Origin of the sequence: Nocardia sp. NPDC057455 (genome assembly GCF_042802775.1) — a bacterium.
GTDB lineage: Bacteria > Actinomycetota > Actinomycetes > Mycobacteriales > Mycobacteriaceae > Nocardia.
The window spans coordinates 1-44219 of record NZ_JBHVDM010000055.1; the positions used below are offsets into that span (position 1 = coordinate 1).

Annotated in this window: 34 protein-coding genes; 15 read left to right on the forward strand and 19 right to left on the reverse strand. The window is 70.0% G+C overall.

The window, feature by feature from the left end; translation table 11 throughout:
- The 9 genes from ACFU5M_RS21850 to ACFU5M_RS21890 form a co-directional block, all read right to left on the reverse strand.
- Positions 1–853 (reverse strand): ABC transporter permease (locus ACFU5M_RS21850; RefSeq protein WP_379052122.1); only part of this gene is annotated, 853 nt, incomplete at its 3' end.
- Between the two features lie 8 nt (positions 854–861).
- Positions 862–1854 (reverse strand): ATP-binding cassette domain-containing protein, encoded by a 993-nt coding sequence (locus tag ACFU5M_RS21855; protein ID WP_379052048.1) that lies wholly within the window; start codon positions 1852–1854, stop codon positions 862–864.
- Complete coding sequence (locus ACFU5M_RS21860; protein ID WP_379052050.1) at positions 1851–15494, reverse strand: amino acid adenylation domain-containing protein; 13644 nt, start codon at positions 15492–15494, stop codon at positions 1851–1853. Before ACFU5M_RS21860 ends, ACFU5M_RS21855 begins: the two co-directional genes overlap by 4 nt.
- Positions 15495–15889: 395 nt before the next feature.
- The gene (gene lnt, locus ACFU5M_RS21865; protein ID WP_379052124.1) at positions 15890–17551 is read right to left on the reverse strand and encodes an apolipoprotein N-acyltransferase; all 1662 of its coding nucleotides are present in this window, start codon (positions 17549–17551) and stop codon (positions 15890–15892) included.
- Positions 17552–18808: 1257 nt separating this feature from the next.
- Positions 18809–20407, reverse strand: coding sequence for an amidohydrolase (locus ACFU5M_RS21870; RefSeq protein ID WP_379052052.1), 1599 nt, complete (start codon positions 20405–20407; stop codon positions 18809–18811).
- A 40-nt stretch (positions 20408–20447) separates the two neighbouring features.
- Positions 20448–20702: a hypothetical protein gene (locus tag ACFU5M_RS21875; RefSeq protein ID WP_379052054.1), complete on the reverse strand. Its 255-nt coding sequence runs from the start codon at positions 20700–20702 to the stop codon at positions 20448–20450.
- 54 nt (positions 20703–20756) lie between these two features.
- Positions 20757–21239, reverse strand: coding sequence for an FxsA family protein (locus tag ACFU5M_RS21880; protein WP_379052057.1), 483 nt, complete (start codon positions 21237–21239; stop codon positions 20757–20759).
- Between the two features lie 93 nt (positions 21240–21332).
- Positions 21333–21992 carry a response regulator gene (locus tag ACFU5M_RS21885; RefSeq protein ID WP_379052059.1) on the reverse strand — a complete coding sequence of 220 codons (660 nt, stop codon included), beginning with the start codon at positions 21990–21992 and terminating at the stop codon, positions 21333–21335.
- Positions 21993–22126: 134 nt separating this feature from the next.
- Positions 22127–23299 (reverse strand): sensor histidine kinase, encoded by a 1173-nt coding sequence (locus ACFU5M_RS21890; protein WP_379052062.1) that lies wholly within the window; start codon positions 23297–23299, stop codon positions 22127–22129.
- 239 nt (positions 23300–23538) lie between these two features.
- Here ACFU5M_RS21890 and ACFU5M_RS21895 point away from each other — a divergent pair, with 239 nt between their 5' ends.
- Positions 23539–24306, forward strand: a complete 768-nt coding sequence (locus ACFU5M_RS21895) for a TSUP family transporter (RefSeq protein ID WP_379052127.1) — start codon at positions 23539–23541, stop codon at positions 24304–24306.
- Here ACFU5M_RS21895 and ACFU5M_RS21900 read toward each other — a convergent pair whose 3' ends face one another.
- Entirely contained in the window at positions 24307–24954 is a 648-nt protein-coding gene (locus tag ACFU5M_RS21900) for a TetR/AcrR family transcriptional regulator (protein WP_379052065.1), read from the reverse strand. It abuts the gene before it with no gap.
- A gap of 174 nt (positions 24955–25128) precedes the next feature.
- Between ACFU5M_RS21900 and ACFU5M_RS21905 the strand changes: the two genes are divergently transcribed.
- Positions 25129–26658 (forward strand): TldD/PmbA family protein, encoded by a 1530-nt coding sequence (locus ACFU5M_RS21905; RefSeq protein WP_379052068.1) that lies wholly within the window; start codon positions 25129–25131, stop codon positions 26656–26658.
- A 68-nt stretch (positions 26659–26726) separates the two neighbouring features.
- A complete protein-coding gene (locus ACFU5M_RS21910) occupies positions 26727–28043 on the forward strand; it encodes a metallopeptidase TldD-related protein (RefSeq protein ID WP_379052130.1) in 1317 nt (438 codons plus the stop codon).
- A gap of 10 nt (positions 28044–28053) precedes the next feature.
- On the opposite strand, the gene ACFU5M_RS21915 is transcribed toward ACFU5M_RS21910, so the two are convergent.
- Both ACFU5M_RS21915 and ACFU5M_RS21920 read right to left on the reverse strand, forming a co-directional pair.
- Positions 28054–28437, reverse strand: coding sequence for a PPOX class F420-dependent oxidoreductase (locus tag ACFU5M_RS21915; RefSeq protein WP_379052071.1), 384 nt, complete (start codon positions 28435–28437; stop codon positions 28054–28056).
- A gap of 19 nt (positions 28438–28456) precedes the next feature.
- Complete coding sequence (locus tag ACFU5M_RS21920) at positions 28457–29053, reverse strand: PadR family transcriptional regulator (protein WP_379052073.1); 597 nt, start codon at positions 29051–29053, stop codon at positions 28457–28459.
- Between the two features lie 112 nt (positions 29054–29165).
- Here ACFU5M_RS21920 and ACFU5M_RS21925 point away from each other — a divergent pair, with 112 nt between their 5' ends.
- Positions 29166–29882 (forward strand): glyoxalase, encoded by a 717-nt coding sequence (locus ACFU5M_RS21925; RefSeq protein ID WP_379052075.1) that lies wholly within the window; start codon positions 29166–29168, stop codon positions 29880–29882.
- A 16-nt stretch (positions 29883–29898) separates the two neighbouring features.
- On the opposite strand, the gene map is transcribed toward ACFU5M_RS21925, so the two are convergent.
- Positions 29899–30663, reverse strand: a complete 765-nt coding sequence (gene map / locus ACFU5M_RS21930; protein ID WP_379052077.1) for a type I methionyl aminopeptidase — start codon at positions 30661–30663, stop codon at positions 29899–29901.
- A gap of 105 nt (positions 30664–30768) precedes the next feature.
- Between map and ACFU5M_RS21935 the strand changes: the two genes are divergently transcribed.
- Positions 30769–31032, forward strand: coding sequence for a helix-turn-helix domain-containing protein (locus ACFU5M_RS21935; protein WP_379052079.1), 264 nt, complete (start codon positions 30769–30771; stop codon positions 31030–31032).
- On the opposite strand, the gene ACFU5M_RS21940 is transcribed toward ACFU5M_RS21935, so the two are convergent.
- Positions 31029–31424, reverse strand: coding sequence for a PPOX class F420-dependent oxidoreductase (locus tag ACFU5M_RS21940; protein ID WP_379052081.1), 396 nt, complete (start codon positions 31422–31424; stop codon positions 31029–31031). The genes ACFU5M_RS21935 and ACFU5M_RS21940 overlap by 4 nt on opposite strands.
- Positions 31425–31553: 129 nt before the next feature.
- On the reverse strand, positions 31554–32720 hold the full coding sequence (locus ACFU5M_RS21945; protein ID WP_379052084.1) for an epoxide hydrolase family protein: 1167 nt from the start codon (positions 32718–32720) through the stop codon (positions 31554–31556).
- Between the two features lie 124 nt (positions 32721–32844).
- Between ACFU5M_RS21945 and ACFU5M_RS21950 the strand changes: the two genes are divergently transcribed.
- Positions 32845–33624: a histone deacetylase gene (locus tag ACFU5M_RS21950; protein WP_379052086.1), complete on the forward strand. Its 780-nt coding sequence runs from the start codon at positions 32845–32847 to the stop codon at positions 33622–33624.
- Here ACFU5M_RS21950 and ACFU5M_RS21955 read toward each other — a convergent pair.
- Positions 33558–34829 carry a PucR family transcriptional regulator gene (locus ACFU5M_RS21955; RefSeq protein WP_379052087.1) on the reverse strand — a complete coding sequence of 424 codons (1272 nt, stop codon included), beginning with the start codon at positions 34827–34829 and terminating at the stop codon, positions 33558–33560. The two genes, ACFU5M_RS21950 and ACFU5M_RS21955, sit on opposite strands and share 67 nt — an antisense overlap.
- A gap of 208 nt (positions 34830–35037) precedes the next feature.
- On the opposite strand from ACFU5M_RS21955, the gene ACFU5M_RS21960 reads away from it, so the two are divergent.
- Positions 35038–35415 carry a hypothetical protein gene (locus ACFU5M_RS21960; RefSeq protein ID WP_379052090.1) on the forward strand — a complete coding sequence of 126 codons (378 nt, stop codon included), beginning with the start codon at positions 35038–35040 and terminating at the stop codon, positions 35413–35415.
- A 21-nt stretch (positions 35416–35436) separates the two neighbouring features.
- Here the strand turns inward: ACFU5M_RS21960 and ACFU5M_RS21965 are convergent, their stop codons facing one another.
- Together ACFU5M_RS21965 and ACFU5M_RS21970 are read right to left on the reverse strand one after the other, a co-directional pair.
- The gene (locus ACFU5M_RS21965; protein ID WP_379052092.1) at positions 35437–36387 is read right to left on the reverse strand and encodes an FAD-dependent oxidoreductase; all 951 of its coding nucleotides are present in this window, start codon (positions 36385–36387) and stop codon (positions 35437–35439) included.
- A gap of 87 nt (positions 36388–36474) precedes the next feature.
- Positions 36475–36810: a hypothetical protein gene (locus ACFU5M_RS21970; RefSeq protein ID WP_379052095.1), complete on the reverse strand. Its 336-nt coding sequence runs from the start codon at positions 36808–36810 to the stop codon at positions 36475–36477.
- Positions 36811–36952: 142 nt separating this feature from the next.
- Here ACFU5M_RS21970 and ACFU5M_RS21975 point away from each other — a divergent pair, with 142 nt between their 5' ends.
- Positions 36953–38056: a glutamate--cysteine ligase gene (locus tag ACFU5M_RS21975; RefSeq protein ID WP_379052097.1), complete on the forward strand. Its 1104-nt coding sequence runs from the start codon at positions 36953–36955 to the stop codon at positions 38054–38056.
- Between the two features lie 40 nt (positions 38057–38096).
- On the opposite strand, the gene ACFU5M_RS21980 is transcribed toward ACFU5M_RS21975, so the two are convergent.
- Positions 38097–38831 carry an anti-sigma factor domain-containing protein gene (locus tag ACFU5M_RS21980; RefSeq protein WP_379052100.1) on the reverse strand — a complete coding sequence of 245 codons (735 nt, stop codon included), beginning with the start codon at positions 38829–38831 and terminating at the stop codon, positions 38097–38099.
- Positions 38832–39194: 363 nt separating this feature from the next.
- On the opposite strand from ACFU5M_RS21980, the gene ACFU5M_RS21985 reads away from it, so the two are divergent.
- From ACFU5M_RS21985 to ACFU5M_RS22015, 7 genes are all read left to right on the forward strand, one after another.
- Positions 39195–39743: a TerD family protein gene (locus ACFU5M_RS21985; RefSeq protein WP_379052102.1), complete on the forward strand. Its 549-nt coding sequence runs from the start codon at positions 39195–39197 to the stop codon at positions 39741–39743.
- 180 nt (positions 39744–39923) lie between these two features.
- Complete coding sequence (locus ACFU5M_RS21990; protein WP_379052104.1) at positions 39924–40340, forward strand: phage holin family protein; 417 nt, start codon at positions 39924–39926, stop codon at positions 40338–40340.
- Entirely contained in the window at positions 40337–40732 is a 396-nt protein-coding gene (locus ACFU5M_RS21995) for a DUF3618 domain-containing protein (RefSeq protein ID WP_379052107.1), read from the forward strand. Before ACFU5M_RS21990 ends, ACFU5M_RS21995 begins: the two co-directional genes overlap by 4 nt.
- Entirely contained in the window at positions 40729–40986 is a 258-nt protein-coding gene (locus ACFU5M_RS22000) for a DUF4235 domain-containing protein (protein ID WP_379052110.1), read from the forward strand. Before ACFU5M_RS21995 ends, ACFU5M_RS22000 begins: the two co-directional genes overlap by 4 nt.
- A gap of 329 nt (positions 40987–41315) precedes the next feature.
- Positions 41316–41684, forward strand: a complete 369-nt coding sequence (locus ACFU5M_RS22005; RefSeq protein WP_379052114.1) for an STAS domain-containing protein — start codon at positions 41316–41318, stop codon at positions 41682–41684.
- Positions 41685–41802: 118 nt separating this feature from the next.
- Positions 41803–43155, forward strand: a complete 1353-nt coding sequence (locus ACFU5M_RS22010; protein ID WP_379052116.1) for a cytochrome P450 — start codon at positions 41803–41805, stop codon at positions 43153–43155.
- Positions 43156–43204: 49 nt separating this feature from the next.
- Entirely contained in the window at positions 43205–44164 is a 960-nt protein-coding gene (locus tag ACFU5M_RS22015) for a helix-turn-helix transcriptional regulator (protein WP_379052119.1), read from the forward strand.
- Positions 44165–44219 lie beyond the last annotated feature (55 nt).

The following is a 44219-nucleotide window of genomic DNA, read 5'->3' on the forward strand; positions in this document are numbered from 1 at the left end:
CAGCCTTGCGATAGCGCAGCAGCGCCAGAGGCACGGCCACCGCGAGGATCGCCACCGAGCAGGCCACCGCGTATTCGACGCAGTGGTCGGCGGCCCAGCCGGTGGGCGGGACGAACGTGGGCGGCGAGTCGTTGTCGAACAGCTTGCGTCCCGCCGCCGAGACCGCGGTGATCGGATTCCACTCGGCGATCGTGCGCAGCGGGCCGGGCAGGGTCTCGGCCGAGATGAACGCCGAGGAGATGAACGTCAGCGGGAACAGCCAGATCAGCCCGGCGCTCTGCGCCACCTCGACGGTCGGCGACAGCAGGCCGGTCAGCGCGCCGATCCAGGACATCGCGAACGCGAACAGCAGGATCACCGCGAAGGCCAGCACGGCGTCGGTGACGCTGCCGTGGATGCGCCAGCCGACCACGTACCCGCACCCGACCATCACCGCCAGGCTCAGGATGTTGACCACGAGGTCCGACAGCGTGCGGCCCATCAGCACGGCCAGCCGCGACATCGGCAGCGCCCGCATCCGGTCGATGATGCCCTTCTGCAGGTCCCCGGCCAGACCGACCGTGGTGAACGCGGCATTGAACGCGACCGTCTGGGTGAAGATGCCGGCGAGCAGGAATTCCCGGTATTGGCCGCCGCCCAGCGAGGCGCCGAAGATGTAGGCGAACAGGAATACGAACATCAGCGGCTGGATCGTGGCGGTCACCAGCAGTGTGGGCACGCGCAGGATGGTCAGCAGATTGCGGTGGGCGACGATCGCGCTGTCCCGGAATAGCCGCAGCCGCGGGGTGGAATGCGGTTGCGCCGCGCCCTTTCTCGGCTCCGGTTGCGCCTTCGGGGTCGCCTCCCCGACCATGGCCGTGCTCACGACATGATCTCCTCTTGTACGTCGTCGGTCTCCGGTTCCGTGACGGGCGCGCCGCCCGGTTTCCCGGTGAGAGAAAGGAATACGTCGTCGAGGCTCGGCCGGTGCACGTTCGCGTCTACCACGCAGACGCCCGCGTCGTCGAGCCTGCGCAGCGCCTCCACCATGGTGCGCGAGCCGTCGCCGACCACCACCGACACTTCGTCGGTGCCCGACTCGTGGCCGGGCTCGCCGACCCCGATCTGCGCCAGCACGGCCAACGCGGGCTCGGCGGCCTGCCCGGCGGCCAGGGTGACGGTGAGGCGGTCGCCGCCGATCGAGGTCTTCAGCTCGTCGGCCGAGCCGCGGGCGATGACCCGCCCGTGATCGATGACGGTGATGCGGTCGGCCAGCAGGTCGGCCTCTTCGAGGTACTGCGTGGTGAGCAGCACGGTGGTCCCGTCGTCGACGAGGTCGCCGATCACCCGCCACATGTCCAGCCTGCCCCGTGGGTCCAAACCGGTGGTCGGCTCGTCCAGCACCACCACGGCGGGCCGGGCGACCAGTGCGCCGGCGAGGTCGAGCCGCCGGGCCATGCCACCGGAGTAGGTCCCCGCCCTGCGATGCGCGGCGTAGTCCAGCCCGAGGACGTCGAGCAGTTCGATGGCCCGGGCGGTCGCCTCGCGTGGGGACATCCCGTACAGCCGGGCCACCATGCGCAGGTTCTCGTAGCCGGAGAGGTTGGCGTCGACAGCGGCGTACTGGCCGGACAGGCCGATCCGTTTGCGCGCCGCCGCGGGATCACGCAGCACGTCCACCCCCGCCACCCGCACCGATCCGGCAGACGGTTTCAGCAGCGTGGTGACGATCCGCACGGTCGTCGTCTTACCCGCGCCGTTCGGGCCGAGCAGGCCCATCACGGTGCCGGTGGGGATTCGCAGGTCGACGTTGTCCAGCACGCGGACCCGGCCGTAGTTCTTCACCAGGCCGGTTACCTCCACCGCGAAGCTCACCTGTGCGTCTCCTTCGTCTCCAGCCACCTCCGCAGTACCGGCCCGATCACCGCCAGTGCGTCCGGCGTGGTCATCGCGGAGTGCGCGCAGCGCAGCTCGTGGTCGTGGACGGCACCGGTGACATACGGCTGCCAGGCGGCGGCACGCCGGTCGGGGTCGATCCGGTTGACCGGGTCGTCGCCGGCGGTGAAGAACAACAGGTCGCCGTCGAACGGCCGCGGCCGGAAACTGTGCGCGAGCACCGTGCCGTTGTCGTAGCCCGCGTAGAGCCGCTCCAGATGCTCCACGGTCAGCGCCGCGAACGGGCCGGACCTGACGCGCAGCAATTCGGCCGCCTCCCGCAGACTCATGTCCGGATCGATCTCCACATCGAGGTCGTCGCTGCCGAACTCGCCGACGATCTCGGCGATGCTCGGGGTCGCGTGCGCGAGCAATTCGTCGGACAGCCGGTAGCTGTCCATCATCGACAGCAAGGCGACCTCGTCGCCCGCCTCCTGCAACTGCACCGCCATCTCGTGCGCGATGAGTCCGCCCAGCGACCAGCCGAGCAAGTGGTAGGGGCCCTCCGGTTGGATCTGCTTGATCGCGGCCACGTAGTGACCCGCCGCCTCGGCGATCGACTCGTAGCTGTCCTCCCCCGCGACGTGCGGCGCCTGTAGGCCATAGACCGGCCGGTCCGCCGGGAGGTGCGCGAGCAACCCCGAGTAGCACCACGCCAATCCGATCGCCGGATGCACGCAGAAAAGCGGCGCTTGACTCGCCGCGGCGCTCGGCCGGATCGGCAGCACCGGCGCGAGCATCGCCGCCACCGCGGCGCCCGAGGAAGCGTGCGCCCCGTCCAGCCGCGCCGCGATCGCCGCGGGCGTCGCGTCGCCGAACATCAATTGCACCGGCAGGTCGATGCCGGTCTCGCGGACGTGCGCAACCACTTTCGTGGCCAGCAGCGAGTTGCCGCCGAGTTCGAAGAAGCCGTCGTCGACGCCCACCGACTCCACCCCGAGTACCTCGGCGAAGGCAGCGCACAGCGCCTCCTCCGCCGGGGTGGACGGGGCGCGGTAGCCCTCGCCCGCGGTGAACACCGGTTCCGGCAGCTTCGCGCGATCCAGCTTGCCCACCGGGCTGAGCGGCACCTCGTCGAGCAGCATGATCGACTGCGGAACCATGTAGTTCGGCACCAGCCCGGCGAGGTGCCCGGTCAACTCGGCCGCGGTGAGCGTCACCCCGTCGCGCGACTTCACATACGACACCAACGCCGTCGCGCCGGCCGGGGTGCGATGCCCGATGGTGGTCGAGAACGCCACCGCACCGTGGCGGGCGAGCGCCGCGTCGATCTCGCCGAGTTCGATGCGGAAGCCGCGGATCTTGACCTGATGGTCGGTGCGGCCGACGTACTCGATCTCCGGCGTGGCGTCCGCGGCCCCGTGGTCGCGCGACCCGGCCCACCAGCGCACCAGATCGCCGGTGCGATACATCCGCTCCCCCGGCTTGCCGAACGGATTGGCGACGAACCGCTGGGCGGTCAACCCTGGACGGTTCAGGTAGCCGCGGGCCAGCGCGTCACCGGCCAGGTGCAGCTCACCGGTCACCCCGAGCGGAGCCGGATGCAGCCGCGCGTCCAGGATCGCCGCGTTCACGCCGCGGATCGGTCCGCCGATGGTGATCGGCCCACCGGGTGTCATCGGCTGCGAGATGACCGTGACGATGGTGGTCTCGGTCGGGCCGTAGACGTTGTACAGGTTGCGGCCGGGCGCCCACCTGGTCACCAGGTCCGGCGGCAGCGCTTCGCCGCCGACCAGCACGTGCTGCAACTCCCGGAGCCCCGTGGGATCCACGGTGCCGAGGGCGGAGGTGGTGATGAACGCGTGGGTGATCCGCTCCGTGGCGAAGACCTGCCGCAGGTCGTCGCCGCCGACCACGCCGCCGGGCGTGATCACCAGGGTCGCCGCACCGCCCAGGGAGAGCAGCAGATCGAGCATCGCGGCGTCGAAGCTCGGTGTGGCGAAGTGCAGCACGCGGCAACCGGGCTGGACATCGAACCGGTGGGCGGTCTCGGCGGCGAAGTTCGACAATCCGCCGTGCGTGACCATCACGCCCTTCGGTGTGCCGGTGGAGCCGGAGGTGTAGATCACGTACGCCGGGTTGTCGATCCGCAGGGGAGCGAGGCGCTCGGTGTCGGCGATCGGCGCGTCCGGCGCGTCGAGCACCCGGGCGCGGAAGGCCGGATCGTCGAGCACGATCCATTCCGTGCCCTCGGGCAGCTCGCCGCGGTAACCCGCCAGCGTGATGCCCAGCGTCGCACCGGAATCCGCCAGCATGTGCGCGATGCGCTGGTGCGGATACAACGGGTCGACCGGCACGAATGCCGCCCCGGCCTTGGCCACCGCGAGCACCGTCGCCACCGACTCGATCGATCGCGGAATACCGAGTGCCACCAGAGTTTCCGGGCCGACGCCACGGGCGATGAGCACGCGGGCCAGCCGGTTCGTCCAGCGATCCAGCGCGTCGTAGGTCACCTCGGTGCCGTCGGAGACCAGGGCGATCGCGGCGCGATCGACGCTCGCCGCCTGCTCGAACACCTCGGGGAAGGTGATCGGCCGGTCCGGTTTCCCTCCGCGTACCGGAGCCAGCCCCGACCACTCGGCCGGGTCGAGCAGTTCCAGATCGCCCACCGCGGTGGTCGGGCTCGCGGCGATCGCGGCGAGCAGCCGGGCGAGACGCTTGCCGAGCCGCTGGGCGGTCGGCTCGTCGAACAGATCCCGCGCGTAGTTCACCGACACGGTGATGCCGGCCGGATCGCGGTGCGCGGTCTGCGTTTCGGTCAGGGTGAACTGGAGATCGAATTTGGCGACGCCGGTGTCGATGTCGGCGGCCTCGATGCGCATCCCCGGCAGGTCCAGCCCGCCGACCGGCTCGTTGCGGACCGAGAGCATCACCTGGAACATCGGATGGTGCGCCTGGGACCTGGCCGGATTGAGCACCTCCACGAGCCGCTCGAACGGCACGTCCGCGTGGGCGAAGGCGTCCAGGTCGGTTTCGCGCACCGCGTGCAGTAGATCGGTGAACCGGGCGCCCGGGTCGATCCGCGTGCGCAGCACGAGCGTGTTGACGAACATGCCGACCAGCCGGTCCAGCGCGGGATGGCCGCGGCCCGCGATCGGGGTGCCCACGGTGATGTCGTCGGTAGTGGTCATCCGGTGCAGCAGCACCGCGAGCGCGGCGTGCAGGACCATGAACAGGCTGACATTGTTGCTGCTCGCGATCGTCTGCAGCTCGCGGTGGGTGACCGGATCGACCGCGCACTCCACGGTGCCGCCCCGGTAGGACGGAGCGGGCGGGCGGGGCCGGTCGGCGGGCACGCTCAGCAACTCGGGGATGCCGTCCAGGGTCTGCCGCCAGTAGTCCAGCTGCCTGCTCACCGCCGAATCCGGGTCGTGCTCGCTGCCGAGCACGTCCTGCTGCCACAGTGTGTAGTCGGCGTATTGCACCTCCGGCTCCGCCCAGTCCGGCGCGCCGCCGCCGCAGGCCGCGCGGTAGGCCACGGCGACGTCGGCGGCCATCGGCTCGAGCGACCAGCCGTCCATCGCGATGTGGTGCACGACCACGACGAGAACGTGCTGCGCCGGTTCGTCGGCGCCGGTGGGCACCGAGATCAGCGCCGCCCGGATCGGAACGGTGGTGTCCAGATCGAATCCCGGTGCGACGAAACGTCGTACGGCGGCCTCGATTTCCGCCGGGCGTGCCGTCACCCGCGTCAGCGGGATCGCCGCCTCGGCAGGGGTGAGCACGACCTGCGCGGGTGCGCCTACGGTCTCCGGGAACACCGTGCGCAAGGTTTCGTGCCTGGCCTGCACCGCGTGCAGTGCGGAGACCAGCGCGCCGACGTTCAGGTCGCCGGTCATGCGCAGCACGAGCGGGATGTTGTAGGCGCCTGCCGACTGGCCCGCGCTCGGCCCACCCGCGTTGAACCGGTTGAGGAACCACAGCCTCCGTTGCGCGGCCGACAGCGGGATGCGCTCGGGGCGTTCCCTGCGCACCAGCGCGGGGCGGTCCGCGTCGGCCCCGGCGCCCGTGTCCAGCAGCTCGGCGAGCCCGGCGACCGTCGGCGTGGCGAACACGGAGCGCACGGCGAGCCGCACGTTCGTCGCGGCGGCCAGCCGCGCGACGAGCTGGGTCGCCAGCAGCGAGTTGCCGCCGATGTCGAAGAAGTTGTCGTCGGCGTGCACACCGTCGGCCCCGATCAACTCGCCCATCACCGAGGCGACCAAGCGCTCCGCTTCGGTCCGGGGGGCACGACCGGTGGAATCGAGGAGGAATTGTGGTTCGGGCAGTGCGCTGACGTCCAGCTTCCCGACGGGGGTGAGCGGGATGGTGTCCAGCACGGTGACACCCGAGGGGACCATGTGGGTGGGCAGCCTGCGCGCGACGAAGGCGCGCAGCGCTTCGGTGTCCACCCCGGCCGCGCGGTCGGCGGGCTGGACGAAGGCGATGAGACGGTCGGCGCCCGCGATACGGCGCACCTCGGTGTGCGCGAATCGCACCGACGGATGTTCGCCCAGCACGGCGGTGATCTCGCCGAGTTCGACGCGGAACCCGCGCAGCTTCACCTGATGATCGCTGCGCCCGAGATAGATCAACTCGCCCGAGGCGTTCCAGCGCACCACGTCACCGGTCCGGTACATCCTGGCGCCCGCGGGGCCGTACGGATCGGCCACGAAACGTGTCGCGGTGAGGCCGAACCGGTCGAAGTACCCGCGCGCGACGCCATGTCCCGAGAGGTACAACTCGCCGGGGACGCCGACCGGCACCGGGCGCAGCCGCTCATCGAGCACCGACCCCCTGGCGCCGCGCACCAGGCTGCCGATGGCGATCGGATCACCGACGCGCATCGGACCGGAGATCGTGACGACCACGGTGGTCTCGGTGGGCCCGTACACATCGCACATCACCCGTCCCGGCGCCCAGCGCGCCACCAGGTCCGGCGCCACCGCCTCGCCACCGACCATGAGCGCTCGCATATGCGGCAGCGGCCAGCGTTCGTGGTCGATCGTGGCCAGCGCGGCCGGGGTCATGAAGCCGTGCGAGACGCGCTCGCGTTCCATCAGCGCGGCCAGCTCGTCGCCACCGTAGATGTCGGTCGGGCAGATCACCATCGCCGCGCCCGCCCCCAGCGCGATCAGCAGGTCCAGGATCGCCGCGTCGAAGCTCGGCGTCGCGAAGTGCAATGTGCGGGAATACTCGTCGACGCCGATGCGGTCGCAGATCTCGTCGGCCAGGTTGGACAGACCGCTGTGGGTCACCGCGACGCCCTTGGGCGTTCCGGTCGATCCCGAGGTGTAGACCAGGTAGGCCAGATCCGCCACCTGCACGGTGCGCGAGCGCTCGTGATCGTGGATCGGCGCGTCGTCGTGGCCTGCGAGTTCGGCGGCGAACTCGGGGCGGTCCAGCAGCAACCAGTCGGTGGCCCGGTCTGCCGGAGCGCCTGCGCGCAGCTGCTGCACCTGCGCGGTGACGGTGACGCCGATCGTGCAACCGGAGTCGGCGAGCATGTGCCGGATGCGGTCGGCGGGGTATTTCGGGTCGACCGGGACGAACGCCGCGCCGGACTTCGACGCCGCCAGCATCGCCACCACCGAGTCGATCGAGCGGATGAGCCCGAGCGCCACCCGCGTCCCCGGACCGAGTCCGCGCGCGATCAGCGCGCGTGCCAGACGATTCGAGCGCCGGTCGAGCTCGGCATAGGTGAGTGACGTCGTGCCCGCGCACAGCGCCGTATGGTGCGGATACCGCTGCGCGGTCGCGGTGAAGTACTCGGCCAGCGTGCACGGCGGGGCCGCCTGCCCGCCCCGCGCCGGGGCCAAAGTGCGGCGCTCGTGGTCGGTGCGCGCGTCGACGTCGCGGATCAGCACGCGCGGGTCGCCGGTGACGGCGGTGAGCACCCGCAGGAATCGATCCGCCAGCGTCTCCATCGTCATCTCGTCGAACAGCTCTGCGGCGTAGACGAATTCGAAGACACTGTCGGCCTCGCCCGCGACGGATCCGGGTTCGCCCGCGTCGTGCGCGACGCGCAGCTCCAGGTCGAATTTCGCCAGCGCGATGTCCAGCGGCTCCGCGCGCAGCGCGAGGCCGGGCAGTTCCAGCGTCGGCGCCGGACCGTCCTGCACGCTCAGCGCCACCTGGAACAGCGGGTGCCTGCCCGAGGAGCGGGCCTCGACGCCGAGTTCGTCCACGATGCGCTCGAACGGGATGTCGGCGTGCGCCAGCGCGGCCAGCTCGGTGTCCCGATCGGCGCGCAGCAGGTCGGTGAAGCTGCGGTCGGGATCCACATCGGAGCGCAGCACCAACGTGTTCACGAACATGCCGACCAATTCGTCGAGCTTGGTGTCGGTGCGCCCCGCCACCGGGGTGCCGATCACGATGTCGCGACCACCGGTGACGCAGCGCAACAGCACCGCGAATGCCGAACGCAGCACCATGAACTTGCTGACGCCGCGCTCACGGGCCAGCGCGGCGAGCCCGCGCTGCACCCGCTCCGGCACCGTGAAACGCACCGTCCCGGCCTGCTGTGTGGGCTCCGCGGGCCGCGGCCGGTCATAGGGCAGCGGCAGCTGGTCGGGAATGTCGGCCAGCGCGGTGCGCCAGTACTCCAGTTGGGTCGCCGCGGCGCTGTCCGGATCGCTCTCCGAGCCGAGGCAGGCACGCTGCCAGAGCCCGAAGTCGGCGTACTGCACCGGAAGCGGCGTCCACGACGGCGCGGCGCCCTCGTGCCGTGCCGCATACGCGGCGGCCAGGTCCCTGGTGAGTGGGCCGAGTGACCAGCCGTCGGCGGCGATGTGGTGCAGTACGACCCCGAGCAGGTAGCGCTCGGGTGAAGTGCGCAGCAGCGACAGACGCAGGGGCGGTTCACCGGTGAGGTCGAAGCCGGTGTGCGCCATCGCTTCCAGTGCGGCCTTCGCGCCGGAGTCGTCGATGTCGGTGACGGTGACCTCGGGCACCGCCCGCTCGACCGGCAGCACCACTTGCTGTGCGCCTTCGGCGTCCTCCGGGAAGACGGTGCGCAGCACCTCGTGCCGCCGCAGCACGTCGGTGAGCGCTTCGCGCAACGCGGGCACGTCCAGATCACCGGCGACGCGGATCACGAAAGCGATGTTGTAGGCACTCGATTCGGGCGCGAATCGGTTGAGGAACCACAAACGCTGCTGCGGCAGCGACAATGGGATACGTCCCGGACGCGGCGTCCGCACCGCCAGCGCCGGCCGCCGTGTCCGGGGCGCTCGATCCAGGTGCCCGGCCAGCCCGGCGACCGTCGGCGCCTCGAAGATCGACCGCACCGGCAGATCCACGCCGAATTCCGCGTGCAGCGCGGCGGCGAGCCGGGTGGCCAGCAGCGAGTTGCCGCCGAGATCGAAGAAGCTGTCCTCGGCTCCGGTGACCGGGCGCCCGAGCACCCCGCCGAACACGCCCGCCACGCCCAGCTCCAGCGCGGTACTCGGCGGGCGAGAAGGTCCCGCGGACGCGAACACCGGCTCCGGCAGTGCCTTTCGATCCAGCTTGCCCGCAGGCGTCACCGGGATCTCGTCGAGCACCGCCACCGCGGCGGGCACCATATAGCCGGGCAGCCGCCGGCGCACGGTCTCCAGCACGGCCCGCGCCTCGACCGGCCGGTCGGCCGTGACATACGACGCCAGCCGTACCTGGCCGTGCTCGTCGGTGTGCACCACGGTGAGCGCGAACCGGATGCCCGGATGCAGGCGCAGCACGTTGTCGATCTCGCGCAGTTCGATACGGAAGCCGCGGATCTTGATCTGGTCGTCCGCGCGTCCGAGGAATCGCAGCTGTCCCGTCCGCTCCACCACGACCAGATCGCCGGTGCGGTACATCCGCTCCCCGCGCCTGCCGTGCGGATTGGCCACGAACCGTTGCGCGGTCAGGCCGAAACGTCCGTGATAGCCGCGGGCGACGCCCGGACCCGACACGTACAGCTCGCCCGGCGTGCCCGGCGGCACCGGATGCAGACGGTTGTCCAGCACGAACAGTCGCATGCCGCGCACGGGCGAACCGAGCGGCACCGGACGGCCCGGCTCCATCGGACCGCTCGCGGTCGCCGCGACGGTGGCCTCCGAGGGGCCGTACATGTTGTGCATGCGATGTCCGGAGGTCCAGGTCTCGACTAGTTCCTCCGAGCAGGCGTCACCGCCGACGATGACCGTCTCCAGCTCGTCGAGCCCTTCGTTCGGCACGGTGGCCAGCGCGGCGGGTGTGACGAAGGCGTGGGTGACCCGTTCCTCGCGCAGCAGTGTGGCCAGCTCGCCGCCGCCGTACATGCCCGCGGGGGCGATCACCATCGTGGCGCCCGCGGCGAAGCCGAGCAGCATCTCCAGCACCGAGGCGTCGAAGCTGGGCGAGGAGAAGTGCAGCGTCCGTGCCGCGTCCGAGATGCCGAACAGGTAGTTCTGCTCGCCGGCCAGGGACGCGATGCCCGCGTGGGTGACCACGACCGCCTTCGGCGTGCCGGTGGACCCGGAGGTGTAGATGAGGTAGGCCGGGTGGCTCACCCGCATCGGGTGGTGCCGCTCGTCGTCGGTGATCGGGTCCGCCGGGTGGCCCGCCGGCTCTGCGGCCAGTTCGCCGGAGCCGAGGACCAGCCAGTCGAGGTGACCCTTGCGGTGCTTGCCCCGCGCCGTGGGCCAGGCGGGCAGAGCCGCCAGGCATTCGGAGTCGGTCAGGCCGAGCATCGCGCCCGAGTCACCGATCATGTGCGCGATGCGCTCACCGGGGTAGTTCGGGTCGACGGGCACATACGCCGCACCGGTTTTGGCGACGGCCCAGATCGCGGTGATCGCGTCGAGACCGCGCGGCAACGCGATCGCGACGACCGTCTCGGGCCCGGCGCCGTGCTGGATCAGCGCGCGCGCCAGCGTGTTCGATCGCTCGTCGAGTTCGCGGTAGGTGGTGTCGGCGCCCAGATACCGGACCGCCACCGCGTCCGGCAGCCGGCGCGCGGTGGCGGTGAGCAAGGTGGCCAGAGTGATCGACGGCTCGGCGGGCGCGCCCGCGATGGGCACCAGATTCTCGGTTTCCCTGCGGTGCAGGATCGGCAGGTCGCCCACCGGAAGCTCCGGGGCCGCCACGCCGCCTGCCAGCACCGCGATGAACCGGCGGGCGAACGACTGCACCGTGGAGTGGTCGAAAACGTCGGTGGTGTAGCCGAATTCGGCCGACAGCGGGCCGTCGCCCGAATCGTCGTGGACGACCAGCTGCAGGTCGAACTTGGCGACGTCCGAAGCGATGGGCAGCACCTCGGCGCGCACCCCGGGCAAATCGATCCGCAGGTCCGGCGCATGGTCGTAGGACAGCATCACCTGGAACAACGGGTGCCGCGACGGGGAACGCTCCGGGTTGACCACATCGACCAGCCGCTCGAACGGCACGTCGGCGTTGGCGAAGGCGTTGAGGTCGGTCTCGCGCACCACGTCGAGCATGCGGTCGAATCCGACCGCCGGGTCGACGGCGGTGCGCAGGACGAGGGTGTTGACGAACATGCCGACCAGGTCGTCGAGCGCCGGATCGGAACGGCCCGCGATCGGGGTGCCGATCGCGATGTCACCGCTCGCGCACAGCCGCGACAGCAACGTCGCCAGCGCGGCGTGCAGCACCATGAACATGCTCACTCCGCGGCTGGCGGCGAGTTCGATTGCGGCCCGGCGGATCTCGGCCGGGATGGCGAACTCGACCCGGCCGCCGACGGTCGATCTGCGCAAAGGGCGCGGGCGGTCCAGCGGCAGGTCGAGCTGCTCGGGCAGCCCCGCCAGCTCCGAGCGCCAGTGGGTGAGCTGGCGGCTGAGCGCACTGCCCGGATCGGACTCCTCGCCGAGCAGTTCGCGCTGCCAGAGCGCGAAGTCGGCGTACTGCACCGGTAGCTGCGTCCACTGCGGCGCGACACCGTTCGCGCGCGCGGCCACCGCCGTCATCAGGTCTTTGGCCAACGGCGCGATGGACCAGCCGTCACCGCAGATGTGATGCAGCACGATGAGGAAGACGTGGCGCTGCGCGCCGGTGCGGTAGAGCGCCACCCGGATCGGGGCCTGGCCGCGTAGATCGAATCCGTACCCGGCGAATTCGGTCGCCAGCTCTGCCACATCGGCTTCGGCCGCATCGATCGGGTCGAGCGTCAGCGGGATCGCCTCGGCCTGGTGGATCAGCTGGTAGGGGCCCTCCGGCGACTCCGGGAAGGTGGTGCGCAGGCTCTCGTGCCGTTCGATGACGTCCACCAGACCGGCACGCAGCGCGGCCACGTCCAGCGGTCCCTCCACCGCGACCGCCAACGGCATGTTGTACGCGGCGGCATGCTCGGAGAACCGGTTCAGGATCCACAGCCGCTGCTGCGCCTGCGACAACGGGATCCGTTCCGGTCGCTCGGCGGGCGCCAGCCGCGGCGAAGAGACGTCGGTGGTCTGCGTGGCGAAACGACGAGTGAGCGCATCGATCGTCGCGGCCTCGAACAGATCCCGGATGGTCAGCGCGGTGCCGAGCGCCGCGTTGATCCTGGACACCGCCCGCGCGGCGATGAGCGAGTTGCCACCCAGATCGAAGAAGTTGTCCTCGATGCCCACTTCGGTGTCGAGCACCTCGGCGAAGATGCCCGCGAGCACCCGCTCGACCTCGGTGCGCGGTTCGGCGATCGGCCGGATCGACCGTACGCTCGGCGCGGGAGCGGGCAGCGCCTTGCGGTCGATCTTGCCGTTGGCGCTCAGCGGCAGCTCGTCGAGTTCCATCAGCGCGGAGGGCACCATGTACCCGGGCAGCGTGTGCCGCAACGCGGTCAGCAACGCCGCCGTGTCCAGGGGAGCGTCGTCGTCCTCGTGTCTCGCCGCGACCACGTAGGCGACCAGCTCGTCACCGGTGCGTCCGGTGTGCGCCACGCACACCGCGCGAGCCACCTTCGGATCGTCGAGCAGGGCGGCTTCGATCTCGCCGAGTTCGATGCGCAGGCCACGGATCTTGACCTGGAAGTCACTACGGCCCAGATACTCCAGCACACCGGGCTCGGCGGCGGAGCGGCCGATCTGCCAGCGCGCCAAGTCGCCGGTGCGGTACATCCTTGCGCCCGGGGTGAAGGGATTGGCCACGAAGCGGTCCGCGGTCAGCCACGGCTGACTCAAATAGCCGCGAGCCAGCTGGACTCCGGCGAGGTACAGCTCGCCCACTACACCGGGCGGGACAGGTTGTAACCGGTCGTCCAGCACGTAGGTCTCGGTGTTCCACACCGGTGAGCCGATCGGCACGGCGCTCGCGTCGGGCGGGCACGCCCAGTAGGTGACGTCCACGGCGGCCTCGGTCGGGCCGTACAGATTGTGCAGTTCGGCGGCCGGTAACGCCGCGTAGAACTCTCGCACGGCGGCGGCGGGCAGCGCCTCACCGCTGCAGAACACCCGGTGCAGGCAGGCGCAGCCGTGCAGATCGGCCTCGGTGACGAACACCGATAGCATGGACGGCACGAAATGTGCTGTCGTGATCTGCTTTTCGGAGATGATCCGCGCGAGGTACGCCGGGTCACGGTGCCCGTCGGGGGCGGCGATCACCAATCGCGCGCCGATCTGCAAGGGCCAGAAGAATTCCCACACCGAGACGTCGAAAGTGGCCGGTGTCTTCTGCAGCACCGCGTCACCGCCGTCGAGCGGATATTCGTGCTGCATCCAGCGCAGCCGGTTGACGATGGCGGCATGAGTGACGCCGACGCCCTTGGGTTTTCCGGTCGATCCCGAGGTGAAGATGACGTAGGCGAGGTGATCGGGACGTAATGCACCCTTGCGGTCGGCGTCGGTGATCGGCGCGTCGTCGAATCCGGAGACCGAGGCGGTGTCGATCTCCAGCCGGGTGACGGTCGCCGGCAGCTCGACATCGTCGCGGGCCGCTGTGAGCACACACAGTGGTTCGGCCTGCCGCACGATCTGCCCGATCCGTTCGGCCGGATGCTCGGTGTCCAGCGGCAGGTACGCCGCTCCCGCCTTGACGATGGCGTACATGCCCACCACCAGATCGAGGCTGCGACGCAGGCACAGACCGACCGTCGTATCGGGTCCGGCGCCCCGCGCGATGAGCAACCTCGCCAGACGGTTGGCGCGGGCGTCCAGTTCGGCGTAGGTCAGCGCCTCGGCACCGAATTCGAGCGCGATCGCGTCCGGGTCCGACGCGACCCGCTCGGCGAACAGGCTCGCGAGCGTGCCTTCCTGCCGGGGCGCCGTGGTGGCGTTCCAGCCGTGCAGGACCTCTTCCCGCTCGGCGTGGGTGATCGCGCCGAGGGACTCGGCCGCGAACTCGGGATCGGCGGCCAGGAACCGGCCGAGGAAGTCCAGGTACCGCGCGTGGTGCACGCTCACTTCGGCCTCGCCGTACAGGCGGGGGTTGGCCTCGAAGTCGACGTGCAGGCGGCCGCCCACGCCGTTGTAGACGTTGACCGAGAGGTCCTCCACCGGGCCGGTGGCCAGCACGTGCATGGAGCCGACCAGGCTGCCGAAACGCAGTTCGTCGTGGAACAGCATCAGGTTGACCATCGGGCCGAAGAATCCGCGCGCGTCGCGGGAGTAGCCGCTGTCGCGCCGGATGTCGTCGTGCCGGTAGCGCTGGTGACGTAAGGCGCCGGTGATCTGCAGCTCGGCCGCCTTCACCAGGTCACCGATCGTGGTCGTCTCGTCGAATCGCAGCCGGATCGGCACGACGTTGGAGATCACGCCCGCCGAGCGGCGCAGCGACACCGTGGTGCGCGCCGAGACCGGCAGGCTCAAGACCACGTCCGAGTTGCCCGTCACCGACCGCACGTAGGTGGCCAGCGCCGCGACGAAGACTGCCGAATCGGTGGTGTTCCATGCGCTGGTCGCCGCCTCGATCGCGGCATGGTGGTCGTCGTTCAGCACGGCGGTGGCCAGTCGGCGGCCCGCGTCGTGGGTGGTGGTACCGAGTCGGGCGCCACCGAGGCTCACCGGCTCGCCCACACCCGACAGCTGCCCGAGCCAGTACTCGCGATCGCTCTGGAAGCGGCTGGAGTCGTGGTATCGCGCCTCGTCGGCGTAGATCTCCGCCAGGGGGGTCGCCCGCGAGGCGACCGGCTCGGTCCGATTCTCCAGCGCGGTGTAGATCTCCGCCGTCCGGGTGAGCGCGTTCATCGCGCCATAGCCGTCGATGACGATGTGGTGGGCGAAGGAGTACCAGAGGTAGTCGGAGTCCCCGATCCGCAGAACCGCGTTGGAGGTCAGCGGGTCGCGTTCCAGGTCGATGGGCGCACTCGTGTTCTCGTGCATCCAGCGCAGCGCCGCCGCGTACGGATCGGCCTCCGCACGCATGTCGATGCGGACCCAACCGGGCCGGTGCACCGGATCCACGATCTGATACGGAGTGCCATCTATCTCCACCAAGCGAACTTGACCCACCTGCGTCTCGGCGCCGAAACGCTCGATCGCGTACAGCAACCGCCCCTCGTCCAAGTCACCGTGTATCTCGACGTACTGGGAGATCGTCAACGGCACGTCAGGGCGAATGCGCTGCGCGTACCAGAGGGCGGTCTGTGCGGGTGACAGAGCAAACGGTTGTGCAGAGAATTCGCCGGATGAACATTGGTCGACGCGATCCGTGGCCAATGAACTCATCAATCACTCCGTTCTGCCGCTGTTGACGCAACTCCCCGAGCACCACCCCAGCAAGCGCGCGCGCCAGCTGTAGGACGTGATCCACGCCCTATGATTCGGAGCGTCGCATCAACCGGATTGCCGACGTTTTGGATTTGTGTCACATCCAACGTCCTTGGCAGAAGGCCACTTTGGTTGGTTACATTTCCGCAAACATTGCGACTCAACTAGGCCGATCCGAAGCAAAACGGGCCCTGACCAGACCGTTCGATGGTACCCCGCAGATCGTGGCCACCGCCCGGGCGAACAGCGCGCAACTTAATTACGCACCTTTGCTTCCGGGACAATTGGGGGCAATAACATACCGAATGTTCGGTTGGTACCGCGTCGGCGGGGACGAATCCATCGTTCGCCGCCTACTGGACCGAGGTCGGCCCGGCTCCGGGCGCAGCTCGCCGCCGGGCGACCGCGGCCAGCGCGGCGGCAGCCGTCAGAATAACGAATATCCGCTCCGGTGCAGGACCTATTCGTGTCGCGAGAGTGGTGTCATCACGCAACGGGAGCTCCGCGACCAGAGCGGCGGGCACGAATAACGCGGTTTCTTGCCGGATATCGCCGTCGGTGCCGATGATGGCGCTCACCCCCGACGTGGCCGCGACGACCAGCGCTCGACCGTGCTCCACGGCACGGACGCGGGACATGGCCAGTTGCTGGTAGGTCATCTCGCTGTCGCCGAAGGTCGCGTTGTTGGTCGGCACGGTGAGCAACCGGGCCCCAGCGCGCAGCGCGTCCTCGAACGATCGATCGAAGGCCACTTCATAGCACGTCGCGACGCCGATGTCGATACCTGCGGCCTGCACAACTCCGTCACCATTTCCCGGCACGAAATATCCCGCGCGATCGGCGTATTCGGAGAAAAGCCGGAAGAAACTCCGCATCGGCAGGTATTCGCCGAAGGGCTGGATGATCTTCTTGTCGTGCCGCTCGCCCGGGCCCGCCGCACCGTTCCACACCATCACCGAGTTGGTCGTCGTCCGGTCCGGGTTGATCAACACGGCGCCGACCAGGATGGGTGCGCCGATCCGCTCGGAGGCCGCGGTGATCAGGGCGGCGGCGTCGCCATTGCGCAGCGGATCGATGTCGGAGGAGTTCTCCGGCCAGATCACCACATCGGGACGCGGCGCGCGACCCGCCGCCACCTCGTCGGCCAGTTCCTCGGTGCGCCGGACGTGGTTGTCCAGCACGGCCCGCCGTTGCGCGTTGAAGTCGAGTCCGAGGCGCGGCACGCTGCCCTGGATGGCCGCGACCGTGACCGTTCGGTCGTCCGCTTCCGCACCGGGCAGCGCGGATCGCAGCAGCAAGCCGGTGAGCGGCATGACGAGCAGGGTGAAAGCCGCAGCGGCGTATCCGAGTCGGGTCGCGGGCCCGCGCACGGCGACCGATCGGAGCGTGCCGTTCTCGTCATCGGCGGTTTGACGTTTGCCCTCGGGGGTAAGCGGGGACCAGAACAAGGAGACCAACGCCGCCGTACCGGTTCCGGTGAGCGCCACCGCGAACCCGATCAGCGGGGCGCCGCCGACCGCTGCCAGCGACAGGAACCAGCCATCGGCTTGGCCGAAGGCCAAACGCCCCCACGGGAACCCGCCGAAGGGGAAGCTGGATCTGCCCCATTCGGCCGCCGTCCAGGCCAGTGCCACCCACAGCGGCCAGCCGGGCAACGTGCCGACGAGTCGGCCGACCAAGCCGAAGACGCCCAGATACAGCGCGCAGACGGTGGACAGCGCCAGCCAGGGCAGCGGCCCGACGTAGATGCCGGTCCACGGCAGCAGCGGGACGAAAAATGCCAGCCCGGCCAAGAATCCATAACCGAAGCCCGCCCGCAGCCGGCCGTCGCCGCGAACGGTCAGGGTGAGTATCGCGATGCCGATCGGGGCGAGAAACCACCACGGCCGGGGCGGAAAACTGCCGAACAGCAGCAGTCCGGCGAGGATCGCCGCGACCGAGCGCGACGTCACCGGATGCCCGCTCGACACCGCGGACACCCGCCGCACCATCCCGAGCACTCGCTCTCGCACCATCACTCGGCCACTGTCCGCCATCGGACCGGCGACCGCCAGTCAGCCGCCGATCGCCGCTGAACGGATCGGCACCACGCCGGACGCGCCCCAGCGAAGATCCGCCGCTCGACGGACCCTGCCGAGGGAACGGCTATGGCGTTCGTCACACCAAAAGCCAAGGCCGCCATGCGCTGCGTGCACACGTGAGCCTCGGCGCGGCGATCGACCCACGTCGAACCGGTGGCGACCTCGCGTCGCACGGCCGACTCGGCGCGGGCGCAGCTCGGACAGCCGCGAGCCCCGACCGTATACGAGTGATCAGGCGTCCACAGCGGAATCGCAGGACACCATCGGATCGTCAACCGTCCTTGCCGAGTGATCGGCTGTCCGGCCGCACTCCTTCGGACGAACCGGCGATTTCCGGCTCGGACCCACGACTGAACGGTCTGGATTCGTGCTAGGTCGGCCGCCCCAGGCCGCGGCATTCCTGCGCCATACCCGGTCGGTGTTGGATCTCCACCCGGCACCGACCGAACGTCCCGGCATTCACCGACGCGCCTGCGCGAGCCTGTGGCACTCAGTGCCACGCCGACCCTCGTGCCGGTGCGGCGTCGCCCCGCGGCGGACATATGCCGCGCCGTGTTCCACAGGGTCACCGAGCGCGAGTCTCCCCCGGACCACCGGCCCGCCGCCAGGCTCGACTCAACCGTGATTGCCGTTGGACCGGAGTCCGCGATCCGTGGGATCACCCGCCGGTTGACCAGGCGCTGCGTAGCTCGCACGCGGCCTCGACGGCTCGGCGCCGATGCGCGCAAAGGCCCGGCCACCGGCTCTTCCGTGACATGCGGCCTGCGGCACACTCCCTGTCGTCCCCCACTGCCGATCCACCGGGACAATGCGGACAAGCGCCGCCCATGAGACAGACAACCCGCAGCACCATGGGCTCCGTTTCGCAGCACTGCCCGACCACCCACAGACGCTGAACCTCCGCAACCCTCCGTCCGGCAATCCGGTCCGAGAAAGCCGGTTACCGCACCGCAGGCGCTGCCGACCGCGTCTTCCACGACCGATGTCCACTCGCAGTTCGTGCTGGAGAGAGGTCGCCCGGCCATCGTCTGCCGGAGATACGAGGTCCGCCGTTCGACCGAACCCGGGCTCCGGACGGAAAAGCACGGTGCGAACGATCGGACGGATCGGCGCCGATCATGCGCGTCCCCGGGCCCGCCGAGACCTGGTGCGGAACGGCCGGGAGCAGAGGTCGGCTTCGCGGCCACCCGCTCATTTCGCATAGATCGTCACTCCCCGGTGCACGGTACGCAGGCACGTGGGCAGCGGCGCGTCCGGTTCGAGCGCGGGCAACCCCGGCACGCGCGAGCGCGGGTCGGTGGACCAGCGCTGTACCGAGTCCGCGGCCGCGGCGACGACGAGTTCGCCGGTATCCCAGATCGCGTAGGAAGCGGGAGCGCCGGGTACCAGGGTGCCCGCCACACCGTCACGGACTCCGCCCGCGCGCCAAGCGCCGCGTGTGGCCGCGGCGAACGCGGCGCGTGGGGACAGGCCGTGGCCGGGTGTGCGGTGAACGGCCGCGGCACGGACCGCCGCCCACGGATCGAGCGCGGTGACCGGGGCGTCGGAGCCGATCGCCAGGGCGACGCCCGCGGAGGCCATAGCGGCGAACGGGTTCAGCGCCGCGGCGCGCTCGGCGCCCAGCCGCACGGCGTACATGCCCTCCGGCCCACCCCAAGCGGCGTCGAATCCCGGTTGCACACTGGCGATCACACCCCAGCGCGCCAGGAGGGCGATGTGCTCGCCGTCGACGATCTCGGCGTGTTCGACGCGATGTCCGAGCGCCGCGACCGCCGGGCCGCCGAGTTCGGCGACCACCCGTTCGACGCCGGCGAGAACGGCGTCCATGGCGGCGTCGCCGATCACGTGGAATCCGGCCTGGATACCGGCGACGGTGCAGGCGCGGACGTGGTCGGCGATCGCCTCGGCGTCGAGATAACTTCGACCGCAGCCGGATTCGTCAGCGTAGGGCGCGCGCAGCCATGCGGTGTGCGATCCGAGCGACCCGTCCACGAACAAGTCTCCACCCAAGGCGTGCACACCGAGTTCATCGATCAAGGCGCGGGCCTGCTCGGCGCTGCGCACCGCCTCGCCCCAATAGGCCCGGACTTGGACGCCGTGCTCGAATTCGAGCAGTTCGCGCACGTCGGCACGGCCCGCGATCTCGGGGCCCGCGCATTCGTGGACCGCGACGACTCCGCGCGCGGCGGCGTGGTCCAGTGCCGCGGCGCGCGCTCGATCCCGTTGCATCCGAGAAAGATTCGCGAGCGCGGCGGTGCGCACCAAGTGGTGGGCGGCGGCGCGCACGGGTTCGCCACGGGTGAATCCGTCGGTCGCCTGTAGTGCGGGCAGCGCGTCCAGCAACGCCGAGGACACCACCGCGGAATGCGCGTCCACTCGGGAGAGGTACACGTGCCTGCCAGCACCCGCCGCCGCATCGATCTCAGCGACGGTGGGCGGCCGCCCCTCCGGCCAGATGGTCTCGTCCCAGCCATCGCCCAGTATCGCGCTGTCGGGATGCGCCTCGGCGAACTCGCGCAGCAACCGCAGGCAGTGCTCGAGCGACCGGGCGGCCGAGAGGTCGAGCCCGGTCAGTTTCAAGCCCAGCGCGGTGACGTGCACGTGCGGATCGACGAACGCGGGCGCGACGAAGGCGCCGTCGAGGTCGACGATCTCCGCGTCCGGGTGCAGGGCGCGACCCGGTTGCTCGGCGCCCAGCCAGACGACGGTCCCGTCGCTCACCGCCATCGCCGTGGCGTCGGGTGAACTGGCACTGTAGAAGCGACCGCCGATCAGCAACTGGGTACTCACGAGGCACCAGTCTGCCGCATGCCCGGTCCGGCGGTTTCGGTCAGCCGTTCAGCACGGGGTGGCGCGCCAGATCCTCCGGCTGCGCCAGCACCGCCATCACTTCCGCGTATTCCGGCCACGCACCGCCCGTGCCCGCGGCCGCCGGGGGCAGGCAGCCCGCCTCCACGGCGATCAGCTCCAGCCGCAGCGCCGCGGCCGTGAATCCGGAAATCGACTGTCCCGCAGCGGCCGCCGCCCGTTTGACCGCGGCAGCCAGCTCTTCGCTCACCGTGACGGTGAGTTGCTCGGTGGCCATCGCGCCACGATAGCCCTTCGCGGCGCCGCAGGGAACCGGGTGCGCAGATCGCGGTCAGAACGAGGTGATCGCGGGGCGCGCATTGCCCTTGCCGTCGTCATACCACTGGTTCACGACCACGCCGTCGACCACTTCACCCCCGTCGATGACCACGCCGCGATAGGGCGCGGCCGCGACGAACCTGCGGAAGCGGCGAGCGGCGAAGGCCATGACGAGAGGGCGCACCAGGAATCGCGTGGGAGGCAGCAGCAGGAGCAGGCCGAGCAGCGAGGTGACCAGGCCGGGCACGAACATCAGCACACCACCCGCCGCGACCAGGGCGCCGTCGGCCACCGCGGCTCCGGGCGCCACTTCCCCGCGCGCGGCCCCGCGGAACTGCTCGAATACCCGCCGCCCTTGCGCGCCGACCAGCAGCATGCCTGCGGCCGATCCGGCGATCAGCACCAGGACGGTCGGCAGCACGCCGATCAGCTGACCGACCGCGACCAGCGCGGCGACTTCGACGACGACGTACAGCACGAACAACAGGGCGGGCATGGCGATCCTTTCGGACGATCTACCCCGGTCAACGTTCCGCACCCCGGTTTTTCTCCCCGATCCGCCTGAAAAGGCGCTGAGATCTGCCCCGCGTCAGCCGCCCGGCCGCACCAGCCCCGTCTCGTAGGCCAGCACGACCGCCTGAACCCGATCGCGCAGACCGAGTTTGGTGAGCACCCGGCCCACGTGTGTCTTGACCGTGGCCTCCGACAGGTACAACTGCTCGGCGATCTCGGCGTTGGAGCGGCCTGCCGCGATCTGCTCGAGCACTTCGCGCTCGCGGGCGGTGAGCACGTCGAGCACGCCCGGATCGCGGGTCCGCGCCGGATTCTCCGCGATGAGCCGGTCCAGCAGACGTTTGGTGACTTTGGGTGAGACCACGGCGTCACCGGCGGCGACGCTGCGGATGGCCGAGACGAGATCCTCCGGCGGGGTGTCCTTCAACAGGAATCCGCTCGCCCCAGCGCGCAGCGCGCCGAGCGCGTGCTCATCGAGGTCGAAGGTCGTCATGACCAGGACCCGGCTGCCGTGCCCGGCCTCCACGATGCGGGTGGTGGCGACGACTCCGTCCACCACCGGCATCCGCACATCCATCAGCACCACGTCGGGTCGCAGTTCCGCCGCTCTGGCGACCGCGGCGGCGCCGTTGGCCGCCTCACCGATCACTTCGATGTCTTGGTGCGCGCCGAGCACCATCTTCAATCCCATTCGCATGAGTTCCTGGTCATCGACGACGAGCACGGTGATCGGCACGTTCCCAATGTAACGTGACCACTTCGGCGCGCCGGTCGGCCTGCGCCGCGACGGGTCGCACCCACCGCGCACGGGCGACGAAACCGTATGCGGCGCAGCGCTCTACACGTCGCACGATGATCTGGCGGACCGGCTCACTCCGCCGGACCGGGCCGCAGCGGGATGCTGGCGTGCACACGCCAGGCTCCGTCGGTGTCGCGGCCCGCGTCCAGGCTGCCGCCCAGCACGGCGACGCGTTCGCGCATCCCGACCAAGCCGAGCCCGCTGCCCTGGATGCGCGTGCCCGATTCGTGCAGCGGGACCCCGCCGGTGTCGGTGACGTCGATCAGCACGTCGGCGTCGGTGCGGCGCACGCGTACCCACGCCTTCGGGTGCGGCCCGGCATGCCGCAGCGTGTTGGTCAGCGATTCCTGCACGATGCGATGCACGCCGAGACTGACCTCGGGGGCGATGTCGTCGAGTTCGCCGGTCAGCTCGAGTTCCACGGCCAGACCGGTCCCCCGCATCAACTCCACGACCTTGGCGATGCCGGCGGTGCCGTGCTGGGGCAACTGGTCGGGGGCGTGTTCGGTACGCAGCAAGGCCACGGTTCTGCGCAGTTCGCGCAGTGCTTCGCGGCCGGTGCCCGCGATGGCGGCGAGAGCCTGTTCGGCCGCGTCCGGGTCGCGGCGCAGCGCGTATTTGGCGCCGTCGGCCTGCACGATGATCACGCTCACCGCGTGCGCCACCACATCGTGCAGTTCCCGCGCGATGCGGGTGCGTTCGGCCGCGACGGCGTCGTGCGCGCGACGCTCCCGGTCGTAGTCGGCGACCGCGAGCCGAGCCGCCACCTCGGCGTCGTAGGCGTGCCGCGCGCCGATGAACTCCGCGAGCGTCCAGCACAAGGCGTAGAACATGGCGGTGAACACGCTGTCGGATCCGGAGGGTTTCCCGATCGCCACGATCGAGAGTGCGAGATCCACCGTCAGGCCGAGCCCGTACCACAGTCCGTCCCGCCGGCCGACGTAGGCGACCAGCGTGTAGAGCATGATGCCGTGCGAAAGCATCGCGATGTGGTCGGCGTCGTCCTCGGACAGGAAGCCCACCAACGTCGCCGTCAGCGACAGCGCCAAGGTGGTGGCCGCCATGGCCCGGGGGTACACCCGCCGCAGGGTGAGCGGCAGCGGCAGCAATACCCCGATGGCCAGGTAGGCGAGCTTGTTGTGCGCGTTGCCCACACCGATGATCTCGAGTAGCAGGAAGATCGCCGCCAGCACCGAGTCGGCCACGACAGGCTTGCCCCGGAGCCACAGACTGAAACGACGCACGGGATCAGCCTAGGTGCGCCCCGCCCGCGGGCGGGCCGAGCCGGCGGTGGGCGCGATTTCCGCGCAACGCGAGCGTGGAGGCTTGGTGCGAGGGGTATTCGAGGTTGCTCACGCCCGATATCGCGGCCGCACGCACGCGATCCTCGACAGGACGGCGCCGCATCCAGCGCAGGACCGGGACCGATGGACGGCCGGACACCTCATGCGTCCCTCGGTGCGGGGTCTGGTTGTCTGGCGTGGTGGAGATCGGAGACTGGGCGGTTCTGTTGACGGCGGCGACGGCCGCGGGCTGGGTGGACGCGGTGGTGGGCGGAGGGGGGCTGATCGTGCTGCCGACGTTGTTCGTAGTCGCCCCCGGCATCGCGCCGCAGACCGCGTTGGGCACCAACAAGCTCGCCGCGGTCGCCGGGACGAGCGCGTCGGTGCTGACCTTCGCGCGCAGGATACCGATGCGCTGGCGGCTGCTGCTGCCCGCGGCGGCGATGGCCGCGATGACGGCGGCGGTGGGCGCCGCCGCGGTCTCATTGATCGACCGCGAGCTGTTCATCCCGATCGTGATGGTGGTGCTGGTCGGCGTCGCCGTGTTCGTCACGCTGCGTCCGTCCATCGGCGTCACGTTGGCCACTCATCCGCCGACCCGGCGCAAGATCGTCCTCACGGTGGCGCTGGCGGCGGGGTTGATCGGCTTCTACGACGGCCTGCTCGGCCCCGGCACCGGCACGTTCCTGATCATCACCTTCGCCACCCTGCTCGGCACCGAGTTCGTCCGGGCCGCCGCCATGGCGAAGGTGATCAACTGCGGCTCCAATGTCGGAGCTCTGATCTTCTTCGGGGCGACCGGGCACATTCTGTGGGCGCTCGGCGCGGGGATGGCCGTGGCGAACGTCCTCGGCGCCGTGGTCGGCGCGCGCATGGCGCTGCGCAAAGGCGCCGAGTTCGTCCGCGTCGTCCTGCTGGTGGTGGTGATCGGGATGGTGATCCGGCTGGGCTGGCAGCAATTCGGCTGATCAGCCGACCGGTTCGGCGCGCTGGGTGGCGAGCCAGGGTTGCAACACCTGCGAGGTCGTCTCGTGAATCCTGCGCTGCAGGCGCTCGGCGTCCTCGACACCGGCCACCGGTTGCTGGAACAGCACGGTCAGCGCACCCGACACCGCGCCGACGACCGCGCCGACCAATGCGGCGGCGCCGACCTCGTCGAGTTCGGCGGGGAACGCTTTGTGCAACTGCCTGGCGATCTCGCGTTGGGTGACCAGTTGGGCGTGCGCGGCACGGCCGCTCACCGCGGGCACGGTCCGCGAGACCTGGGCGCGCAGCGCGCCGATCCGGGCATAGAGGTCGTCGACGAGATGCTCGCCGGGATTGTCACCGGCGGCGCGCAACGCGCGCAGCAAGACCTCCACCGGCCGTTCCCCCGGGCGCCTGCTGGCGATCGCCGCCACCGCGGCGCGCACCCGCTCGTCGGATTCCGGGAAGAGCAGCTCTTCCTTACTGGCGAAGTAGTTGAAGAACGTGCGTGTGCCGACGTCCGCCACGGCGGCGATGTCGGCCACCGTGGTCTCCTCGTAGCCTCTGGTCTCGAACAGTTCGGCTGCGGCTTCCAGGATGGCTCGGCGGGTACGTTCGCGTTTGCGGTCACGAAGGGCGGATGGCGGCACGCGGGCACAGTACGGCATCCGGCGAGCAACACGCCGGAGGTCCGATTGTCGCGCGCGCCGTTCTTCTTGCCGCACCGATGCATTCCGTGCGAACCGGCACGCGATGCGTTCTCGCACGGCGTGTGATCACCGCGCCCGCACGCATCTGCGACCGCACCGGCTAGGTTGGTGCGGGTGAGCATCGCGACTTCCAGAGACGTGGACGCCGAGTTCCTCGACCTACCGCTGGCCGCGCTCGCCGACGCTGCCCTGGCCGCGGCCACGGCAGCCGGCGCCGAGCATGCAGACCTGCGGGTGCATCGCTTGGTCACCCAGTCGATCCGCTTGCGCGACGGCCGGGTCGAGGCGGTCACCGACAGTACTCGACTCGGCTTGGCCGTGCGGGTGATCGCCGACGGCACCTGGGGTTTCGCCTCGCACGCCGCGCTCACCCCCGACACCGCCGCCGAGGTGGCGCGCACCGCGGTCACCGTCGCGACCACGCTGCGGGCGCTCAACCGCGAACGCGTCGAGCTGGCCGACGAGCCGCGCTACGCCGACGCGCGCTGGGTCTCGACCTACGACATCGACCCGTTCACCGTGCCGACCGGCGAGAAGCTAGCACTGCTGCAGGATTATTCGGAGCGCCTGTCGCACGCCGACGGGGTGGATCACGTCACCGCGAGCGTGCTACAGGTCAAGGAGCAGACCTTCTACGCCGACACGGCGGGTTCGTCGATCACCCAGCAGCGGGTGCGGCTGCATCCGAGCCTCGAGGCGATCACGGTGGACACCTCGGCGGGGGTGTTCGAGACGATGCGCACGCTGGCCGCGCCGGTGGGCCGCGGATGGGAGTACGTCACCGGCGCCGACGGCGTATGGGACTGGGACGGTGAGCTCGCGCGGATCCCGGAATGGCTGGCCGAGAAGGTGAAAGCGCCCAGTGTGCAGGCCGGGCCGACCGATCTGGTCATCGATCCGACCAACCTGTGGCTGACGATTCACGAATCCATCGGTCACGCCACCGAGTACGACCGCGCCATCGGCTACGAATCCGCTTACGCGGGCACCTCCTTCGCCACGCCGGACAAGCTCGGGTCACTGCGCTACGGCACCCCGATCATGCACGTGACCGGAGACCGCACCGAATCGCACGGCCTGGCCAGCGTCGGTTACGACGACGAGGGCGTCGCGGGGCAGCGCTGGGACCTGGTCCGCGACGGCGTCCTGGTCGGCTATCAACTCGACCGGGTGTTCGCGCCACGTCTGGGTTTGCAGCGGTCCAACGGCTGCTCGTACGCGGACTCGGCGCATCACGTGCCGATCCAGCGGATGGCCAACGTTTCGCTGCAACCCGATCCGGACCGCGACACCAGCACCGAGGAGCTGATCTCGCGGGTGGACGACGGCTTGTACATCGTCGGCGACAAGAGCTGGTCGATCGATATGCAGCGCTACAACTTCCAGTTCACCGGCCAGCGGTTCTTCCGCATCCGCGGCGGCAAAGTGGACGGCCAAGTGCGCGATGTCGCCTACCAGGCCACCACCACAGACTTCTGGGGTGCGATGGAAGCCGTCGGCGGACCGTCCACCTGGCAGCTCGGGGGCGCGTTCAACTGCGGCAAAGCGCAGCCCGGCCAGGTCGCCGCGGTCAGCCACGGCTGCCCGTCGATCCTGGTGCGTGGCGTCACTGTTCTCAACACCCGGACGGAGGGCGGCCGGTGAGCGACGATCTGTTCCCCGCGAGCGCGATCGTGGAGCGGGCGCTGGCGCTGTCGCGCGCCGACGAGGCGATGGTGATCGTCCGCGACGAGCACGAGGCATCGCTGCGCTGGGCCGGGAACTCCATGACCACCAACGGGTCGTCGGTGTCACGGCACTGGGCGGTGATCTCGGTGTTCCGCGAGGGGCCCACCCTCGCGCGCGTCGGCACGATCGCCTCGACCAGCGTCGACCCCGACGACATCGAAGCCGTGGTGCGCGCGGGCGAAGCGGCGGCGCGCGACGCCGAGCCCGCGCGCGACGCGATGCCGCTGCTCGAGCCCGACGCCGTCGACGACGCCTGGGCCGCCCCGGCGGCCGGCACCGGCATCGAGGTGTTCACCGATCTGGCCGAGGGCCTCGCCGCCGGGTTCGACAGCGCCGACCGGCTCTACGGCTTCGCTCACCACCAGATGCACACCACGTGGCTGGGCACGTCGACCGGCATCCGCCGCCGCTTCGTGCAGCCCACCGGTTCGGTGGAGATCAACGGAAAGCGCGGCGACGGGGCGGGTCTGGCCAGCGCGTGGGTCGGGGTCGGCACCGCGGACTTCACCGACGTCGATGTCTCCGGCCTGCTCGCGGACCTGTCGCGCCGCCTGGACTGGGCCAAGCGCAAGATCGAGTTGCCCGCGGGCCGCTACGAGACGCTGCTGCCGCCCTCGACCGTCGCCGACCTGATGATCTACTTGGCCTGGTCGATGGAGGGCCGGGGCGCGCAGGAGGGTCACACGGCGTTCGCGCGGGCGGGCGGGACCCGGGTCGGCGAGCGCCTGAGCGATATCCCGCTCACGCTCTACTCGGATCCGCACGCCCCCGGCCTGGAATATCGTCCGTTCGTGGCGGCGACCGCGTCGTCGGAATCGATGTCGGTGTTCGACAACGGCTTGCCCGCCGAGCGCGTCGACTGGCTGCGCGACGGCGTGATCTCCGCGCTGATCTATCCGCGCGCCACCGCCGCCGAGTTCGACGCCACTGCCACGGTTCCGGGAGAGAACCTGCTGCTCACCGGCGGTTCGGAGGCCACGATCGATGACATGATCGCGCGCACCGAGCGCGGCCTGCTGCTGACCACGCTGTGGTACATCCGCGAGGTCGACCCCGCGTCCCTGCTGCTCACCGGTCTCACCAGGGACGGGGTGTACCTCGTGGAGAACGGCGAGGTCACCGCCGCGGTGAACAACTTCCGGTTCAACGAGAGCCCGCTGGACCTGCTCCGGCGGGTGAGCGAGGCGGGCGCGACCGAACTCACGCTGCCGCGCGAGTGGAAGGATTGGTTCACCCGGACCGCCATGCCGCCCCTGCGGATTCCCGACTTCCACATGTCGTCAGTCAGCCAGGCGACCTGATCGGTCCGGATCAGGCAGCCGGGGTGATCTCGATGCCTATGGTGCCGGACTTGCCGCGCCGCAGGTTGCTGCCGAGGATCACCAGGGGGCCGGTGAGCCAATACTTGCGGCGCAGCAGCTTACGCACCCGTTCGGTGCCGTCGGCGTCGAGGAGCCGCCCGGTCCCTTCGATCACCGCACCGCGCGGCTTGCCGGTGGCGTTGCACGCTTGCAGGGTGACCGCCGGATTGCGGCGCAGCCGTTTGACCTTCCAACTGTCGGTCACGGTCCAGACGTACAGTTTGCCGTCTTCGGACACCGCCCACACCGCGGTGCCGACGGCAGTCCCGTCCTTGCGGAAAGTGGTCAGCAGCACGTAGTCGGCCTCGGCGACGGCGTCCAGCGAATTTGTCATGCGGGCAGCGTATCCCGCATCACGGTGCGGGAAGCTGCGCGGGAAAGCCGGCCTGCTCGCCGACGACCTGTTCCGGCATCCGGTACTCCCCCGCTTCCAAGCGAGCCAGCATGCCCTCGGTCCACGTCGACAAATTCGCGAACACACTGCTCCACAGCTCCAGCAGATCGGTCGCGTGCGGCGCTTCGTATCGCCCGGGGTGGTCCGGGATCATGGCCAGCAGGTCGGCGCGCACCGCCTCGCTGCGGCGGCGCTGTTCGCGCAGCTTCGCGATGACGTGCGCCCGGGGCAGCGCGTCCATGAAGGCGATGCCTGCGCCCAATTCCTCCATGTCGACGCTGACCAGCGCCTCGTCCATGAGCTTGCGGAACTCGGCCTCGCCCGCCTCGGTCAGCTCGAACAGCGTGCGCCCCGGGCCCTGGTCGCTGTTCTCGGTCGCGAACGCGCTCAGTTTCCCCTCGCGGGCGAGCTGCTTCAGAGCGTGATAGATCGAGCCGGGCTTGACGTTCGTCCAGGTCTCGGCTCGCCAGGACAGCAGTTCCTGGCGCACCGCGTAGCCGTGCACGGGCTGGCGCAGGCGCATCACCCCCAGCACGAGCAGGCGTACCACCGACATCACGAACTCCCTTCCGCTCCGGATCGCATGGTAATCAAGTTTGACTTCCAGCGGCGCGCGCCCCTACCCTTTGCTAGTCAAACTTGACTACGCCAGGTTATTGGGAGGATAAATGGCCGACACGGCGGTACCGCAGCTCTGGACCGGCGACCTGTCCGGCACGCTCGATTTCTACAAGGCACTGGGTTACACGGTGACCCACGAGCAGACCCGCCCCTACGTCTACGGCGCGGTGGAGGATCACGGCTGCGCTCTGCATTTCGTACCCGCCCCCAAAGAGGGTGACGTCCCCGCCGAACGCACCGGCTGTCTCGTCATGGTCGACGACGTGGCGAGCAGGCATCAGGCCTTCAGCACGGCACTGCGCGTCCGCTATGGCAAGGTCCCCGCGAAAGGACTGCCGCGGATCACCCGATTCCGGCCGGGGCAGTCCCGGTTCACCGTCGTCGATCCGGCGGGCAATCAGGTGATCTACATCCAGCGCGACGAACCCCCCGAAGTGAACTATGGCGGATCCAAGGAACTGAACGGGCTGGCCAGAGTGCTGGACAGCGCCCGCGTCCTGCGCGATTTCAAGACCGACGACAAGGCCGCGTTCCGCGTGCTCGAGGTCGGTCTCGGCCGGTTCGGGGCCGAGGCGCCGCGGCTGGACGTGGCGCGAGCGCTCGCGGCGCTCGCCGAACTGGCCGTCGCGATGGGAAAATCCGGTCGCGCCGCGCAATTCCAGGCGAAATTGCGCACGATGGAACTGTCCGCCGCGGAACGCGCATCCATCGCCGCCGAGCTGCGCGCCTCCGAGAATTTGACGACCTGGCTTTCGGAGACATAGCCGCCGGACGGCCCGCTCACGCCGCGGTCAGCACCTCCGGCCCGTCCCGGGTGATCGCGATGGTGTGTTCGGAGTGGGCGGTCCGCGAGCCGTCCGCCGAGCGGATCGTCCAGCCGTCGGGATCGGTCACGATGCGGTCGGTCGTACGTGCGAACCAGGGCTCGATGGCGATGGCGAGTCCGGGCCGCAGCCGGTAACCGCGCCCCGGCCTGCCCGTGTTCGGCACGTGCGGGTCCTCGTGCATGGTGCGACCGAGGCCGTGTCCACCGAATTCGGTGTTCACCGGGTAGCCGTGCGCGCGCGCCACCGCGGCGATGGCGGCGGAGATGTCGCCGATGTGATTGCCGGGCACCGCGACCGCGATCGCCGCGGCCAGCGCCTCCTCGGTGGCCCGCACCAGCCGCACGTCCTCGTCCGCGCCGGAACCGGCCACGACCGTGGTGGCCGCATCCGCGACCCAGCCATCGATGCCGACCGCGAGGTCCATACTGAGCACGTCACCGTCCCGCAGCGTGTAATCGAACGGAAGTCCGTGCAGCACAGCATCGTTCACCGATAGACAGACGGTGTTGCGGAACGGGCCGCGCCCGAAGGAGGGCGCGTAGTCCCAGTAACAGGATTGCGCGCCACGCTCACGGATGCGCTCGCGGACGTGGGCTTCCAGGTCGAGCAGGTTCACTCCCACCCGCGCCCGCTCGCGCAACTCGGCGAGCACGCCGGCGACGAAGCGCCCTGTCACTCGCATCCGCGCGATCTCCGCGGGACTCTTCAACTCGACCATCAATCCTCCACTACGCCGGTATTTTAATACCACCCTAGCCGCATGGGTATTTTAATACCAACCGGGTCGCTTGCGGCGTATGCAGGCCGTCCGTAGCCTGAGCGCATGGTTCGCCTTCCGTTGACCCCCGCGCAGATCGAGGCAGGCCGCCGCCTCGGCGCCGCCCTACGCGCGGCCCGCGCGGACCGCGAACTCACCGACGTCGCACAGGCGGCCGGCATCTCGCCGGAGACGTTGCGCAAGATCGAGACCGGCCGGCTGCCCTCCCCGGCCTTCGGCACCGTGGTCGCCTTGGGCCAGGCGCTCTCGATCCCGCTCGACGATCTCGCGGACATCTGGCGCTCGGCGAGACTCGCCGAATCCGCTTAGGCCAGATCACCGGCCGCCTTCGGATCGATCGCGATGCCGACCGACGCCTCCGCGCCGCGCAGCAGCTTGTGCCCACGAATGGCGAGCTTGCCGACCAGGCCGTACTTGTCCGCGACCACATCGCGCACCCGTTGCGTGCCGTGCGCGTCGAGGATGCGCGCGCTACCCGGCAAGACCTCCTTCCCGGTGGGACGGCCCCGGCCGTCGCAGACCTGCAGCGTGACGTCCGGATTGCGGCGCAGCCGCTTGACCTTCCAGGTCTTCGGGTTCGTCCAGACGACGATCCGGTCACCGTCCGGAGCCACCCACACGGGTGTGCCGACCGGCGTCCCGTCCTTCTTGAAGGTGGTCAGCAGGACGAACTTGCTCTGGCTCATCTCGTTCCACGTCATAGGGAAACGGTAGGCCCGTGCGACGGCGGAGACATCCGACCGGAGAACGGTTCGCGACTACGCGTCCGGATGTAGCTACGCGACGGACGTGGGGCGGCGACGCGCTCGCTGCGCCGCCCCGCTCGGCCGCTACCCGCGATGATGGCGGAAGAAGGCGCGGACGTCGGCCACGAAGAGTTCCGGTTGCTCCGCCGCGGCGAAGTGCCCGCCCTCGGCGTACTCGGTGAAATGCTCGATGTGCCCCTCCGGGTTCATCACCCGGCGCATCAACGGATGCGTGCCGAACACCGCCCATCCCTGCGGCACTCCCGATGGCACCGCCCAGTCCATCCCGGAATGCGCGTTCTCCCAGAGGAACTGCGCCGCCGACGCCCCGCTGCGGGTGAACCAGTAGATACTGACATTGGTCAGTAGCAGGTCACGATCCACTGCCTCACCTTCCGGCCGGGCCGGGTCGGTCCACACTTGGAACTTCTCCGCGATCCAGCCGAGTTGCGCGACGGGCGAATCGGTCAGGGCGGCCGCTATGGCGTTGGGCTGCGTGGTCTGAAGTGTCAGGTAGCCCTTCTGCTGGGCCCACTTCTCCCGTGCGGTTTCGATGGCGGCGAGTTCGTCGTCGGTGAGCCCGCCCGGCATCGGCAACTGCTCACCCACCAGCCCGAGCGTGCCCGGATCGCTGTTCACATGCGTCGCGATCAACCGCTCCGGATGGGTCGCGGCCAGGCGCCCGGTGATGCCCGCGCCGATGTCACCACCCTGCGCCACGAACTTCTCGTAATCCAGCCTGCTCATCAGCTCCGCGAACGCTTCGGTCGTGCGGGCCAGCTCCCATCCCGTCGAGGCCAGCGGCGTGGAGAACCCGAACCCCGGCAACGACGGGATCACCACATGGAACGCGTCCGCCGGATCACCGCCGTGCGACCGCGGATCGGTCAGCGGGCCGATCGACGCCAGGAACTCCACCACCGAGCCCGGGTAGCCGTGGGTGATCAGCAGCGGGATCGCGTCCGGCTCGGGCGAGCGCACAGGGAAGAAGTGGAGGATCTGCCCGTCGATCTCGGTGGTGAACTGGGGGTAGGCGTTCAACCGCGCCTCCTGCGCCCGCCAATCGAATTCGTCCCGCCAGTACTGCGCGAGTTCGCGCAGGTAGTTCGGCGTGATCCCGCGGTCCCAGTCCCGCTCGGTGCCCGGCACCACGTGCGGCAAGCGGGCCTGCCCGAGCCGCTCCCGCAACTCGTCGAGGTCGGCCTGCGGGACGTCGATGCGGAAGGGCCGGATCTGCTGTGTGTTGGTCATGATGGACACTGTTGCGGCCATTGCGGAAGAGTTACTTCCGCATTGCCACAATTTCGTCGCACCAGTTTTCGAGCGGGCGTCCGGAGTGATGTGCGCAGCACGGCGAAGAGCCGAGAATGGGTACATGACGACGCGGCAACCGGGGAGCACAGCAGGCTCGGCGACATCCCGAGCCGCTTCGGACGCGGACCGGCAGGACGCGCGCGGCGGCCTGGTCTGGTATGCCGCGTACGGCTCCAATATGAGCCTGACCAGGCTGCGCACCTACCTTCGCGGCGGCAGGCCGGAAGGAGGAGCGCTCACCCTGCCCGGCTGCCGCGACCACGCCGACCCGGTCCGCTCGATCCCGCTGCTGCTCCCGGGCGTGCTGTACTTCGCGACCGAATCGCTGACCTGGACCGGCGGCCGCGCCTTCTACGACCCGGGCTGCCCCGGCGAGATGGCCGTGCGCGCCCACCTGCTCACGACCGCCCAGTTCGCCGACATCGTGGCGCAGGAGATGTACCGCGCCCCTGGCACGGAGATGAACTCGACCGAGGCGATCGAGACGGGGACGGCAACTCTCGGTCCCGGACGTTACGAGACCCTGGTCTGCGCCGGACACCATGCCGGGCACCCGGTGCTCACCTTCACCGCGCCCTGGCGCTGTCGCGACGTGCGGGGCAACCCACCCGCCGCCGCCTACCTACGGCACCTGGCGGCGGGCCTGCGCGCCGCGCACGGCTGGTCCCGCCGGGCGACCGCGGGCTATCTCGCCACCCGTCCCGGCGCCGACCGGCGATGGACGCCCGACGCAGTTCACGAACTGATCGGCGGGCCGGAGCCGCGGCGGCGAACCTACGAGGAGACCGCGGCCGCGCGGCTCCAGTCACCGACCGGCGACTCGTCCTCGGTGTCCCGGTAGCTGCGGGCGACCAACGCGGCGCGCAGATACCAGACGCCGGACGCCTGAGCAGGATCGAATCCGGTGAGTTGGCCGATGCGCTTGAGCCGGTAGTCCACGGTGTTGGTGTGGATGTGCAGCGATCGCGCGGTGCGCTGACGATTCAGATTCGTCCCGATATGCCGTTTGAGCGTTTCGAGGAGTTCGGGATGCTCGTCGAGCGGGTCGAGCAGCGTGCGGAGGGTTTCCAGTCCGGGGCCGGGCCGGGTGAGCTGGTATTCCAGCGCCAGGTCGTCGAATCGGAACAGCCCGCGTTTCCAGCGCAGCCGCTGCACCATGTCGAGCAACTCGTGGGCGCGATCGGCGGCCGTCGGCACCTCGATCGGGCTCGCGGCGATCACCGTCGCGACGATCGGCACCTGGGCCGCGCGGCCGAGCCCCTCCACCAGGTCGTCGAGGGCCTTGTCCTCGGGCGACGCGGAGGGCAGCAAGACCGTGCCGCCGTCGACGCTCAGCAGTGACAGCACCGCTTCCCCACACCGGGTCGCGAGTTCGGATTGCACCCGGCGCAGCTTCCGCCGCGCCACCACCGCACTGTCGAGTTGCGGATTGCGCTCGTCCGGATGGGGCGGAATGGCCAGAGCGAGAACAGAATACGAGTCGGCGATCTGGATGCCGCACTCCCGGGCCATGGTGAAGGTAGGGTGCCCGCCGAGCAGGGCCGAGGCAAGGGTGTGTGCCGCGGTGTGATGCTCACCGACCACGGCGCGCAACTCGGTCACGTAGGCGCGGGAGACGGTCGAGGTGATCGTGTCCAGGATCTCCAGCAGCCGGCGGCTGATGTCCTTGAGGCTGTCGAAGTCCGCGGCGGTCGCGTTCGCGACGATCAGGTCGAAGCCGAGCTTGAACCCCTCGTGCACGGCATGGTGGATGGTGTCGATCGGAATGCCCTCACGCGCCCAGCCCGCCGCGGCATTGCGCAGCAGAAGGGTCTTCTCGGGAATGTCACTGCCGTCGAGCATGCTGACGGCCAGTTCCAGGCACAAGCGGGTGATGTTGGTGATGTCGCCGTTGAGCGCCTCGCCGGGGAGGGTCCGGCAGTGCGCGACGGTCTCGATGAAGTGGCCGACCATTTTGCGAGACAGATTCCGCACGTCTCGCAGCGAAGAACTGGCCGGGCGGCCCGACAGGGTCAGATCCGGGCCTGCCGAATCGGTGATGGACATGTGACTCCTTCAGTCCCCGATCACGGAAAGTACTCAACGGTAACTTGACCGAGTCGACGTGCCGAGGGTCGCGCCCCCGGTTGGGGATACCACCCGAACCGCGCGATGCGCGCCTGTGAAGCCTCACAAGTCGGATTCGCGCGGTCGAATTCTTTCGATCGCCGTCGTAACGTCGGTAGCAGCAGGGTCGCCGGGCGGAGGGAGGGCCATGAATATCGGCCCGCACGAGGAACATGGGGACATCGCCGAGGTGTCCGCGAGATCCGATCGTGGTACCCGTCGCGGCGGACCCGACGCGTTGATCAGAATGGGGTTGGAATTAGCCCTCGTGCTGGTCGACGCGGCCGAGGCGGCGGGCAGTCTCGCACTGGGCCGGTTCGAGCACGCCGCCACCCGGTGCGCCCAGGCGGGTATCCCGATCGAAGCGGTCCATGCCGTTCTGCGCGACAGTGTCGACGCGAGCCTCGCCGGGCCCGCGGCCGACTCACCCGAGCGACGCACGCCGCGTGACCAGGTCGAACCCGGCGTGCTCAGCGAATTCCTCGAAGCGCTGAACTCGGTGGTGGCGCGCAGTTACGCCAACTGATCCGGCGGAGTCACCGGCCGCTCAGAGGGCGGCGACGAGCGCGGCGCTCTCCAGCGCGCATCCGTGCCCGATCGTGATGCCGGAACCGCCGTGGCCGTAATTGTGGACGACGGGTGTGCCGGGCAACACGGCGGTGTCGAGTTCGACCCGGACTTCCCGGCGACCAGGGCGCAGTCCCACCACGGTTTCCAGAACTTCGCTGCCGGCGAGAGCGGGGACCAGGTCGCGGCAGCGCCGCAGAATCGATCGGGTGAGGCCGGGATCCGGCGCGGTGTCCCACTCACCGGTGTCCAGGGACCCGCCCAGGACGCAGTCGTTCGCGCGCGGATGGACGTAGGCGCGGCCGAGCGGATGCGCCTCGTCTCGGACCGATACCGACAATCCGGGATTCGCGACCCGCACGATCTGCCCGCGGATCGGATACGCCTCCGGGTCGCCGACGAGTTCGGCAGCCCGCAGACCGGCGGAGTTGATCACGACGTCCGGCGACAGGTCGGCGAGCTCGTCGAGCCCCCGCACCGTGCGTAGCACGCGTCGCGCGCCCGCGGCGTCCACTTGCGCGCTCAGGAACGGCAAGTAGGTCGGCATCTCCACCAAGGGAACTTCGAAACGGAACCCGAACCCGTAGCCGCGCGGCAGTTCTGCGCGATCGGCCGCCCGGAACGAGCGCACCGATCGCGACCATTCCGGCGCCGGGGGCTCGTCGCGATACAGCGCCATGGATGAGCACATCCGCACACCCGGCGCACCGGCGGCAGCCAGCCCCGCCAAATGTTCGAAGGTGGTCTCGCTCCATGCTCGCACACGATCGGCCGGGCCCGCGGCGGTCGGAAACCAGACCGCGGCGGCCAGGAAAGACGTCGTCGCCGTGATCGGCTCGGCACTGACGACGATGACCTCGTGCCGGGCCCGGAGCAGTTCGGCCGCGGTGGACAGACCCGAGATGCCCGAGCCGAGGACGACGATCCGCATGGGAGCGACCCTATCGAGCCCCGCTCGCCCGTGCTGTCGCCGCAGCACCGCCCGTGGGGAGGCACGCGGTTCGGCCGGCCGTGCCGGTCAGTCGGCATCGTCGAGCGACGTGACGCCGGTGGTCATGGCCACCAGCGGCCACTGCGGCCCGACGCAGGTAGCGGCGACGGTGCTGCCCGCCGCGAAACCGCCGCGGCTCTCACCGGTCCGGGCCATGTCCACTCGTGGACCGGCCTGCTCGGCCGAGCCGATCAGCACACAATTCCAGCTCTCCGATGGCGGCTGGCTACTCACCGCGATGGTGCCCTCCTCCTGAGTGTCCGCCGACAGGGTCGGCCCCGCGGCGGCCACTCCTGCACCGGCAGCGGCCATGAGCACGGCGCAGCCCCCGGTCACGGCAAGACGCAGAGCGTTCCGAGACATGCGACTTCTCCTCTTCCTACAGTCCCCTCGAGGTTCGCGTTGCCGTCTCCCGGCCGATCAAACCCACGCCGGGCGTCGGCAGCGATCGGCGACCCGCGCGCATCGGCTGACTAGCCGCTCGGGCCCTGGGTATTGCGAGCACATGGACGATGGGCGCCTGACGGTCGGCGTAGAAGAAGAGTTCCTGCTGGTCGATCGCGGTACCGGCGAGCCGCTGGCGCGCAATGTCGACGTGGCGCGCACCGCCGAGGAACTCGGCGTCGACCTGCAGCTAGAGCTGACGCGCTGTCAGGTGGAGACCAGCACCGCGGTGCACACCGATATCGGCACACTGCACCGGCAATTGCGCCAATTGCGCCGCGACATCGCCGCCTGCGCCGAGCGCAACGACGCACGCCTGCTCGCGGTCGGCATCCCGCCCACCGTTCCGCACGACTTCCCCGTCACCGATACGCCGCGTTATCAGCGCATCGCCGAGAACTTCGGCATGCTCGCCCATGAGCAGGGGCTGTCGGGCTGCCACGTGCACGTCGGCGTGCCCGACGCCGAGACCGCGGTGCAGGTCAGTAATCACCTGCGGCCGTGGCTGCCGCAATTACTGGCCATGACCGCGAATTCGGCCATCTACCGTGGCACCGAAACCGGATTCGCCAGCTGGCGCAGCATCCTGTGGCGGCGCTGGCCCAGCGCGGGGCCGCCGCCGTATTTCGAGTCCGCCCGTGACTACGAGGCGATGGTCGCGATGATGCTCAACAGCGGCAGCATCCTGGACAAGCAGATGGTCTACTGGGACGTTCGTCCGTCGGTCTCGTTCCCGACCGTCGAAGTGCGGGTGAGTGACATCCCCGCCACGGTCGAGGAAACCGCGCTCTTGGCGGCGCTGGTGCGCGCCATCGTCGTCACGGCGCGCGAATCGTTGGCCGTGGGGCAGGTCGCGCCGCCGGTACCCGCCGAAGTGCTGCGCGCGGCGTACTGGAAGGCCGCCCGTTCGGGATTGGACGGAGACGGTGTCGATCCCCACGACAGCAATGTAGCGCCGGTGCGCGACCTGCTGTTCCGGCTGATCGAGCACGTCGCGCCCGCGCTGGACGAGGCAGGCGACCGCCAGTTCGTCGACGAGGCGTTCGGCCACCTGCTCGCGCGCGGCAACGGCGCCCACCGGCAGGTCGCGGCGCTGCGGGCGCGCGGCGAGATCGATGATGTCGTCGAGGAGGTGGCGCGCGCGACCCTCGAAGGGTGCGACTAGCCGGAGGCGTCTCGGCGCGACACCGGCGGCCCGAGCAGGCTCAGCCGAGCGTAACGGCGGCGATCTGGGGCGAAGTCGGTCGCGGCGATCCTTTCGCGGGTTCGAGCGTGACGGCGATGACGTCCGCGGGATCGAATCTCGTCGCTACACCCGTCGGTGGCACGCCGGTCAGCACGCCCGCCGAACGCACAGCACCCGCGGACACGACCCAGAGCTGGTAGGCCCGTCCACGCGGTGGCGCGGGTACCGCGTCGAAGATGACCGCGACGGCTCCGAGCCGGTCCGAAGTGCTCACCGTCAGCGTGCCGCCGACGGACAGGTCGATCACACGGGAATACGCGTCCGGTTGCCCGAGGATCTGGTCGGCCGTGACCGCCGCGGCATGCGACCCGGCGACCCGCTCGGCCACTACCACGGCGCCCGCACCCGCCGCGACGGTCACCGCGGCCGCCATCACCAACCGGGCCAGTCGGCGCCGAACGAGAATTTCGCGCAGGTCACCGCGACGGCGCCGCGCGCAGGGGCGCGAGTCGTCGATCGCCCGCAGGATCTTCGACTCCAAAGTCGGTGGTGGATTCACCGCGGCGGTCGCGCTCAGCGCCGCCAGCGTTTCCCGAATCCCGTGCACTCCCGCCGCGAACGCCGCGGCAGTGCCGGAATCGGCCTTCGCGAGCCGATTTTCGATGCGCCTGCGCTCGATCTCGGCCACCGCGTCCATCGCGTAGGGGTACGCCAGGTCGAGCAGATCCGCGCGGGGGGACTCGGTGCCGGTCATCGCCGATCACCTCCGGTGCGGAGCCCTGGGTGCGCTCCCATCGCCGATCGCGCGCTCGCCGCTACCTCCCCACGCGAACCGATCCGCGAGTCCGCAGGCGAACGACCTCGCGTGGCGGGACCCGCGCCGCGGTCTCGGCGCACTTGTTCTGTGCCAATCCGCATGCCTTGACTTCGCGGCGAACAGCCTCACGGATTGGATTCTCGCCATTTCGGGCACTAATACGGGTACGCTGCTCGTCCGCCGGAATCGTCCCGATCGTCTCGACCCGAAGGGCGTTGCGGGGTCGCCGTACGACCGGGGCGCCGCGCCCACTCTCGACGGCGGAACCGTACCCGCTCTCCGACGCAGAGGAGGATACCGATGCTCACCGTGCTCCGCGACGCACGCGATGTCCCGCTCGAGCACGTCACCGTGGCGCTGGGTTGGGATCCCGCGACCCGCCCGCGCTTGCTCGGTCGGCGCAAGGGGATCGACCTCAACGTCGCAGCCCTGCTTTTCGCCGCGGACCGGCTCGTCGACGTTGTGTACCACGAGCAGCTCAGCTCGACGGACGGTTCCGTCCGTCTGCACGGCGACAGCATCACCGGCGAAGGGTTGGGCGACGACGAGATCATCAGCGTGGACCTGTCCCGCCTGTCCACCCGGGTCACCACGGTGCTGTTCCTCGTCACCAGCTACACCGGCCAGAGTTTCGAGCGCATCGCGAACGCCTATTGCCGGGTGATCGACACCGCGGCGGGCACCCAGCTCGCCCGCCACGAGCTGACCGGCGGCGGCTCGCACACCGGCTTGGTGCTCGGCCGGGTGCGTCGCGTCGGCGGCGTCTGGCACTTCGAAGGGATCGGTGCGGGCTTGCAGGCGCGGCACCCGGTCGAGGCCGTTCCGCAGATCGGCGCCTATATCGAGTGACCGGGAAGCGATTTCGTCTGCGCGGCAATCGCTTCGGAGAGCTGTCCGCGTTCGCGAACACGCGTCGGCCCTGCCCGTGCGCCGGTTCCCATGCCGCGTCCCACCGGCCCGGTGTCCGATTGGGATCCGGGCGCGGGGGTAGTCGCCGTGCAGGAGGTGTGACATGCCGAAGGAGGTCTCATGACCGAGACGACACAGATTCGTCCGCCTACGAACGCACGGTCGGTCACCGAACTGGTGGAGGACGCTACCGCACAGCTGTCCCGGCTCATCCGCGACGAACTCCAGCTCGCCCGTGTCGAGATGCGGGAGAAGGGCAAACGGTTCGGACTCGGCGCCGGATTGGCGGGAGTGGGGGCGCTGCTGGCGTTCTATGGCGGGGCGGCGTTGGTCGCCGCGGCGGTGCTCGGCCTCGCCGAGGTCCTGCCGGGCTGGGCGTCCGCGCTGATCGTCGCGGGCGCACTGCTGGTGATCGCGGCGATCCTCGGACTGTCCGGGAAGAAGAGTGTGGAGCACGCGGCGCCGCCGATACCGCAGGAAGCGGTCGAGGGAGTGCGCGAGGACATCGAGGTGATCAAGGACAGGAGGCGGGGATGAGTGACAGCCGACCCCGGGCCGGGCAGCCCACCGACGACGTCGCGGCCTTGCGGCGCGACCGCGATCAGGCCAGAGCCGAACTCGGCAGGACGGTCGAAGAGCTGGGCCACAAGCTCGACGTGCCCGCGCGCAGCAAGGAGAAGGCACACGACGCTGTCGAGGCGACACAGCACGTGGCGTCCGAGGCGGCGCTCGCCGTCTCGGACAAGGCTCAGCAGGCCCGCACGAGCGCCGCGGACCTCGCCCACCGGGTGGCGGCGGCGACGCCCGAGCCGGTCGCCACACGCGGCAGGCAGGCCGGTGGCGCGCTGCGCGCACACCCGATCCCGGCGGCCCTGGGCGCGGCGGTGATCGCGGCGCTGGTCTGGCAGATCGTACGGAGGCGGCGATGAAGACGCTCTACAAACCGCTCGGCTTGGTGATCAGCGTGCTCGGCGGCCTCGCGGCGAACGCAGTGTTCACCAAGGTGTGGGCACAGATAACCGGTGAGGATCAGGCCCCGGCGTCGACCGCGCGCGACCATTCCTGGCGCGAGGTGCTGTTCGCCGCGGCCTTGCAGGGCGCGGTGTTCGGCTTGGTCAAGGCCGCGATCGATCGTGCGGGCGCGACCGGCTACGAATCGCTCACCGGCACTTGGCCGGAATAGCGCCACCGTGCTGGAGCGGCAGTTCGCCGCCGCTCGAATCCGCTGCCGCCGCCGTGCGCTCGGACATCCCCGCGGTGTCCGGACGCACGGCGGCGGCGTTCGTTGTGCACGGCGCATTCCGAGCCCGTGCGGAAGCATCTTCGGCCCGTCACAGCGCCGACCGGAGAGGGCTGCGGCGCACAGTGTGATCGCACCGGAGCGCGATGGGGTAAGTTGGCCGCGGAATGCTCGCTCTCTGCGCCGTGTCGGACTGCGCAAGAGACGCGAACCTGAGCGGAGGTCGACGTGGCGGACTGCCGAGGACGCGTCACCGGCACGGGAGGTGGATTGTGAGTTCCGAAAGCGCGCCCCGGGCGCTGGAGGTCGAGGTGCGGTCGGCGGAGGACACGGTGGTCGTCACCGTGCACGGCGAGATCGACATGGCGTCCGCGCCCCGCTTGCAATCGGCGCTCGACGAGGCGCTGCGCGACACACCGGCCGCGGTCGTGGTGGACATGTCGAACGTCGGATTCCTCGGCTCCGCCGGGCTGAGCGTCCTGCTGGCGGCCTCGGAGGCCACCGGCTCCGGTGGCTTGCGTGTGGTCCCCAGCGACGCGGCGCGCAGGCCCATCGAGGTGACCGCGCTGGACCGTTTGCTCACGGTATTCGACTCCGTCGAGGCCGCGCTCGCGGCCGACGAGACCCAAGCCCCCAGCTGAGCCTCCCCGGCATCCTCTCGGTGCCGCTCGGACCCCGCCGCGGTTTCGACCCGGCGTCGCCGGGTATGCGCCCGGTCGTCGGCACCGTGCCGATCTGAGCGCACCGGGAGGAGGCCGTATGGCAGACAACCGCGAACACCGACTGGTGGGAGTGCCCGCGGTGGCGGCATTGGCGGATCTCGGATTCGCCTCGGTCGCCTCGGGGGTCATCGCACGGCGTCGGCCGGTACTGGGCCTGCTCGAACGCACCGGAGCCGATTCGCGCGCGATCGAGCGCGTGCGGCAGTTGCGGCGGGAATTCGGTGCGGGCCCGGTGGAGCTGGTGGTGCCGGGGCGCCGGATCGTGGTCGTTCTCGACCCGCATGATGTCGGGCGGGTACTCGCCGACGCACCGACGCCGTTTCACCCGGCCAATCGGGAGAAGCGCGCGGCTCTGCGCCAGTTCCAGCCACACGGCGTCCTGCTGTCGCAGGGCCCGATCCGCGATCAGCGTCGAGCCGTCAACGAGGCCGCGCTGGACTCGGCCGAGCCCCTGCATCGCCTGGCCGGTCCGTTCGCCGAGGCCATCGCGGAGGAGGCGCGCGAGATGACCGTCTCCGCCCTGCACCGCGGTCACCTGGACGCGCGGCAGTTCACCACGCGATGGTGGCGGCTGGTGCGACGGATCGTGCTCGGCGAGCGGGGCCGCGACGACACCGTCCTCACCGACGAGCTGTCGCGGCTGCGCTCGGCGGGCAATTGGTCGTTCCTGGCGCCCGCGCATCGCAGGCAGCGCGACCAGTTCACCAATCGGCTCTACCGCCACGTCGAGTCCGCTCCACCGGACAGCCTGGCCGGGGCGCTGGCGGCGGTGCCCGCCGGCGGGGCCACCGATCCGGTCGGGCAGATACCGCACTGGTTGTTCGCCTTCGACGCGGCGGGTATCGCGCTGAGCCGGGCGCTGGCGGTGCTGAGCACCCATCCCGAGCACCACGCCCGCGCGCTGGCCGACGCCGTCGACCCGGACCGTGTCGACCTACGCGGCTATCTGCGCGCCTGTGTGCTCGAGTCGATACGGCTGTGGCCGACCACGCCCATGTTGCTGCGCGACATCACGGCCGACACCCAATGGCGCGACGGCGACGAGCGCTTCACCATCGCGGCGGGCGCCGCGCTGATGATCGCGGTCGCGGCGTTTCACCGGGATGCCGATCTCCTGCCGTTCGCCGACCAGTTCGTCCCGGAGATCTGGCTCGATGGCCGCGCGGAACAGTACCCCCAACTGGTGCCGTTCAGCGCGGGCCCCGCCGATTGCCCGGGCCGTAACCTGGTGCTGTTCGTCACCAGCACGCTGCTCGCGCACCTGGTGACCTCCGCCGACTTCCGGCTGCGGTCCACCCCCCGGCCGAACCCGGACGCTCCGCTGCCGGTGACCCTGAACAATTTCGGGCTCGACTTCACCGTCGAGCCGTGCATGACGCAGGCCGGCTGATCGGCTGTCGCGGAAGGATCGCTTCCGCGACAGCTGCCATGATCGAGCCATGCTGCAAACCTCCGCACGCCTGCTGCGGCTGCTGTCGCTGCTGCAACTCCGGCGCGACTGGACCGGGCCCGCACTGGCCGAACGGCTCGGCGTGTCCACCCGGACCGTCCGCACCGATATCGAACGCCTGCGGACACTCGGGTACCCCGTACGCGCCACGCCCGGCAGTGCGGGCGGCTACCGGCTCGGGGCCGGGTCGGCGCTGCCGCCGCTGCTGCTGGACGACGAGGAGGCCGTGGCGGTGGCGGTCGGGCTGGTCACCGCCGCCAACGGGGCGGTCACCGGCATCGAGGAGACGTCGGTACGGGCGCTGACGAAACTGCGGCAACTGTTGCCGTCGCGCTTGCGGCACCGGGTCGAGACGCTGACAGCGGCCACCGTGCACGTATCCGGGGATGGCCGATCCACCGTGGACACGGCGGTGCTCACCGCGGTCGCGGACGCGATCCGGGCGAGCGAGCGATTGCGCTTCGACTACGAAAGCCATGGCGGCACGCCGTCCAGCCGGGATGTCGAGCCACACCGGATGGTGCACTGGTGGGGCCGCTGGTACCTGGTCGCCTGGGATGTCGGGCGCGGCGACTGGCGTACCTTCCGCGTCGACCGGATCACGCCGAAGGTTCCGCACGGGCCACGATTCACGCCCCGCATCGTCTCCGAGGAGGAAATCGCCGAGCGAGTGCAGCGCGGCGTGGGCGCCGCCACTTGGCGCTACCGTGCCCGGGTACGCATGGCCGCCCCGGCGGACGTGATCCGGGCACGGCTGCCCGCGGCGGTGGAGGTGGCACCGGACGGGCCGGAACACTGTGTCGCGCTGGTGGGTTCGGACTCTCCGCGGATGCTGACGTGGTACCTCGCCCTCGCCGATGTCGAGTTCGAGGTGCTCGACTCCCCCGCGCTCGCCGAACACCTGGTTGCCACGGCGGACCGTTTCCGGCGGGCGGGCGGGCAGAAATAACGTGGCGTCGCATGTCTTTTCGCGTGACGGCCGCGCACGGTGCCAGGGCACCGAG

Coding starts and splice junctions, on each gene's coding strand:
- ACFU5M_RS21950 (WP_379052086.1), top strand. CDS start 32,845: ATGACGACGCGGCAACCGGGGAGCACAGCAGGCTCGGCGACATCCCGA.
- ACFU5M_RS21940 (WP_379052081.1), bottom strand. CDS start 31,424: ATGACGTGGAACGAGATGAGCCAGAGCAAGTTCGTCCTGCTGACCACC.
- ACFU5M_RS21975 (WP_379052097.1), top strand. CDS start 36,953: ATGGACGATGGGCGCCTGACGGTCGGCGTAGAAGAAGAGTTCCTGCTG.
- ACFU5M_RS21960 (WP_379052090.1), top strand. CDS start 35,038: ATGAATATCGGCCCGCACGAGGAACATGGGGACATCGCCGAGGTGTCC.
- ACFU5M_RS21920 (WP_379052073.1), bottom strand. CDS start 29,053: ATGTCGGTGGTACGCCTGCTCGTGCTGGGGGTGATGCGCCTGCGCCAG.
- ACFU5M_RS21925 (WP_379052075.1), top strand. CDS start 29,166: ATGGCCGACACGGCGGTACCGCAGCTCTGGACCGGCGACCTGTCCGGC.
- ACFU5M_RS21875 (WP_379052054.1), bottom strand. CDS start 20,702: ATGGCCACCGAGCAACTCACCGTCACGGTGAGCGAAGAGCTGGCTGCC.
- ACFU5M_RS22000 (WP_379052110.1), top strand. CDS start 40,729: ATGAAGACGCTCTACAAACCGCTCGGCTTGGTGATCAGCGTGCTCGGC.
- ACFU5M_RS22010 (WP_379052116.1), top strand. CDS start 41,803: ATGGCAGACAACCGCGAACACCGACTGGTGGGAGTGCCCGCGGTGGCG.
- ACFU5M_RS21995 (WP_379052107.1), top strand. CDS start 40,337: ATGAGTGACAGCCGACCCCGGGCCGGGCAGCCCACCGACGACGTCGCG.
- lnt (WP_379052124.1), bottom strand. CDS start 17,551: ATGGTGCGAGAGCGAGTGCTCGGGATGGTGCGGCGGGTGTCCGCGGTG.
- ACFU5M_RS21980 (WP_379052100.1), bottom strand. CDS start 38,831: ATGACCGGCACCGAGTCCCCCCGCGCGGATCTGCTCGACCTGGCGTAC.
- ACFU5M_RS21965 (WP_379052092.1), bottom strand. CDS start 36,387: ATGCGGATCGTCGTCCTCGGCTCGGGCATCTCGGGTCTGTCCACCGCG.
- ACFU5M_RS22015 (WP_379052119.1), top strand. CDS start 43,205: ATGCTGCAAACCTCCGCACGCCTGCTGCGGCTGCTGTCGCTGCTGCAA.
- ACFU5M_RS21860 (WP_379052050.1), bottom strand. CDS start 15,494: ATGAGTTCATTGGCCACGGATCGCGTCGACCAATGTTCATCCGGCGAA.
- ACFU5M_RS21970 (WP_379052095.1), bottom strand. CDS start 36,810: ATGTCTCGGAACGCTCTGCGTCTTGCCGTGACCGGGGGCTGCGCCGTG.
- ACFU5M_RS21990 (WP_379052104.1), top strand. CDS start 39,924: ATGACCGAGACGACACAGATTCGTCCGCCTACGAACGCACGGTCGGTC.
- ACFU5M_RS21915 (WP_379052071.1), bottom strand. CDS start 28,437: ATGACAAATTCGCTGGACGCCGTCGCCGAGGCCGACTACGTGCTGCTG.
- ACFU5M_RS21985 (WP_379052102.1), top strand. CDS start 39,195: ATGCTCACCGTGCTCCGCGACGCACGCGATGTCCCGCTCGAGCACGTC.
- map (WP_379052077.1), bottom strand. CDS start 30,663: ATGGTCGAGTTGAAGAGTCCCGCGGAGATCGCGCGGATGCGAGTGACA.
- ACFU5M_RS21935 (WP_379052079.1), top strand. CDS start 30,769: ATGGTTCGCCTTCCGTTGACCCCCGCGCAGATCGAGGCAGGCCGCCGC.
- ACFU5M_RS21880 (WP_379052057.1), bottom strand. CDS start 21,239: ATGCCCGCCCTGTTGTTCGTGCTGTACGTCGTCGTCGAAGTCGCCGCG.
- ACFU5M_RS21945 (WP_379052084.1), bottom strand. CDS start 32,720: ATGACCAACACACAGCAGATCCGGCCCTTCCGCATCGACGTCCCGCAG.
- ACFU5M_RS21910 (WP_379052130.1), top strand. CDS start 26,727: ATGGTGATCGTCCGCGACGAGCACGAGGCATCGCTGCGCTGGGCCGGG.
- ACFU5M_RS21955 (WP_379052087.1), bottom strand. CDS start 34,829: ATGTCCATCACCGATTCGGCAGGCCCGGATCTGACCCTGTCGGGCCGC.